Annotated in this window: 60 protein-coding genes and 1 riboswitch (1 of these 61 running past the window's edge); of the genes, 35 read left to right on the top strand and 25 right to left on the bottom strand. The window is 40.6% G+C overall.

Annotated elements, in window-relative coordinates; genetic code table 11:
• Positions 1 to 291 (bottom strand): TolC family protein (locus tag I6F41_RS17990; RefSeq protein WP_231613352.1); only part of this gene is annotated, 291 nt, incomplete at its 3' end.
• A gap of 153 nt (positions 292 to 444) precedes the next feature.
• Here I6F41_RS17990 and I6F41_RS02515 point away from each other — a divergent pair.
• The 9 genes from I6F41_RS02515 to rraB all read left to right on the top strand — a co-directional run bounded on the left by I6F41_RS02515 (position 445) and on the right by rraB (position 9492).
• Positions 445 to 1071: an NUDIX domain-containing protein gene (locus I6F41_RS02515; protein WP_011329239.1), complete on the top strand. Its 627-nt coding sequence runs from the start codon at positions 445 to 447 to the stop codon at positions 1069 to 1071.
• Positions 1072 to 1115: 44 nt separating this feature from the next.
• Positions 1116 to 1574, top strand: a complete 459-nt coding sequence (locus I6F41_RS02510; RefSeq protein ID WP_058374175.1) for a DUF1249 domain-containing protein — start codon at positions 1116 to 1118, stop codon at positions 1572 to 1574.
• A complete protein-coding gene (locus I6F41_RS02505; protein WP_182683914.1) occupies positions 1561 to 2370 on the top strand; it encodes a metallophosphoesterase in 810 nt (269 codons plus the stop codon). The genes I6F41_RS02510 and I6F41_RS02505 overlap by 14 nt, the downstream gene beginning before the upstream one ends.
• Complete coding sequence (locus I6F41_RS02500; protein ID WP_011329236.1) at positions 2355 to 2924, top strand: YqiA/YcfP family alpha/beta fold hydrolase; 570 nt, start codon at positions 2355 to 2357, stop codon at positions 2922 to 2924. Before I6F41_RS02505 ends, I6F41_RS02500 begins: the two co-directional genes overlap by 16 nt.
• A gap of 20 nt (positions 2925 to 2944) precedes the next feature.
• On the top strand, positions 2945 to 4834 hold the full coding sequence (gene parE, locus I6F41_RS02495) for a DNA topoisomerase IV subunit B (protein ID WP_011329235.1): 1890 nt from the start codon (positions 2945 to 2947) through the stop codon (positions 4832 to 4834).
• Between the two features lie 34 nt (positions 4835 to 4868).
• Entirely contained in the window at positions 4869 to 5963 is a 1095-nt protein-coding gene (locus I6F41_RS02490; protein WP_011329234.1) for a PQQ-dependent sugar dehydrogenase, read from the top strand.
• 10 nt (positions 5964 to 5973) lie between these two features.
• Positions 5974 to 8268, top strand: coding sequence for a DNA topoisomerase IV subunit A (parC, locus tag I6F41_RS02485; RefSeq protein WP_011329233.1), 2295 nt, complete (start codon positions 5974 to 5976; stop codon positions 8266 to 8268).
• A gap of 175 nt (positions 8269 to 8443) precedes the next feature.
• The gene (locus I6F41_RS02480; protein ID WP_011329232.1) at positions 8444 to 9157 is read left to right on the top strand and encodes a 1-acylglycerol-3-phosphate O-acyltransferase; all 714 of its coding nucleotides are present in this window, start codon (positions 8444 to 8446) and stop codon (positions 9155 to 9157) included.
• On the top strand, positions 9157 to 9492 hold the full coding sequence (rraB, locus tag I6F41_RS02475) for a ribonuclease E inhibitor RraB (protein ID WP_011329231.1): 336 nt from the start codon (positions 9157 to 9159) through the stop codon (positions 9490 to 9492). The genes I6F41_RS02480 and rraB overlap by 1 nt, the downstream gene beginning before the upstream one ends.
• Positions 9493 to 9584: 92 nt before the next feature.
• Here rraB and I6F41_RS02470 read toward each other — a convergent pair whose 3' ends face one another.
• On the bottom strand, positions 9585 to 10055 hold the full coding sequence (locus tag I6F41_RS02470) for a hypothetical protein (protein WP_182683915.1): 471 nt from the start codon (positions 10053 to 10055) through the stop codon (positions 9585 to 9587).
• Positions 10056 to 10199: 144 nt separating this feature from the next.
• On the opposite strand from I6F41_RS02470, the gene I6F41_RS02465 reads away from it, so the two are divergent.
• Positions 10200 to 10529, top strand: a complete 330-nt coding sequence (locus tag I6F41_RS02465) for a hypothetical protein (RefSeq protein ID WP_182683916.1) — start codon at positions 10200 to 10202, stop codon at positions 10527 to 10529.
• 317 nt (positions 10530 to 10846) lie between these two features.
• On the opposite strand, the gene I6F41_RS02460 is transcribed toward I6F41_RS02465, so the two are convergent.
• Positions 10847 to 11818 carry a zinc transporter ZntB gene (locus I6F41_RS02460; protein ID WP_089368750.1) on the bottom strand — a complete coding sequence of 324 codons (972 nt, stop codon included), beginning with the start codon at positions 11816 to 11818 and terminating at the stop codon, positions 10847 to 10849.
• A gap of 278 nt (positions 11819 to 12096) precedes the next feature.
• On the opposite strand from I6F41_RS02460, the gene I6F41_RS02455 reads away from it, so the two are divergent.
• The 3 genes from I6F41_RS02455 to I6F41_RS02445 all read left to right on the top strand — a co-directional run bounded on the left by I6F41_RS02455 (position 12097) and on the right by I6F41_RS02445 (position 14535).
• Entirely contained in the window at positions 12097 to 12519 is a 423-nt protein-coding gene (locus I6F41_RS02455; RefSeq protein WP_086995212.1) for an ATP-dependent zinc protease family protein, read from the top strand.
• Between the two features lie 65 nt (positions 12520 to 12584).
• Positions 12585 to 13490: a 30S ribosomal protein S6--L-glutamate ligase gene (rimK, locus tag I6F41_RS02450; protein ID WP_011329225.1), complete on the top strand. Its 906-nt coding sequence runs from the start codon at positions 12585 to 12587 to the stop codon at positions 13488 to 13490.
• On the top strand, positions 13477 to 14535 hold the full coding sequence (locus tag I6F41_RS02445; RefSeq protein ID WP_011329224.1) for a succinylglutamate desuccinylase/aspartoacylase family protein: 1059 nt from the start codon (positions 13477 to 13479) through the stop codon (positions 14533 to 14535). The genes rimK and I6F41_RS02445 overlap by 14 nt, the downstream gene beginning before the upstream one ends.
• A 90-nt stretch (positions 14536 to 14625) precedes the next feature.
• Here the strand turns inward: I6F41_RS02445 and I6F41_RS02440 are convergent, their stop codons facing one another.
• The 4 genes from I6F41_RS02440 to recQ form a co-directional block, all read right to left on the bottom strand.
• Complete coding sequence (locus tag I6F41_RS02440) at positions 14626 to 15195, bottom strand: mechanosensitive ion channel domain-containing protein (protein WP_011329223.1); 570 nt, start codon at positions 15193 to 15195, stop codon at positions 14626 to 14628.
• A 65-nt stretch (positions 15196 to 15260) separates the two neighbouring features.
• Positions 15261 to 16970, bottom strand: a complete 1710-nt coding sequence (locus I6F41_RS02435) for a ShlB/FhaC/HecB family hemolysin secretion/activation protein (protein ID WP_197107647.1) — start codon at positions 16968 to 16970, stop codon at positions 15261 to 15263.
• 107 nt (positions 16971 to 17077) lie between these two features.
• Positions 17078 to 17362: a DUF3630 family protein gene (locus tag I6F41_RS02430; protein WP_011329221.1), complete on the bottom strand. Its 285-nt coding sequence runs from the start codon at positions 17360 to 17362 to the stop codon at positions 17078 to 17080.
• A 7-nt stretch (positions 17363 to 17369) separates the two neighbouring features.
• A complete protein-coding gene (gene recQ, locus I6F41_RS02425) occupies positions 17370 to 19193 on the bottom strand; it encodes a DNA helicase RecQ (RefSeq protein ID WP_182683919.1) in 1824 nt (607 codons plus the stop codon).
• A gap of 202 nt (positions 19194 to 19395) precedes the next feature.
• Here recQ and I6F41_RS02420 point away from each other — a divergent pair, with 202 nt between their 5' ends.
• Positions 19396 to 19851, top strand: coding sequence for a thioesterase family protein (locus tag I6F41_RS02420; RefSeq protein ID WP_172459223.1), 456 nt, complete (start codon positions 19396 to 19398; stop codon positions 19849 to 19851).
• A 52-nt stretch (positions 19852 to 19903) separates the two neighbouring features.
• The gene (gene rarD / locus I6F41_RS02415; protein ID WP_011329218.1) at positions 19904 to 20824 is read left to right on the top strand and encodes an EamA family transporter RarD; all 921 of its coding nucleotides are present in this window, start codon (positions 19904 to 19906) and stop codon (positions 20822 to 20824) included.
• Between the two features lie 106 nt (positions 20825 to 20930).
• Here rarD and I6F41_RS02410 read toward each other — a convergent pair whose 3' ends face one another.
• Positions 20931 to 21305 (bottom strand): DUF413 domain-containing protein, encoded by a 375-nt coding sequence (locus I6F41_RS02410; RefSeq protein ID WP_011329217.1) that lies wholly within the window; start codon positions 21303 to 21305, stop codon positions 20931 to 20933.
• 90 nt (positions 21306 to 21395) lie between these two features.
• Between I6F41_RS02410 and I6F41_RS02405 the strand changes: the two genes are divergently transcribed.
• The 8 genes from I6F41_RS02405 (at position 21396) to ung (ending at position 29058) form a co-directional block, all read left to right on the top strand.
• Complete coding sequence (locus tag I6F41_RS02405; protein WP_011329216.1) at positions 21396 to 22259, top strand: LysR family transcriptional regulator; 864 nt, start codon at positions 21396 to 21398, stop codon at positions 22257 to 22259.
• A 162-nt stretch (positions 22260 to 22421) separates the two neighbouring features.
• Complete coding sequence (locus tag I6F41_RS02400; RefSeq protein ID WP_182683921.1) at positions 22422 to 23360, top strand: porin; 939 nt, start codon at positions 22422 to 22424, stop codon at positions 23358 to 23360.
• Positions 23361 to 23405: 45 nt separating this feature from the next.
• Positions 23406 to 23546, top strand: a riboswitch (cobalamin riboswitch).
• A gap of 79 nt (positions 23547 to 23625) precedes the next feature.
• Positions 23626 to 24438, top strand: coding sequence for an ABC transporter ATP-binding protein (locus I6F41_RS02395; RefSeq protein WP_011329214.1), 813 nt, complete (start codon positions 23626 to 23628; stop codon positions 24436 to 24438).
• A gap of 1 nt (position 24439) precedes the next feature.
• The gene (locus I6F41_RS02390; RefSeq protein WP_011329213.1) at positions 24440 to 25441 is read left to right on the top strand and encodes a FecCD family ABC transporter permease; all 1002 of its coding nucleotides are present in this window, start codon (positions 24440 to 24442) and stop codon (positions 25439 to 25441) included.
• Positions 25442 to 25450: 9 nt separating this feature from the next.
• Positions 25451 to 26941, top strand: a complete 1491-nt coding sequence (locus tag I6F41_RS02385; protein ID WP_182683922.1) for a cobyric acid synthase — start codon at positions 25451 to 25453, stop codon at positions 26939 to 26941.
• Entirely contained in the window at positions 26925 to 27524 is a 600-nt protein-coding gene (gene cobO, locus I6F41_RS02380; protein WP_182683923.1) for a cob(I)yrinic acid a,c-diamide adenosyltransferase, read from the top strand. Before I6F41_RS02385 ends, cobO begins: the two co-directional genes overlap by 17 nt.
• Complete coding sequence (locus I6F41_RS02375; RefSeq protein ID WP_182683924.1) at positions 27524 to 28399, top strand: cobalamin-binding protein; 876 nt, start codon at positions 27524 to 27526, stop codon at positions 28397 to 28399. The genes cobO and I6F41_RS02375 overlap by 1 nt, the downstream gene beginning before the upstream one ends.
• Positions 28396 to 29058 (top strand): uracil-DNA glycosylase, encoded by a 663-nt coding sequence (gene ung, locus I6F41_RS02370; protein WP_182683925.1) that lies wholly within the window; start codon positions 28396 to 28398, stop codon positions 29056 to 29058. Before I6F41_RS02375 ends, ung begins: the two co-directional genes overlap by 4 nt.
• Positions 29059 to 29114: 56 nt before the next feature.
• Here the strand turns inward: ung and I6F41_RS02365 are convergent, their stop codons facing one another.
• Positions 29115 to 29294 carry a DUF3545 family protein gene (locus I6F41_RS02365; protein ID WP_011329208.1) on the bottom strand — a complete coding sequence of 60 codons (180 nt, stop codon included), beginning with the start codon at positions 29292 to 29294 and terminating at the stop codon, positions 29115 to 29117.
• Positions 29295 to 29564: 270 nt separating this feature from the next.
• Positions 29565 to 30515 (bottom strand): transaldolase, encoded by a 951-nt coding sequence (tal, locus tag I6F41_RS02360; protein WP_089368743.1) that lies wholly within the window; start codon positions 30513 to 30515, stop codon positions 29565 to 29567.
• 231 nt (positions 30516 to 30746) lie between these two features.
• Here tal and yaaA point away from each other — a divergent pair, with 231 nt between their 5' ends.
• Positions 30747 to 31526 carry a peroxide stress protein YaaA gene (gene yaaA / locus I6F41_RS02355; RefSeq protein WP_011329206.1) on the top strand — a complete coding sequence of 260 codons (780 nt, stop codon included), beginning with the start codon at positions 30747 to 30749 and terminating at the stop codon, positions 31524 to 31526.
• 132 nt (positions 31527 to 31658) lie between these two features.
• Positions 31659 to 32615 (top strand): mechanosensitive ion channel family protein, encoded by a 957-nt coding sequence (locus I6F41_RS02350; RefSeq protein WP_179806969.1) that lies wholly within the window; start codon positions 31659 to 31661, stop codon positions 32613 to 32615.
• Positions 32616 to 32710: 95 nt separating this feature from the next.
• Here I6F41_RS02350 and mgtE read toward each other — a convergent pair whose 3' ends face one another.
• The 12 genes from mgtE to I6F41_RS02290 form a co-directional block, all read right to left on the bottom strand.
• Positions 32711 to 34069, bottom strand: a complete 1359-nt coding sequence (gene mgtE / locus I6F41_RS02345) for a magnesium transporter (RefSeq protein WP_011329204.1) — start codon at positions 34067 to 34069, stop codon at positions 32711 to 32713.
• Between the two features lie 147 nt (positions 34070 to 34216).
• Complete coding sequence (locus I6F41_RS02340; protein WP_011329203.1) at positions 34217 to 34489, bottom strand: HPr family phosphocarrier protein; 273 nt, start codon at positions 34487 to 34489, stop codon at positions 34217 to 34219.
• Positions 34490 to 34532: 43 nt separating this feature from the next.
• Positions 34533 to 35378 carry an RNase adapter RapZ gene (rapZ, locus tag I6F41_RS02335; protein WP_011329202.1) on the bottom strand — a complete coding sequence of 282 codons (846 nt, stop codon included), beginning with the start codon at positions 35376 to 35378 and terminating at the stop codon, positions 34533 to 34535.
• Between the two features lie 21 nt (positions 35379 to 35399).
• Positions 35400 to 35852 carry a PTS IIA-like nitrogen regulatory protein PtsN gene (gene ptsN / locus I6F41_RS02330; RefSeq protein WP_041454569.1) on the bottom strand — a complete coding sequence of 151 codons (453 nt, stop codon included), beginning with the start codon at positions 35850 to 35852 and terminating at the stop codon, positions 35400 to 35402.
• Positions 35853 to 35856: 4 nt separating this feature from the next.
• Positions 35857 to 36144, bottom strand: a complete 288-nt coding sequence (gene hpf / locus I6F41_RS02325; RefSeq protein ID WP_011329200.1) for a ribosome hibernation promoting factor — start codon at positions 36142 to 36144, stop codon at positions 35857 to 35859.
• A gap of 26 nt (positions 36145 to 36170) precedes the next feature.
• Positions 36171 to 37664, bottom strand: a complete 1494-nt coding sequence (locus I6F41_RS02320) for an RNA polymerase factor sigma-54 (RefSeq protein ID WP_041454568.1) — start codon at positions 37662 to 37664, stop codon at positions 36171 to 36173.
• A 69-nt stretch (positions 37665 to 37733) separates the two neighbouring features.
• Complete coding sequence (lptB, locus tag I6F41_RS02315; protein ID WP_011329198.1) at positions 37734 to 38459, bottom strand: LPS export ABC transporter ATP-binding protein; 726 nt, start codon at positions 38457 to 38459, stop codon at positions 37734 to 37736.
• Entirely contained in the window at positions 38456 to 39001 is a 546-nt protein-coding gene (lptA, locus tag I6F41_RS02310; protein ID WP_011329197.1) for a lipopolysaccharide transport periplasmic protein LptA, read from the bottom strand. The genes lptB and lptA overlap by 4 nt, the downstream gene beginning before the upstream one ends.
• Complete coding sequence (lptC, locus tag I6F41_RS02305) at positions 38991 to 39548, bottom strand: LPS export ABC transporter periplasmic protein LptC (protein ID WP_089368740.1); 558 nt, start codon at positions 39546 to 39548, stop codon at positions 38991 to 38993. Before lptC ends, lptA begins: the two co-directional genes overlap by 11 nt.
• Entirely contained in the window at positions 39545 to 40096 is a 552-nt protein-coding gene (gene kdsC / locus I6F41_RS02300) for a 3-deoxy-manno-octulosonate-8-phosphatase KdsC (protein ID WP_011329195.1), read from the bottom strand. Before kdsC ends, lptC begins: the two co-directional genes overlap by 4 nt.
• Positions 40097 to 41068, bottom strand: a complete 972-nt coding sequence (locus tag I6F41_RS02295) for a KpsF/GutQ family sugar-phosphate isomerase (RefSeq protein WP_011329194.1) — start codon at positions 41066 to 41068, stop codon at positions 40097 to 40099.
• A 9-nt stretch (positions 41069 to 41077) separates the two neighbouring features.
• A complete protein-coding gene (locus I6F41_RS02290) occupies positions 41078 to 42046 on the bottom strand; it encodes a calcium/sodium antiporter (protein WP_041454567.1) in 969 nt (322 codons plus the stop codon).
• 266 nt (positions 42047 to 42312) lie between these two features.
• Between I6F41_RS02290 and I6F41_RS02285 the strand changes: the two genes are divergently transcribed.
• From I6F41_RS02285 to murA, 7 genes are read left to right on the top strand one after another with little or no spacing between them, the layout of a single operon-like run.
• Positions 42313 to 43128, top strand: coding sequence for an ATP-binding cassette domain-containing protein (locus I6F41_RS02285; RefSeq protein WP_182683953.1), 816 nt, complete (start codon positions 42313 to 42315; stop codon positions 43126 to 43128).
• Entirely contained in the window at positions 43128 to 43907 is a 780-nt protein-coding gene (gene mlaE, locus I6F41_RS02280) for a lipid asymmetry maintenance ABC transporter permease subunit MlaE (RefSeq protein ID WP_041454775.1), read from the top strand. Before I6F41_RS02285 ends, mlaE begins: the two co-directional genes overlap by 1 nt.
• Before the next feature lie 13 nt (positions 43908 to 43920).
• Positions 43921 to 44469, top strand: coding sequence for an outer membrane lipid asymmetry maintenance protein MlaD (gene mlaD / locus I6F41_RS02275; RefSeq protein ID WP_011329190.1), 549 nt, complete (start codon positions 43921 to 43923; stop codon positions 44467 to 44469).
• A 5-nt stretch (positions 44470 to 44474) separates the two neighbouring features.
• Positions 44475 to 45155 carry an MlaC/ttg2D family ABC transporter substrate-binding protein gene (locus tag I6F41_RS02270; protein ID WP_011329189.1) on the top strand — a complete coding sequence of 227 codons (681 nt, stop codon included), beginning with the start codon at positions 44475 to 44477 and terminating at the stop codon, positions 45153 to 45155.
• Complete coding sequence (locus I6F41_RS02265; RefSeq protein ID WP_011329188.1) at positions 45148 to 45441, top strand: STAS domain-containing protein; 294 nt, start codon at positions 45148 to 45150, stop codon at positions 45439 to 45441. The genes I6F41_RS02270 and I6F41_RS02265 overlap by 8 nt, the downstream gene beginning before the upstream one ends.
• Before the next feature lie 5 nt (positions 45442 to 45446).
• Positions 45447 to 45704 carry a BolA family protein gene (locus I6F41_RS02260; protein ID WP_011329187.1) on the top strand — a complete coding sequence of 86 codons (258 nt, stop codon included), beginning with the start codon at positions 45447 to 45449 and terminating at the stop codon, positions 45702 to 45704.
• Between the two features lie 13 nt (positions 45705 to 45717).
• Positions 45718 to 46977 (top strand): UDP-N-acetylglucosamine 1-carboxyvinyltransferase, encoded by a 1260-nt coding sequence (gene murA / locus I6F41_RS02255; protein ID WP_011329186.1) that lies wholly within the window; start codon positions 45718 to 45720, stop codon positions 46975 to 46977.
• A gap of 67 nt (positions 46978 to 47044) precedes the next feature.
• On the opposite strand, the gene I6F41_RS02250 is transcribed toward murA, so the two are convergent.
• From I6F41_RS02250 to I6F41_RS02240, 3 genes are all read right to left on the bottom strand, one after another.
• A complete protein-coding gene (locus I6F41_RS02250) occupies positions 47045 to 48127 on the bottom strand; it encodes a trypsin-like peptidase domain-containing protein (protein ID WP_182683926.1) in 1083 nt (360 codons plus the stop codon).
• Between the two features lie 99 nt (positions 48128 to 48226).
• Positions 48227 to 49579, bottom strand: a complete 1353-nt coding sequence (locus tag I6F41_RS02245; protein ID WP_086995406.1) for a Do family serine endopeptidase — start codon at positions 49577 to 49579, stop codon at positions 48227 to 48229.
• A gap of 393 nt (positions 49580 to 49972) precedes the next feature.
• Positions 49973 to 50407: a YhcB family protein gene (locus tag I6F41_RS02240; protein WP_011329183.1), complete on the bottom strand. Its 435-nt coding sequence runs from the start codon at positions 50405 to 50407 to the stop codon at positions 49973 to 49975.
• Between the two features lie 125 nt (positions 50408 to 50532).
• Between I6F41_RS02240 and zapE the strand changes: the two genes are divergently transcribed.
• From zapE to rpsI, 3 genes are all read left to right on the top strand, one after another.
• Entirely contained in the window at positions 50533 to 51621 is a 1089-nt protein-coding gene (gene zapE / locus I6F41_RS02235; RefSeq protein WP_011329182.1) for a cell division protein ZapE, read from the top strand.
• Positions 51622 to 51936: 315 nt separating this feature from the next.
• Positions 51937 to 52365, top strand: a complete 429-nt coding sequence (gene rplM, locus I6F41_RS02230; RefSeq protein WP_011329180.1) for a 50S ribosomal protein L13 — start codon at positions 51937 to 51939, stop codon at positions 52363 to 52365.
• 8 nt (positions 52366 to 52373) lie between these two features.
• Positions 52374 to 52596 carry the 5' portion of a 30S ribosomal protein S9 gene (gene rpsI / locus I6F41_RS02225; protein WP_086995409.1) on the top strand. The gene runs 170 nt beyond the window's last position, so only the first 223 of its 393 coding nucleotides appear in the window; it begins with the start codon at positions 52374 to 52376; its stop codon lies off the right edge, out of view.

Genomic DNA, 52596 nt, shown 5'->3' with positions numbered 1-52596 from the left:
TTGGTCAGTATCGCTTTCTAGTTTAACTTGGTTGAAGGTACTTTCATCAACTTGAAAAGAGGTAGAGTCACTTTTTTCGTAGCCTAAGCTTAAACCTATTTGAGGTAATAATGCGCTCATCGCACGATCACTTTGATAAGATTGTGCATCCGCTTGGGCTTTTGCCTTTAACACGGTAGGATCGTTTGCTGTCGCAATTTCAAAAACTTGTAGTAAATCTTCAGCGTGAGCAGCTGTAGCGCCAATTGCGCATGATAAACTAACCAGCGCCGCAAGGATGTTCTTTTTCATGTGTGGTTCGGTCCTTAGACAAATTTTATACTATTGGGCATGTTAACCTGTTTTGGCTCATAACTAAAAAAAAAATGAGTAAAACAATGTTTGTAAGTGTAACAGAATATATTAATCCACTTTAGTTTATTAAAATAAGTAAGAGGTAGTTATATGACCAATAAAAAGTTGATCGAATTTACTCACCAAGATGTGAGGTTAAAACCTATTACTAACCTTTACGATGGTTTTTTTAAAATTAACTTATATCAATTTGAACATGCATTATTTGCCGGTGGCGAGTCGCAACTCATTAGCCGTGAAATTTTAGAACGCGGCGATGCTATTGCCGTGCTGCCTTACGACCCTGTAACCGATACAGTGTTATTAATAGAGCAAATACGCATTGGTGCAATAAAAAGCAAACATTCGCCATGGCTGTTAGAATGTATTGCAGGTATGACCGATGGCAGTGAGGATTATGCAGCGGTAGTAAAAAAAGAAGCCTATGAAGAAGCCGGACTTAATTTAACCGAGCTCGAGTTTATGCTTTCGTATCTTTCAAGCCCAGGAGGCACTACTGAGCGGTTACATTTATATTTAGCCCGCGCCGATTTAAGCCAAGTAAACAGCGGAGTTTACGGTTTAGAAACGGAAGGGGAGGATATTAAAACCCATATATTAACGCTAGATGATGCACTGGCACGGCTTAATAGTGGGGAAATAGACAATGCTGCAACGGTTATTTGTTTGCAATGGTTAGCGCTCAATCGTGATGGTATGATCAACAAGTGGGCATAAATTTTATACATAAATAGTAATTTATAAATTGTAATGGCGGTACTTTGACAGCACTTTTAGCAACCCAAAGATATATTCAAAACCTTCCAAAGTATTTAACACTTTGCGAGCATAATTACGTGCGGCTTTTAAAGTTATTACCAAGCGAGCAAACTAAACAAAGTATTCGCGAGGTAAAGTTGGGTAACAGTGAGTTTGCTGTAAAAATAGATGACATGGCTAAATACACTATGGATGTCTCCATTAAACAGCTATCAGGAATGGTAAAAGGCATTACCCCATTATACTTAACCGTTAGGCTTTATAATGATGCGAAAGTGGCCGAAATTATTCATCACGACTATCATCAGCGCATAAAACCTTCTTACGGTTATCCTAATCCTAAAATGCATCAAAAAGATGAAAAATATCAGCTTAACGCCTTTTTATATGATTGGCTGGTGGCGTGTGTTGAGCATGGCCAAGCCACGCTAAATTGGGATGTAAATAATGGCTTGGTTTGATGATACTTATACTTTTAATAAGCCATCTTTACGTATTGCTCATGTTACAGATTGCCATTTATTTGCCGATAGAAATGCTGAGTACTTTGGGGTAAATACAGCCACATATTTTCAACAAGCGCTTGAACATATGTTGTTACAACAACTAGATGCAGTGGTATTTGGCGGTGATTTAACACAAGATCATAGTGTGGAATCTTACTTATTATTTAGTGAGCTTATAAGCAACAGTACACTTACTTGCCCAGTATTTTGGCTACCAGGTAATCATGACGAAATTGCCTTGCTTGAGCAAATCAGTGGTGGACAAATAAAAGCGGCAAAACGCTTAGTGGCTAATAACCTAACTAATAACGCAAGCACTGATATTGAGCTATTACTTATTAACTCCAAAGGGCTCACTCCAGCCGGTTGGGTGACAAGTGAGCATTTAAATGAAATATCCGATTGTTTAGCGCAGCCAGTTAGCAAGCAACTGGTATTTTGCCATCATAATCCGTTGCCAATAAACGGTTATTTAGATAAACATATGCTCGAAAATGGCCCACAACTATTAAATACGTTGGTTAATAATGGCAATGTTGCTGCGCTTATTCATGGTCATGTGCATAATGATTATACGCAATGTTTTAGAGAGCTTGATATTTACGCTACGCCGGCAAGCTCAGTGCAATTTACTAAGCACAGTAAAGCGTGGCAACAGCAAAATAATGGCCCAGCTTATAGAATGCTTTATATAAACTCATCGCAAGGGCAAGTGCATATAAATACGGACGTGATATGGTTAAGCGCGTAATTTATATTCACGGTTTTAATAGTTCTGAAAAATCATATAAAGCTGTGCGCTTTGGTGAGCTTATGGCACACTATGATGTTGACTATTATGTACCACGTTTAAACCACGAACCTCTGCAAGCTATTATCGAGTTAGAGCAGTTAATCACACCTAATACCGCGTTATTGGGTAGTTCATTAGGCGGTTTTTTTGCCACCTATTTATCGCAGCGTTATCATATTCCTGCGGTGGTTATTAACCCAGCGGTAGCACCGGGCAATTTATTACAGCCTTTACTTGGGGCAAATTATAATCCGTATCAAGATTATAATTATGAACTAAATAACCGTCATATAGATGCTTTAAAAGTATTAACATTGAGCGAGTTAAAGCACCCTGAGTTGTTGTACTTGTTGCAACAAACGGGTGATGAAGTGTTAAATTTTCAACACGCAGTAAATTATTATTCACACTGTAAGCAATTAATAGAATTTGGTGGTGATCACAGCTTTATTGGCTTTGAGCGCACTATTGCAAGCATTGTCGATTTTCTTAAATTAAATAAAACTAGTTAGCGCATATAAAGATAAAAATTATGAGTCAGCAAAATTATAACGCCGAAGCTATTGAAGTACTCAATGGGTTAGATCCGGTAAAACGCCGCCCCGGTATGTATACAGATACCTCGCGGCCAAATCATTTAGGCCAAGAAGTTATCGATAATAGTGTCGATGAAGCAATGGCCGGCCATGCCACTCGAATAGATGTGATCTTACACGAAGATAACTCGCTCGAAGTGAGTGACGATGGCCGTGGTATGCCTATTGATATTCACCCAGAGGAAGGTATTCCCGGGGTTGAGCTAATATTTACCAAACTGCATGCTGGTGGTAAGTTTTCTAACAAAAACTATCAGTTTTCGGGTGGTTTACACGGCGTTGGTATTTCGGTTGTAAATGCGCTATCAACCCGCGTAGAAGTGACCGTTAGACGAGATGCCCAGCAATACAGAATGGCATTTGAAAATGGCGAAAAAGTTGAAGACTTAAGCGTAATTGGCGTGGTGGGTAAGCGCAATACCGGTACCACAGTACGTTTTTGGCCAGACGTTAGTTACTTTGATTCGCCTAACTATTCAATCACTAAACTAAATCACTTATTAAAAGCTAAAGCCGTGTTATGCCCAGGCTTACGCATTAAGTTTGTTAATAAGCAAACTAAAGAAACCCAAGAATGGTTTTACGAAACGGGTTTAAAAGATTACTTAATTGAAGCCATTAAAGGCTACGAAACATTACCAGATGTGCCCTTTGTAGGTGAGTTTTCAAGCTCAATTGAAGGTGCAGACTGGGCATTGATTTGGCTACCTGAAGGGGGCGAGTCAATAGCTGAAAGTTACGTAAACTTAATACCTACCGCACAAGGCGGTACTCATGTAAACGGTTTACGCCAAGGTTTACTTGAGGCAATGCGTGAGTTTTGTGAGTTTAGAAATTTATTACCACGAGGTGTAAAACTCACCCCAGATGATATTTGGGAGCGTTGTAGCTATGTGCTTTCAGTTAAAATGCAAGATCCGCAGTTTGCCGGTCAAACTAAAGAAAAGTTATCGTCACGCTCATGTGCGGCATTTGTATCGGGCGTAGTAAAAGACTCCTTTAGTTTATGGCTAAACGAGCATACCGATATTGCAGAGCAACTCTCTGAATTGTGTATTTCTAATGCGCAGCGACGTTTACGTGCTGCTAAAAAAGTGATCCGTAAACGCGTAACCGCAGGGCCTGCACTTCCGGGAAAATTAACCGATTGTAGTGCCGCAGATAACGATCGCACCGAGCTATTTTTAGTAGAAGGTGACTCGGCAGGTGGCTCGGCTAAGCAAGCGCGAGATCGTGAGTTTCAAGCAATAATGCCGCTGCGTGGTAAAATATTAAATACCTGGGAAGTTGATTCGGGGCAAATATTAGCATCGCAAGAGGTGCACGATATTTCCGTGGCATTAGGTATAGACCCAGATTCAGACGATTTAACAGCGCTGCGCTATAATAAAATATGTATATTAGCCGATGCTGACTCGGATGGGTTACACATAGCTACCCTATTGTGCGCCTTATTTGTGCGCCACTTTAAGCCACTAGTAAAAGCAGGGCATGTGTATGTTGCTATGCCACCACTTTTTAGAATCGATATTGGTAAAGATGTTTATTACGCACTAGATGAAGACGAAAAAACCGGTATTTTAGCGCGCATTGAAGCTGAGAAAAAACGCGGTAAAGTAAACGTACAGCGATTTAAAGGCTTGGGTGAAATGAACCCGTTGCAACTGCGTGAAACTACTATGGATCCAAATACCCGGCGTTTAGTGCAACTCACCTTGGATGAAGAAGAATTAACCATGGAAATGATGGATATGTTACTGGCTAAAAAGCGCTCTGCAGATAGGCGTCAATGGCTAGAGGATCACGGTAACAAGGCACAAGTTTAATTAGCGTCTGCGTTTAAATAAACAAGGAGAATATATGAATACGGTACTAAAAATAGTGCTATTACTAGGTTTAACTAGCAATACCGTAATGGCTAAAAATATATTAGATAAACTCACGGTAGCCCCGGGGTTTGAGCTTAGCTTATTTGCCAGTGATGTTGAAAATGCACGGCAAGTTGTAGTATCAAAAAAAGGCATAGTATATGTTGGCTCGCGCAAAGCAGGCAATGTATATGCACTTATTGATCATAACAGCGATGGCGTAGCAGATAAAAAAATGCTGGTTGCAGAGGGCTTAAATATGCCTTCAGGTTTAGCAATGAAAGATGGCGATTTATATGTTGGTGAAGTACACCGCATCATTCGTTTTAAAAATATTGATACGCAATTAAAAAACCCACAGTTTGAGGTGCTTTACGATGCGCTGCCATCAGAGCGCCATCATGGTTGGAAATTTTTACGCTTTGCCCCAACTGGCGAGCTAATAATTCCGGTTGGTGTACCTTGTAATATTTGCGCTGAAGACGAGCGTTTTGGCCGTATTTTTGCGTTAAACGTAGAAACCAAGCAAATTACTACACTGGCGCAAGGCGTACGTAACTCAGTAGGGTTTGACTTTCACCCTAGCACACAAGCGTTATGGTTTAGCGACAATGGTCGCGACATGATGGGGGATGACATTCCGCCAGATGAGTTAAATAGAGTCACTAAAGAGGGCGAGCATTTTGGTTTTCCGTATGTTCACGCAGGCGCGATTATTGACCCTGAATTTGGAAAAGGTAAAAAAATTGCCGACTATACTTCACCTGCACTAGCCTTACCGGCGCATGTAGCGCCTTTGGGTATTCATTTTTATAACGGTAAGCAATTTCCAGCAAGCTATAAGCAGCAGTTATTTGTTGCTGAACATGGCTCGTGGAACCGTTCTAAAAAGTCAGGTTATAAAGTGGCATTAGCGAGCATTGAGCAAGGCCGTGTAACTAAATATACGCCATTTATTACAGGCTTTATGCAAGACGAAACAACATATGGACGCCCTGTTGCATTTGCAGAATTAGGTGACGGCAGTCTATTGGTAAGCGATGATTACGCCAATGTGATCTACCGTGTAAGCTATAAGAAAAACTAGGTAAGCTTTAATGAGTGATACAGATACCTTGCTAATGCAAGGAATTGAGCAACAAACAATGGGGCGTTTTACCGAAGACGCCTACTTAAACTATTCTATGTACGTAATTATGGATAGGGCATTACCCCATGTGGGCGATGGCTTAAAACCAGTACAGCGACGTATTATTTATGCTATGAGCGAGCTGGGGTTATCGGCTAATGCCAAGTATAAAAAATCAGCCCGTACCGTAGGTGACGTACTAGGTAAATACCATCCCCATGGTGATAGTGCCTGTTATGAAGCCATGGTATTAATGGCGCAGCCGTTTTCTTATCGTTATCCATTGGTTGACGGGCAAGGAAACTGGGGCGCGGCCGACGATCCTAAATCGTTTGCGGCAATGCGTTATACCGAAGCACGTTTATCTAAGTTCTCTGAAATACTCCTCAAAGAGCTAGGCCAAGGGACGGTAGATTGGACGCCAAACTTTGACGGCACCATGGATGAGCCTGTGGTACTGCCATCGCGTTTACCGCATATATTACTCAATGGTATAACGGGTATTGCAGTTGGTATGGCAACCGATATTCCGCCTCATAATGTGCGTGAAGTAGCCAGTGCCTGTTGCTTATTACTTGATAAACCAAAAACTGAGCTTGAAGAATTACTCACCTTGGTACATGCGCCAGATTACCCTACAGACGCAGAAATAATTACCCCAAAAGCCGATATTCACAAAATATATAAAACTGGGCGTGGTTCAATCAAAATGCGTGCTGTTTATACGCAAGAACAGGGTGATATAGTTATTACCGCACTGCCACATCAGTGCTCTGGTGGTAAAGTACTGGAGCAAATTGCAGCGCAAATGAACGCTAAAAAGCTGCCAATGGTAGCCGATTTACGCGATGAGTCAGATCACGAAAATCCGACTCGTATCGTCATTATTCCGCGTTCAAATCGCATTAAAGCTGAGCCATTAATGGCGCACTTATTTGCCACCACAGATCTAGAAAAAAGCTATCGTGTAAACTTAAATATGCTTGGCCTAGATGGGCGTCCGCAAGTTAAAAATTTACTGACTATTTTAACCGAGTGGTTAGTGTTTAGACGCGAAACAGTACGTCGACGTCTACAATATCGTTTAGATAAAGTGTTAGCGCGTTTACATATTTTAGAAGGCTTATTAGCAGCCTTTTTAAATATTGACGAAGTGATTGAAATTATTCGCAGCGAAGATAAACCAAAGCCAGTATTAATGGAGCGCTTTGATTTAACAGACATACAAGCAGAAGCTATTTTAGAGCTAAAACTTCGTCATTTAGCTAAGTTAGAAGAATTTAAAATACGTGGTGAGCAAGATGAACTCGCTAAAGAGCGTGATAAATTGCAGCAAACGTTAGGCTCAGATCGTCGTATGTCAACGTTGCTTAAAAAAGAAATTCAAGAAGCGGCTGAAATATATGGCGACGACCGTCGCTCGCCAGTTGTTGAACGCCTAGAAGCAAAAGCGTTAAATGAAAAAGATTTAATCCCATCAGAGTCGGTCACAGTGGTGCTTTCAGACAAGGGCTGGGCACGCGTTGGCAAAGGACATGATTTAGATGTGCAAGGGTTAAGTTATCGAGCCGGTGATGCATATAGAGCCTCAGCTCGGGGTAAGAGTAATCAGCCCGCCGTGTTTTTAGATTCAGCAGGACGAGCGTTTGCAACCGATGCGCATAGCCTGCCCTCAGCACGTAGCCAAGGTGAGCCCATGACAGGGCGTTTTAACCTTAGTGCAGGCGCTAACTTTGAGCACGTAGTAATGGGTGAAGATAACCAAGTATTACTTATGGCATCAGACGCAGGTTATGGCTTTATTACTGACTTTAAAGACTTAGTGAGTAAAAACAAAAACGGCAAAGCATTGGTGAGCGTACCTAAAGGCGGTTTATTACTGTCGCCAATTAGGGTTAACGAGGTCGCTAGTGATTATTGTATGGCCATTTCCAACGAAGGGCGGATGTTGTTATTTCCGCTGCGCGACTTACCAAAATTAGGTAAAGGTAAAGGTAATAAAATAATTTCTATTCCGGGGGCTAAAGTACAAGCCCGCGAAGAGTTTGTAAAAGTATTAGCAGTAGTGCCTGAGGGCAGTAGTGTAACGCTGCATGCAGGTAAGCGAAAACTAACGCTTAAACCAAGTGATTTAGAGCATTATTATGGCGAGCGAGGGCGTAGGGGTAATAAACTACCACGAGGCCTACAAAGAGTAGATGAAGCTGTTGTAGAGTTTAGCCCGCAAAACGACGAGCCAATTGAAAATGCTATTGATGAGTAGCGATTAATTCACATTCGCTCATATTAAACGGCTTGCTTATGCAGGCCATTTTTTTGTTATAAATTTAGTTTGTTATAAAATTGAGCGTACACTTGTGCGCTATTTTCTCGTGTAGATCATAAAATAACGTTATAATAGCCGCTGGCTTAACGCGATTATATTTGGAGACGCTCTGTTGCTTGCTGTTATACGTATTTTTATTATGCTGTTGTTTATATTATTAAGTTGTATTTTTGGGTTACTGTTATCAATAGTGAGGCCATTTCATCCTAATAATGTGCATATTATAGCGAGCTGGTTTGGCTCAGTAGCAAAAATGCTGGGCGTTAAAGTTGTACGAAAGTACCATCCGGATAGCGTAAATCTTGGTCCTGCGGTTTATGTGGCAAATCATCAAAATAGTTATGACTTATTTACTATTCCTGCAATGGTGCCTAAAAACTGCGTGAGCGTAGGTAAAAAAAGCTTAAAGTGGGTGCCATTTTTTGGTCAGTTGTATTGGCTTTCGGGGAATATTTTAATTGATCGTACAAACCGCTCAAAAGCTGCGGGAACTATTTCTAAAGCCGCTGAAAAAATAAAGAAAAATGGCTTATCAGTATGGATGTTTGCAGAAGGTACACGCAGTTACGGACGCGGTTTATTACCTTTAAAAACAGGCGCATTTCATACCGCTTTAAGTGCGCAAGTACCCATAGTGCCCGTATGTATGAGCACAACGCATAAAACCATTAAACTAAATCGTTGGGATAATGGTACAATTTATATTGAAATGTTAGCCCCCATATCGCTTGATAAAAACATCAGCGCGCGCGAGCACGCTAAAAGTGTGCACAGTATTATGGCTGCTAAAATAACTGAATTAGATGCTCAAGTGAGAGAAAATTAATGGAAAACTGGCGTGAAATAAGTGAAGACATCGTATCTTCATTACTCGAAGATGGTTCAGACCCTGAAATACTTTACGAAGTAGAACATCACTTTGTATGTGAAGACTTCCCTAAGTTAGAGCAGGCCGCATTAGCCGCTTTTAAATTAGGCTACGATGTGGAAGAACCAGCAGAGCTTGAGCTTGAAGACGGTGCAAAAATTTGGAGTTTTGACATAGTTGTAGAGTCAGAGCTTGATGTTGACGTAATAATGGAAGACGTTGATAAGCTGGCAGCACTTGCTGTTGAATGCGAAGTAGAATACGACGGTTGGGGTACTTACTTTCAAGAGTAAGCGTAGCAGCTATAAAAAAGACGAACATTGTAAAATGTTCGCCTTTTTTATATTGGTATAATCTCTACAAACTGTATTAGATCGTTAGTGAGCTATATTTTTACCGCGCTAACTTGGATGGCGGACTTTCCGATTATTCTATTCGTGTTTTTACCTGTTCGTTGATGAATAGCTACAAAGTATTCTATAGGGTACTTTATTTTAGAAAGCTGCTCTTCAGAAGGAGAGTGCGCCTTATCTAATATGGTTGGCCATACTATAGACTTTTTGCCTTTGGCTTTATTCAACTCACAAGGTGATTTTTTACCATTCGACATTGAGATTGTTGTGCCATCTAAAGCTAAAAACTGTACAGAACAATTATATAAATTGTTCGTATCTACGTATTCAGATATTTCATAATCAAAAGATATTTCTAGCTTATGCTGCCTTTCATTTAAATTATGAGTTTCGTTAATTTTAAGCTTTGATATTACAGCTTCACTAACGTCAAAATCTGAATAATTTGTTGATGCACATCCTGCTAAAGCTAATAAAGCAATTGAAATTCCGAGTTTTCTCATTATTTTTCCTTAAAATATAAAGCAACCAGATGTTGCAGTTTGGTGTTTTAAATATTCACGTTTAATCAGTATTAAGTTATATCAACAAGTGCCTTTAATTCTGAGTTTATTTTAACCTTAACCGGAATTTTAGTCGGGTTAGTTATGGAAGGCTTATATTGTTGTATTGGCATTTTATCTAATATTTTTTGTGTCATCCAATCATTAGGTATGGAGTCAATTAACTCTCTACTAACCAAAGTTACGTTAGAATCAATAGTAATAAAAAAAGATGCTTTACCCATTCCTTTAGGTATCTACTTTGGACGCCCAGGTAAGAAAACTACCTTAGATGTCTTAGCGACCCAATATTGGTTTAAATCAGCTACATCAATCACTACAATATCGCTATTAAAAGTTGGCTTTTTAACCGAGCTACAACTTAATAAGGTCAAAGACGCAAAAATAAACCACAGTACTAATTCACTTGCTTAAAGGCATAATAGGGAAAAGGCAGGAGGTGATATTATCAGAGCTTCCTAGTTATTATTTCCTATATTAGTAACAAATAGTTAAGAGTTTTGCTAGTTTATTGTAATTAAATTGTTGCTTTATTTTGGTGTAGTTTGTTTTTAGGAGAATATAGAGGGTTTTATATTTGAATTTTTTTGCGTGTTTAGAGCCGCATCAGATTTTTATTGCATAAAAACCTGATGCGGCTCACCTTAAATTACCTAGCGTATTTATAAGCTATCTTTGCTTATTGCTTTACCCGTAGCGCGTTACTTCCACTAAATAATTAATTTATATTGTTACAGCCATTTTTTATTTTTAAAGTACACGCCAATACTGCCGGTAAGTACAACTAAAAAAACGACGAATAAAGTGAACGCATAAGGGCTTTCTGTGCCAGGTATGCCGCCTACGTTTACGCCTAATAAGCCGGTTAAAAAGCCCAGAGGCAAAAATAATGCAGCCACCACCGACATAACATACATACGCTGATTTAGCTGCTCAGATACTTGGTTAGTGACTGTTTGTTGAATAATTTGCGCCCGATCTATTGAGCTGTCTAATTCTTCAAGGTAACGAGTTAGTAAATTAGTGGTTTCATTAAGCTTAGCTTTATCCTCATCGAAGAGCCATGAATAGTGATGATTAACCATGCTAATAAGCGCTTCTTTTTGTGGCTTTAAATAGCGTTTTAAAGCAATAGTTTGCCGACGTAATTGCGACAAACCTTGATTATCAAACTTTTTGCTTGGCTCATCTATTTCTTCTTCAAATTCATCTAGGGTTTCATCTAAAGCATCAATAACACTTTCCATACGGGAAGTGAGTTTTTGGGTGATAGTGCAGACGAGTTCAGAAATACTGCGCGGACCGGTATTGTTACTAAATGAAGCTAAAATATCTTGAATAGATAGTAAGCGACGCTTTCGGGTAGTAATAACAATATCATCGTTAATAAAAAGGCGAATTGAAACCATGTCTTCAGGGCTTTGTGCCGGATTTAAATTAATACCGCGTAAAAATAACATATGGCCGTTTGTAGCAGAGGTGATACGTGGACGAGTTTCGTCTGCAGTTAGCGACTCTAATTCGTAGTCGGTTAAAAATTCACAGCCTTTTAGCCAAGTGACAACGTCAGCTTGGCTATAATCCATGTGCACCCAAAGCTTGCCTTGCTCTGGTTGCCAATTATGTAGTTCGGCGCTGTTTTCTATAGTACGCGCACCGCCTTGCTCATCAAGTACAAGGGCGTGAAGTAAGCCATTAATCATAATAATTTCTCATAGATGGTGTGTTTTTAATACCGTTTACTATAGTGTATTTACTTTAGTAAATTAAACTTATCTTTCTTTTTTAAGAAGTTAAATTTATTTAGCGCTTCGAACAAGGGGGTTTTTGGCCCTTAAAGTTGACTAGTTTGTTACGCTTATATTGTTAAACTAGTCGGCTATAAAGATCAATCAAATCAATTTGTCGACTTGATAAATTTATTTTGTTGGTGTTTTTTTTCCGGTAGCGTATAAGACACTTTTTTATTAAGGGCACATTTATGACAGCAAAGATTACCGTTGGTTGGCGTGAGTGGTTGAGTTTACCAGAGCTAGGCATCGAGAAAGTAAAAGCAAAAATTGATACCGGTGCCCGCACCTCATGTATTCATGCACTTAATATAGAAGAGTATGAAGTTGATGGCGAAAAGTGGGTTAAATTTATTACCCAGCCATTGCAAGAAGATGAAGAAACACAAGTTGTTTGCAATGCAAAAGTTAAAAAGAAGAAGCACGTAACCAGCTCTGGCGGGCAAAAAGAGTTACGTTACTTTATAGAAACAACATTGCATGCGGGTAAATATAGCTGGCCTATAGAAATTACCTTAACTAGCCGCGCAACAATGAAGTTTAGAATGTTACTCGGGCGTACAGCCATGGAAAATCGTATAGTCGTTGACCCGGCTTTATCTCATTTATTATAAGGATGTATTAACTTTTAGAGGGACTAAGCTTCTAAAATAATACGTACTTATTTAAGGTTTAAATTATGAAAATTGGTATTTTATCTCGCAACAAAAAATTGTATTCAACGCGTCGTTTAATTGAGGCGGCTGAAGCTCGTGGTCACGAAGTTAAAGTAGTAGATGCACTGCGTTGTTATATGAATATAAACTCTGAGCTACCAGAAATTCACTATCGTGGTGAAAACTTAAAAGGCTTTGATGCAGTTATTCCGCGTATTGGCGCATCAGTTACCTTTTACGGCTGTTCGGTGCTGCGTCAATTTGAAATGATGGGCGTGTATCCAGTAAACGAGTCGGTTGCTATTTCTCGCTCTCGCGATAAGTTGCGCTCATTACAGCTTTTATCTCGTAAAGGTGTAGGTATGCCAGTGACTGGTTTTGCTAGTAAACCAGATGATGTAAAAGACTTGCTCGAAATGGTAGGCGGTGCGCCGGTAGTAATTAAACTACTAGAAGGCACGCAAGGTATTGGTGTGGTATTGGCTGAAACGCGTAAAGCGGCTGAGAGTGTTATTGAAGCATTTATGGGCTTAAAAGCTAACATTATGGTGCAAGAATACATTAAAGAAGCCGGTGGTGCTGACATCCGTTGTTTTGTTTTAGGTGACAAAGTGATTGCAGCAATGAAACGCCAAGCACAAGAAGGTGAGTTCCGCTCAAACCTTCACCGTGGTGGTAGCGCTACATTAGTGCGTATTACGCCAGAAGAACGTAAAACAGCCGTTGCAGCTGCTAAAGCGATGGGCTTAAATGTAGCCGGTGTTGATTTACTTCGCTCATCACGTGGTCCTTTAGTGATGGAAGTTAACTCATCACCAGGCCTTGAGGGCATTGAAATAGCAACAGGTAAAGATATTGCAGGCATGGTGATTGATTTCATTGAAAAAACAGCATCAAGTAAAGGAACAGCAACTCGTGGCAAAGGTTAAAATTAACCGTTCTTTTACCTTATTAGGTGAAAGTGTTGGCGTAGGCGAGCGTAAAACGCTGGCCTTAGAAGCGGCAAAACTTTATACCCACTCTCCACTTAATATTCCAATTGAAGTGGTTAATGGTGTTATGGAAGGGCCGGTACTTATGGTGTGTGCGGCTATTCATGGCGATGAGCTCAATGGCGTAGAAGTGGTGCGGCAATTACTTGCTAAAATAGATCCTAACCAGTTGCGCGGCACGCTGATTGCGGTGCCGATTGTAAATGTGTTTGGCTTTATACATAAGTCGCGCTACTTACCTGATAGACGCGATATGAACCGCAGTTTTCCGGGTTCAGAGCGTGGCTCGCTGGCTGGTCGTATGGCGTATATGTTTTTTAATCAAGTGGCAGTACATTGTACCCATATTATTGATTTACATACGGGAGCTATTCACCGCACTAACTTACCGCAAATACGCGCTAATTTAGCCGATGAAGCCACCGCACAAATGGCTAAAGCATTTGGTACACCCGCAGTGATAGATGCCTCGTTACGTAATGGCTCACTGCGCAGCGAAGCCGCTAACTTAGGGATCCCGGTTATTACTTATGAAGCCGGTGAAGCACTGCGTTTTGACCCATTTGCGATTGCTGCAGGTGTACAAGGCGTTGACTATGTTATGCGCCATTTAAAAATGATCCGTGGTAAGCGTCCTAGAAAGCTTCCTGAGCCTATTATAGCCAGCTCTACAAGTTGGGTGCGTGCTAATGTAGATGGCATTGTGCGTGCGCAGGTATCGCTTGGAGAGCGTGTTACTAAGGGGCAAGTACTTGCTTATATTAGCAGCCCACTTGGCGACTCTGAACTTGAGTTACCAGCACCACGCAGTGGAATTATTATTGGCCAGCAAACTATGCCATTAGTAAATGAGGGTGATGCGGTGTTTCATATTGCGTATTTTGCTCATGCAAATAGCTTGGTTGAACAACAGCTTGGCACTTTTATTGATGAAATAAATGATTTAGATGATGAGCTTAAAACAGCTGAGTTAAATAACTAGTTATAATAGTAAGCTACTAAATATAGATAGAATAAATTGTAAAGCCGTTTTAGTTAACCCAGTTGGGATAACAAAACGGCTTTTTTATTACTATTTATTTGGCTTTTTGGGGCCAATAATACGCCTAATTACCGGTGCTTTTGTTGGCTTAGGTTCTTTGTTTAAAACCAGTACCGGACGAGTTACAAATAAGTTATTAGGGTATATAACTCTATGCCCGTCAATGTGCTCAAGCACTACATTCATTAAGCCCATTTCTATAATGCGCCCTTCAATACTATTTGCGCCATCAACAATACGTACCCAATAGCCAACGCGGCAGTCATTTTGAATAAACATCAGTAAAAAAGCGGTGAGATTACTAAGTAATGACCAAGCGGCAAACAGTGCAACACCTAGCATAGCAAATAGCGACGAACCTAGTACTAGGAGTCCACGTAGCTCGATACCCCAAAATACCAGCACTAAACATAACATCACAAATGCGAGGATAATTTTAAGTAATAGCTCAGCACGATATTTTCGGTGTAGGTCTATTTTTCCTTTAATAGCTTTTTCGAGAAGCTTTTTAGTACCTTTTAACAGTATCGGAAAAAGTAATAACGCAATAAGGGTAACGACCAGTTTATATTGGGTGCCAAGCAGAGCTAACAATTCCAAAGTTATAGTCTCACAATAATTATATATGCCCAGTTTAACGCTTTAGGGTGCGACGAAATAGCCATTTAAAAAGAATTTTTAACATTTACCAGCCACTGTACCGAATCTACGCCATCGGCACTATCTAGCGGTGCAGCTATATCTATATGGATCATGGTGCCGGCATTTGCACGGCTTGGTGCTAAGCGCAGGCCTATACCTACATTTTTAAGAACGCGGCTATCTTCAACATTGTTTGGGGTGTTAGACCATGCTCGGCCAACATCAAGAAAAGCCGCGCCGCCTACTTTAAATAATTGCAGTAAATCATATTCCCAATAGTAGCGCTTTTCTAAACTCACTAAAAAGCTGCGATCTCCATGCTGATAATCCATAGGGTAGCCACGTAGGCCGGTTTCGCCGCCGAGTGTAAGTTGTTTATCGTTAGTGAGGTTTTTAGCGTACTGCACCCGAGCTTTTACATACCAAGACTGATCAATGCTGGTATTTAAATAATATTGTATTTGGCTGGTGGAGATCAGGTTTTCAAATTTGTCCTGCTCTTTATTCCAGTAACCATCAATGTCTGCACTAAAGCGCCATAAGGTATTATCGCCACTAAAGTGAGCTTTATTAAAGTTAAAAGAGTAAATCGCGCGGCTATCATCGTTACTAACAGATTCATCGGAGTAGCCTAGTAAGGCTTTTATGTTCCAACCTAAGTTTAAGTCCTCAGTACGATAAATACTGTCGAAATTGCGTACTTTTATAAAGTTATCTTCAAACCAGTGTCCGCTTACATAAGGGTAGCTTAAGCTGCGATCGACGGCTAAGGGGGCAAAGGTAGAGTCTATTGCAGCAAAAGTATGTTGCTCATCAACGTAGCCCAGGCTGAGGCGCTGGGTCCAGTTATGGCTTAATGCTTTGGAGTGACCAACAAAAAAACTGTTGTAGTCGGTCGTTTGATCAAACTCGCTAAACTTTTCACCGCGCTGATATAGCGCTTCTTCGCGTTGCTCTGAATAGCTTAAAATACCGTAGCTAAAAGGGGTGTCTATAGCAAAAAACGGATAGGTAAGTTCTAGCAGATGGCGTTTACCATCGTTATTATCGGCGTACTCTAAACGCCCACGATAGCGGGTTGATAAAATATTAGGATCGTCGTATACAAATAAATAACCATTACGATCGCTATCTGTAGTGCGCGACAACGACAAACGCTTACCCCAGCCAAATAAGTTAGATTCGCGAAAACCAATACTCGACTTGTTTTCTCCGCCACTGCGGCTAAAGCTTATTTCTGGTAGCAGTGTCCATAAGTCACGCGTAACGACGGTAACATTAACGTTCCCTTCGCAGTTTTCGGTGGCAATGACTTGAGCATCGTATAAATAGTTTTGTTTACGCAGTAAGCGTTCTGATTCGGCGAGCTTTTTAGGATCAAAATTATCACCGCTCTCAAACAATAAAATACTTTTAATAACCTCTGGCTCAGTTTGAATATGCGCGCGGTTAGCAAAGCGAAATAGGGCGTTATTTTCGGCTTCGAGTTCAGTATTAAATACGTTAAGTTGCTGCAAAGTAATATTGGCAATTTTTGCATTACTACTTTGCTTTAACAGTGGCGTTGGTTGATCTAGTTGACGGCGTAAATTATTACTACTTGATGGCGTTGGTTGCTCGCTTGCGCAATCATTTTGCGCATGAGGGGTTTCTTGCGCAGCTAAACTGAACATAAAAAAGCTTGGAATACAGAGGCTAAAACAACAAGATGAAATCCATTTTTTAGTAATCATTCAAACCCTTTACTGCTACGTAGCAAATTACTACCGTAATATCAGCTTACATCATTGTTACTAAAATGTAAGTTAAAAGTAGAGAGCTTGAAGTTATTTAATTGCTATTAACTTAGGTAAAAAGTAAGTGCGGCTAATAAATGTTCAGCGTCATGGCCTTCACCGTTAATCCAAATACTTTGGCTGTAGTGTTCAAAGTTTAAATTAAATGTTTGCTGCTGATAAGTGAAGCGCAGTTGATGACGATCGGCACCAGCAGAGTACTCATTAATGGTTATTTCATCGTGGTGTAAAAACAAGCGACTCCACAGTTCAAAGTCTTCGTCGTGGGGCGGCTCTACCGGCGTAATAATAATGCATTGATGCGTGTGGTGATATTCTATTATGGTCATAATGCTCTTAGTTAGTAGCAAGGTAGTTGCGAATTGCAGTTAAAAACTCACCGCCATACTTATTTAATTTAGTAAAGCCAACACCCGACACCTTTAAAAATTCGCTGTCGTTGGTCGGCATTAGCTGCGCCATTTCTGCAAGCGTTTTGTCGTTAAATACCACGTACGGCGGTACATCGTCGGCATCGGCTAACTCTTTTCGCAGCGCCCTTAAGCGAGCAAATAGCTTTTTGTCGTAATTAAACTGAGCTAATTTATCTTGATAAACATGCTTAGCTTGCAGGCGAGGCTCTGCGAGTTGCAACGCATATTCGCTTTTTAAAATAGCGCGCGCGGCTTCGGTTAAACGCAGTGATGCACCTTGGGTTATATCTTGGCTTAATAAGCCTTGATGAATAAGTTGGCGTAAAATACTTAGCCAAAATTCACTGCTTTTGTCTTTGCCAATGCCGTAGGTGCTGAGTTGATGATGGTTATTATCGCGAATACGACTGGTGTTTGCACCGCGTAGTAACTCAACAATATATCCAAGGCCAAAGCGTTGCTCTGCTCTGTACACACACGATAGTGCCTGCTGCGCTACTAAAGTGCCATCAAAGCTTTTGGGCGGATTTAAGCAAATATCGCAGTTACCGCATGGCTCACGTTGATACTCACTAAAATAGTTAAGCAGGATTTGTCGACGGCAGGTTTGTGCTTCGGCAAAACTGGCCATGGCATTAAAGCGCTGCTCTTCGACGCGGCGACGTTGCTCGTCGTCAATATCTTCAAAAAAGCGTCTTACGCGGCCTATATCAGCCGGATCAAAATACATTATAGCCTCAGCGGCAAGGCCATCTCGCCCAGCGCGGCCAGTTTCTTGATAGTACGACTCTATGCTTTTGGGAATATCGTAATGCAATACAAAGCGCACATTGGGTTTATTTATACCCATACCAAAGGCCACTGTAGCAACCACTATTTGTATATCGTCGCGGGCAAAGCCGGTTTGCACAAATTGGCGCTGCTCGTTACTCATACCTGCATGATAGGCGGCGGCGTTAAGTCCCGCGTCGGCTAACTTTTCGGCTATGTCGTCTACGCGCTTACGGCTGGTGCAATAAATTATGCCGCTTTGGCTTTTTTGTTCTTTTAAATAGCGCAGCAGTTGCACCATAGGTTTAAATTTTTCTTCTATGGTGTAGCGAATATTAGGGCGATCAAAGCTGCCGGTATGAATATAGGGTTGTTGTAACTTTAATTGCTCAACAATATCAAAACGAGTGGCTTTATCGGCAGTTGCAGTAAGGGCCATCATAGGTACATGAGCAAAGCGCTGTTTTAATTCGTTTAAACGAAAGTAATGGGGTCTAAAATCGTGCCCCCAATGCGATACACAATGCGCTTCGTCAATAGCAAATAAGCTGATTTTTAAATGCGATAAGCGCTCTAAAAACTCGCGCTGCAGCACTTTTTCAGGGGCAACATACAGTAGTTTAATTAATCCCTGATGGAGTTGTTGGTATACCTGCTGCTGCTCTTCGCGGGCTAAGCTATTATTTATATATGCGGCTTTAACGCCCAGCGCTTGTAGTTGAGTTACCTGATCTTGCATTAGCGATATTAGCGGAGAAATAACAATAGTTACCCCTTCAAGCACTAAAGCGGGTATTTGATAGCACACAGATTTACCGCCACCGGTTGGCAGCAATACCAACGAATCTTGGCCGTTAATGGCTGCATCAATAACCATTTTTTGGCCGTCGCGAAATTCACTATAACCAAACACTTGTTTGAGTACAGCTTCAGGGGTGCGCACAAGTGAGCTAGAGGGTGGTGTTAATGTATTCATTGCGGGGTATTTTAGTGTTTTTTGTACAGGATGTCTTTAGCGAGTGTTGAATGTTTTTTGAATAAATTTATAACGTGTGAATTTACTCGCTCAGGGGGGGGGATATTAGCTGACTTTAAGCGGCTAATAAATTTAACTGTGTTGCTAGTTTTATCCTAGTTATGCTTTACTCCTCTTACCAGATATAACATAGAGAATAATAATGAATAAAGAAATGTTAATAGAGCATGTAGGCTCGCTGTTTGTAAATAATATGCCGTTTAATCAGTTTTTAAAAATATCGGTAGAATCACTTAGCCCAGAACAAGCAAAAATATCGTTTCCTTGGCAGGATATACTCATAGGTAATCCGGCACAAAAAATACTCCATGGCGGCGTTATTTCGGCAGTGCTCGATAACGTAGGTGGTATGTTAGCTGCAGCAAGTGTAATAGATAAGCTAAACGATGTTGATATTTTATCTGTGCAGCAAAAACTAGCCACCTTGGGCACTATAGATATGCGCACCGATTACCTACGCCCAGGCAAAGGCGAGAAATTTATAGCCAGTGCCACTTTAATTCGCTCGGGCAATAAAGTATGTGTTTGTAGGATGGAATTGCATAATGAGCAAGCAGTACAAATAGCATTTGGTACGGGTACGTATTTAGTTGGCTAATAAAAGTTTGCGGAGTAAACTGGCGACCTTTTGAATAACTAAGTGTTTATTTATGCCGATTGATACCGAGAAGCGCAAGGGCGCCATTTTGGCTTGCATCGCTTTTACTATATGGGGTTTAGCACCTATATACTTTAAGCAACTCCAGCATGTTACTGCATTTGAAATTTTAACGCATCGTGTTGTGTGGTCGGTGATGTTTTTAATTATTATTGTGAGTATTTTAGGCCAGTGGGATAGAATTAAACGCATTATAGTACAGCCTAAATTATTGTTAATGCTGGTTTTAACCTCGTCGATACTGGGGTTTAACTGGGGCCTATTTATATGGGCAGTTAATAATAATCATATGCTCGATGCCAGTTTAGGTTATTACATTAATCCGTTACTAAATGTATTACTGGGAGTGTTATTTTTAGGCGAACGTTTACGTAAGTTTCAAATGGTTGCTGTTGCTTTAGCATTTACCGGTGTACTGCTGCAATTAATAAGTTTTGGTTCATTTCCTGTGGTTGCTTTTTCGTTAGCTATATCATTTGCAATATATGGTTTACTGCGTAAGAAACTGCCAGTGGAAGCATTGTCCGGTATTTCAATAGAAGCATTTATACTCTTGCCCGTAGCGCTTATTTATTGGTATTTAATGGTGCCTACAGCAACGTCAAGCTTGCCTGCTAATGACTGGCATACCAATGTGTTACTCATTAGTGCCGGGATCATTACCACCTTACCACTACTGTGCTTTACCGGCGCTGCTAAGCGTTTGCAATACACCACTTTAGGCTTTTTTCAGTACATAGGGCCAAGTTTGATGTTTATATTAGCTGTGATGCTTTACGGTGAAGTGTTTGATGCCGAGCGAGTAGTTACATTTGTTTGTATTTGGAGTGCATTGGCTATTTTTAGTTGGGACTCTTTTAGGCAATCTCGTAAACGTAAAAAAGCCGCTATTGTGGCCTCAGGCGTGGTTTAAAAGTTAGTTAACTTAAGTAAGCACGTAGCGCGATGTATTTTGTACTCGCGCTAGGCTTGGTGTATGTTTAACTATTTAAAATGTAAAAATTAAATAGTTAAAGCAATTACATACTGTCTGACTCGGCGTAATAGTCTTGGCTTATTGGTGCTGGGGTCGCTATTTTTGAGCGGCCAAATAATGTATGGAACTTTGCTTTGCTGGTTGTTAACTTTAAGTATTTAACCCAAGCGCGCTCAATTGCATTGGTTGGCTCTAAAGCACCACTAATAACAGCGACAAATTGTTGCTGATGTTCATTTTGTGGCTCTAGGGCTTTATTATGTAAGCCTTTTAAAACAACACCGTGTTGCTCTAATATACTGGCTTCTAATAAGGTAAAGTTTCCGCTGCGACCAAATCCGCGTGGGAAATTTTGATCATCAAAAAACTGACGTTGACTAACAAATGCTTGGCGAAGTAGTGAAATATCATTGCTCATTGTTGTACCCTCATACCTTGGTAATTGCTGGAGTATGCGGCAAGTTTGCAAATATTTTAAACAAGTTATTTTTATCGTGAGGATAAAAAATTGGATATCGATTTATTAAAAACATTTGTTGAGGTAGTACGCACTCGTCACTTTGGCAAAGCGGCTGAAAACCTTTATATCACACAGTCTGCAGTAAGCTTTAGAATTCGTCAATTAGAGCAAGGGCTTGGTGTTAATTTGTTTATTCGCCAGCGCAATAATATTCAACTAACAGCGCCAGGTGAGCGTTTATTACCCCATGCACAAATGATCATTACTGGCATGCAAAGAGCAAAAGTAGATGTGGCACTTGCCGATAATATGCATAAACAAATTTGCCTAGCGGGTACACCAAACATTTGGGATGCATTTTTACAGTTTGGTATTACTAATATTGTATCGGCAATGCCCGGTGTGTCTTTGGTGGCTGAGGTAAAAGCACAACAAGAAAGTACCCGCCTGTTATTAGAGCGCACCTTAGATTTAGCTATTTTATTTGATCCACCAAAAGTTGATGAGCTGGTGGTTGAGCGAATTTGTGAACTACCCATTATACCGGTAAGCGCGTTTGATACTGCCAGTTACGATAACTTTTTTGATAACCAGTACGTATATGTTGACTGGGGCACGACATTCTCACTGTGGCATGCTCGCCAGTTTACTGGCAAAACCCCACCTTACTTTAGAACAAGTACTGGGCGTATAGCACTTGATTTAATATTGCAATGCGGAGGGAGTGCATTCATTCCTCAAGTACTTGTTGCAGCGCATTTAGAAAAAGGCGAGTTATTTCATGTGAAAGACGTAGAAACCACCTCGCGCGATATATTTGTTGCCTATCACAGAGACAATGAGCAAAAAGAGTTAATAGAAACATTAGTAAATTTATTAACCCAAATGACTCCTAAGTTACCCGTTGAGTAAGGCCAATGGTTTTGCTGTATATGTACGTTTGATTGCAACTATTATGTGTTTTTATGAATTTAAAAGTGTAAAAATATGACGGCTGTAATATTTTTGTCATTTAACAGTGCCAAACTCCTGTTGCATTAAAAACGAGTCTGTTGTGATTATCGAGGAAATAACATGAAATTTGTAAAGTCGAGCTTATGTGTAGCTTTATTAGGTGGTTTGTCTTTTAATGCGCTTGCTGAAGTGGATTTTTACGGTAAAGCGAACGTAACACTACAGTCGTCGGATGATGGTGAGGGGTCTTTTACCGAGATTAAAAGTAACTCATCACGTTTGGGCTTAAAAGGGTCTGAAAAAATATCTGATGGCTTAGAAGCTGTTTATAAGTTTGAATTTCAAGTTGATGTTTCTGACGCCGACTCAAAAGGTGATAATGACGACAATATCTCTGCTCGTAATCAGTATATAGGTTTAAAAGGTGCGTTTGGCCAAGTTGTTATTGGCCGTAACGATACCGCGCTTAAGCAGTCACAAGGTAAAGTTGATTTATTTAGCGACCTTGAAGGCGACATTAAAAATGCCTTTAAAGGTGAAAATAGAATGGGCAGTAGTGTTTCTTATGCCTCTAATTCTTACCAAGGTTTTAAGCTTTTGGCTACGTTTGTTGCAGAGGATAGCGATGCAGCAGGTGCTAAAAATGGCTATTCAATGGCAGTAACTTATGGTGACGCAGCCCTTAAAAAGAGCGCAATATATGCCGCTATTGCTGCCGATAGTGAAGTGAACGGCTACGATGTAGTGCGCGCATCAGTACAAGGTAAAGTAGCCGATTTTAAATTAGGCGCTATGTATCAAACGCAAGAAAAAGTTGATGGCAGTAGTGAGGCCGACGGTTATTTATTAAGTGCGGCTTACACTATGGCTAGCAATACCTTTAAATTGCAGTACCAGGCAATGGATTTTAAAGGCAGTGATGACAAAACGGCTATTTCGGCAGGTGTTGATCATCAGTTAAATAAAAACACTAAATTATTTGGTTTTTATTCTAATTTCGATATGGACAACAACGTTGACCAAGACTACTTAGGTGTAGGTATAGAATATAAATTTTAAGCAGCGCTTAGCACTGCCTTTTTAAGCCGTACTTTGTTAAGTGCGGTTTTTTTTGCTTTAAATTATTTACTTAGCCGCCCATAATAGAGTATTCATTTGGAATGAGGTGCAACTCCTCAACTGTTCCCGCAACTGTAATTAGCATAACGCTTTAAGTCAGATACAAATAAACTATTTTAACGAGCGGGTTTACTCATCTTCAAGTTATGTACTAGCCATAGTTAGTTGCATTGTTAGTGAGCGCATTCCTGCCTAGGGCTAACTATTGCAAACTCAAACGCCATTAAATACACCATTGTTAAATGTTAATCACGTGTCGTGGAATATTGGCAGTAAAACTATCCTCAACAATGTTAATTTGCAAATAAAGCAAGGTAAGTTCGTTGGCTTAATTGGCCCCAATGGCGCAGGTAAATCTAGTTTACTGCGGTGTTTGTATCGCTTTAATCAGCCCACTGCAGGGCAAATTAAATTTAATAATACTGATATTTGGCAGTTAAAAAGCCATGAATACGCAAAGCAGGTTGCGGTTGTTTTACAAGAAACCCCATCACAATTTAATTTAACTTTATTAGATGTGGTTGCACTTGGGTTAACCCCGCATAAAGCATTATTTAGCACCACCACAACAGCCGACACACAAAAAATAAACCAAGCTATAGCGCGAGTTGGCTTGCAGGATCATGCAAGCCAACGTTTTGAGTCGCTTTCGGGAGGAGAAAAACAACGTGCATTAATTGCTCGGGCTATGGTGCAGCAACCGCAACTATTAATTATGGATGAGCCAACCAGCCACTTAGATGTGAAGTATCAAATTCAGGTAATGGAGTTGGCTAAATCGCTTGGCGTTACTGTGTTTGCATCGTTTCATGATTTAAATTTAGCCGCTGCTATGTGCGATGAGCTGGTGGTTATAAATCACGGCGAAATTGTTAATACAGGCTCTCCCATCGATGTGCTCAGCGAGGACATGCTCAATGATGTATTTGGTGTATGTGCACAAGTAAGCCACCACCCGCAAATGTCTAAACTAGGTGGTGTTATTCCACATATTACTTACTTTTATGGGTATGAATAATATGCGCATGCTTAACAATCATTCAATAGCACTTTTAGTCACAGTACTAGCTGCATTATTTACGTTATTTACGGCGCTGAGTTATGGCGCTGCCGACACATCATTAACTGATGTATTTAAAAGTATTTTCACCTCAACAGAGGGCTCCTTTAACACTCGAATTATTGTTGAATTAAGAATGCCACGCACATTACTGGCATTTTTAGCTGGCAGTGGTTTAGCCATTGCCGGGCTTATTTTGCAAACCGTGACGCGTAATCCGTTAGCAGATCCTTATTTATTTGGGATATCGTCTGGGGCGTCTTTGGGGGTAGTTATACTCATGGCGTTTGTGGGCATTAGTGCGGGCTTTGCATTATCGGCAGCGGCATTGGCTGGCAGTTTAGTGGCTATGAGTTTACTTATATTGATTGCAGGGCGGCAGCAAAGTGGGCAAGTAGAATCTATGCTGCTGGCAGGTGTGGCCTTGTCATTTTTATTTAGCGCATTTACCAGTTTATTACTTTACTGGAGCGATCCTCAGGCAGTTGCGGCTATTTTATTTTGGACGCTCGGCAGTTTTGCACGAGCGCAGTGGGCAACGCTGTGGTTACCTTTTGTGGTTATTGTATTGTGTACATTTACAATGCTTAGTTTTAGGCGCCAACTAAATGCCATGCTGCTCGGCGATGAAAGTGCTATAACACTGGGTGTGCGGGTACATCGCTTTAGAATATTGATGCTAGTTTTAAGTTCGCTGATAACGGCAGTGTTAGTGGCTATGTGTGGCGGAATTGGCTTTGTAGGATTAATGGTGCCGCATATAGTGCGCTTTTTTATCTCCCAAGGTAGCTTATCTGGCTTACTGGTAACGAGTTTGGTGGGCGGTACTTTTATGGTTTGGGTTGATGTGCTAGCGCGCACGTTGTTAACTAATCAAGAGTTACCCGTTGGGGTTATTACTGCAGCTATTGGTAGCGTGTTCTTTTTAAGCTTATTGTATTTTCGTAAGCGCCAGGTGTAGGGCTATAAAATGAAAACGTTAATGGTGCAAGGCACCACATCCGATGCGGGTAAAAGTACACTGGTTGCGGCGCTGTGTAGAGTATTTGCTAATAGAGGGCTAAATGTAGCGCCATTTAAGCCACAAAATATGGCATTAAATAGTGCAGTTACAGATGATGGTGGTGAAATAGGTCGTGCTCAAGCACTGCAAGCTATAGCGGCAAAGGTAGCCCCTGAAACTGACTTTAATCCCATATTACTTAAGCCAAATAGCGATACTGGCGCGCAGGTTATTATTCATGGTAAAGCCATAAGTAATATTGAAGCTGGGGCGTATCACGATTATAAAAAAGTAGCTATGGATGCAGTACTCACGTCGCATAACCGTTTAGCACAACGTTTTGATTTATTGCTGGTGGAAGGGGCGGGCAGCCCAGCCGAAATAAACCTCAGAGCCAACGACATTGCTAATATGGGCTACGCCGAAGCCGTTGACTGCCCCGTAATTATAATTGCCGATATAGATAAAGGCGGTGTGTTTGCTCATTTAGTGGGTACTTTGGCATTGTTGAGTGAGTCGGAGCAAGCGCGGGTAAAAGGCTTTGTAATAAATCGTTTTAGAGGCGATATAAGCTTATTACAAAGTGGACTTGATTGGCTGGAACAGTACACAGGTAAACCGGTGTTAGGCGTATTGCCGTATTTACACGACCTTGCATTAGATGCTGAGGATGCAATTGCTATTGATAATACGCTAACTAATGCCAGCGTTAATATTGCCGTGCTGCTTGTGCCGCACATTAGCAACCATACTGACTTTGATGCACTGCGCTTACATCCCAATATAAATATTAATTATGTAGCGCATACACAAGCGATCCCCGATGTTGATTTGATCATTTTACCGGGGAGTAAAAACGTATTAAGTGATTTAGCCTTTTTAAAAAATGAAGGCTGGGATACACAAATAAAACGCCATTTACGTTATGGTGGTAAAGTGCTCGGTATTTGTGGTGGTATGCAAATGCTTGGCAATAGTATTAATGATCCCCTAGGTGTTGAGTCATCATTACAGCAGATGCCGGGGCTAGCGTTAAGTGATTTTACCAGCACACTTACAGCACAAAAAATATTGAGTAATGTAACCGCGACTATGCAATTAAATAACCAGCAAATACTTTGTAGTGGCTACGAAATTCATGCAGGCATTAGCCAAGGTGAAGCACTTAATAAACCATTTTTAAGCTTTAATGAACACCCAAATGGCTTTACAGCCGATGGGTTTATTAGTGATGATAACGCCATAGCGGGTACTTATTTACATGGCTTATTTGATCAAGCGAGTGCCACATTGCAAATATTAAAGTGGCTCAAAGCCGATACAGTTATTAATCCGGTTAATATTAACCAGCACCGTGAGCAGCAACTAGAGCGTTTAGCTGCCATGTGTGAAACGCATTTAAATATTGCACACATTATTAAAATTTATGAAGGGCATAATCATGAGCGAACAAAGTAAAGATAAACATCAGCAACGCCAACAAAAATTAAAAGATCAAGTTGATGCACGAATAGCTGCAGCGCAACAAGAAAAAGGTATTTTTCAAGTTATAACTGGTAATGGCAAAGGTAAGTCGACCTCAGGATTTGGTGTGGTAGCACGTTGTGTTGGCCATGGAAAAAAAGCCGCTGTGTGTCAGTACATAAAAGGCACTTGGGAATGCGGAGAGCGTAACTTGTTACAGGGTGCGGGTGTGGAGTTTGTGGTAATGGGCACAGGCTTTACATGGAATACCCAAGACAAAGAGAGCGATACCGCAGCCGCGCAAGCTGCTTGGCAAGAATCAAAGCGACTGCTTAGCGATGCAAGCCTAGATGTAGTGCTGCTCGATGAGCTTACCTACATGGTAACCTATGGGTATATTGATGTAGATGAAGTGCTAGAGGCGATTGGCAACAGACCGCCAATGCAGTCGGTTATTATTACCGGCCGTGCAGCACATCGTAAATTAATAGAACTGGCTGACACAGTAAGCGAAGTGCGTAATGTAAAACATGCATTTGATGCAGGTGTTAAAGCTCTGCAAGGTTTTGATTACTAATGTTTAAACAGCTTGTTGTTGGCCTATTGTTACTCTGTTTATCCCAGCATGCGCAGGCCAACAAGGTACAAATTGATAAAGTACAGCCAGCTAAAACACTGCGTATTGTGGCACTGGCCCCGCACATAGTAGAAAACCTGTATGCAATAGGCGCGGGAGATAATATTGTTGGCACAGTTGATTACGCCGACTACCCTGCAGCGGCAAAAGGTATTACCCGTATTGGCGGTTACTATGGTATTTCAATCGAAAAGCTTTTAGTCCTTAAGCCAGATATAGTAATTGCTTGGAAAAGTGGTAATCAAAGCGATGATTTAGCACAAATAGAGCGCTTAGGTATTAAGCTTTATTTAACTGATCCAACGACAATTACAGGTATTGCCGATGAGTTGCTTATGCTAGGAAAACTTACCGGTAACATTAAACAAAGCGAGCAAGTGGTAAAAGCATTTAATGCTAAACTTGCAGCCATTAAAGCCAAGCAACAGGGTAAAAGTAAACTCACTGGCTTTTATCAACTCTGGTCTGAGCCGATGATGACTGTGTCGAAAAATACCGGAATAAGTGAGTTAATAGCCACTTGCCAAGTAACCAATGTATTTGCAAATAGCCGCACCGACTATCCACAAATAAGCATAGAAAATGTGATTGTGGCTAAACCGCAAATTATAATTATTCCGGATGAAAAATCAGCAACACCGCAACCCACTATTAATTGGCAGCAATGGCCAGAAATACCCGCAGTAAAAAACAAGCAGTTTTTATCTGTAAATGCCGACTTACTACATCGTTTTTCAGCGCGTATGCTAGATGGGCTGGCCGATATGTGTGATAAAATAGACGTATCACGTCAACAAATAAAGAGCATACAATGAGCGATTGGACTGCATTTTTAAAGCAAGAATTACAGCAAGCATATATGCAGCAAACACTCGACTACGTTGCCAAGCGCCGCAGTGAAGGTGTTGCTGTTTATCCTCCAAAAGAGCAAGTGTTTAGCGCATTTGCTGCAACACCGCTTAGTGATATACGCGTTGTTATTTTAGGGCAAGATCCTTACCATGGTGAAGGCCAAGCACATGGTTTGTGTTTTTCAGTATTACCTGAGGTTAAAAAGCTGCCACCTTCGCTTAAAAATATTTATAAAGAGCTGGCTAGCGATATAAACGATTTTGTTATTCCTACCCATGGTTACTTGCAAAGCTGGGCAGAGCAGGGAGTGTTTTTACTCAATACAGTACTTACGGTAGAGCAAGGCCAAGCCCATTCGCATAAACACTTAGGATGGGAGCAATTTACCGATAAGGTTATTGCGCATATAAACACCCATTGTGAAGGCGTAATATTTATTTTGTGGGGTGCTCATGCACAAAAAAAAGGTAAGGGAATTGATAGCGCACGCCAGCATATTTTAGCAGGGCCGCACCCATCGCCACTGTCTGCTCATCGAGGTTTTTTTGGTTGTAGGCATTTTTCAGCCACGAATGCGTTATTGCAATCTCAAGGTAAAACGCCGATTAATTGGCAAGTATAATTTTAACTTTTAAAACCAAAGGCCCGCACAGTAATGCGGGCCTTTGAGTTAGTCGTTTAAAAGTCGAGCTCATTAACGGCTATACTGTCTGTAAAGTAGTCCAACTCCTGTAGTTCTTTGCGTAAACGATACTTTTCTTGTATTGCTTCGATTTCGCGCCATCTTCTTTTTTTATTTTTTTGAGAAGCTTCCTTTTTTGTTTCAGGACCTTCTATTATATTGCTTAGGCTATCCATGAATATCTCCTTTAGACTGCATTTGATACCAGTCTTATTAAAAACATAAGCTATAACGGCTCACTAATTTAACGCAATAGGTATTAACTTCGCGAATACCTATACCATAGGCCTAGCTAAAATAGAATATAAAAGTGACATTTATGTTACTAAAGTGTGATTTGTTGATGAAGCTTTACTTTATGATGGGTTTATAAGTTTCTTGCATATAAATTACAGGCATAAAAAAACGTCGCAACTGCGACGTTTTTATACAAGCGTTTGAGCCAATTACATGGCTTTAAAGCGTGCTTCTAATTGTTCTTGAGCATCAGCAAAAGAGCGAATACCTTCAGCTAACTTTTCAGTCGCCATAGCATCTTGGTTATGCAACCAACGAAATTGAGCTTCGCTAAGCGGTGCCGGTTTTGGCTGCTGCGCAACATCTTTTGCTAGTAAGTATTCTGGTGCATCTTCAAGGTTACCCAACTCTTCTAAAAGATTGGGGCTAATAGTTAGCTTATCGCAACCAGTAAGGGCAATAATTTCGCCGGTATTACGAAAACTTGCACCCATAACTACCGTTTTGTAGTCGTGGCGTTTATAAAATTCAAAAATGCTGCGTACCGATTGTACCCCAGGATCTTGCAGTGGGTCGGTCGGTTTTTCCATACCGTTAGCAACGTGCCAATCTAAAATACGACCAACAAATGGCGAGATTAAAAATACGTTAGCATCGGCGCAAGCACGTGCTTGGGCATCACTAAACAATAAAGTAAGGTTACATTTAGTACCTTCTTTTTCTAGTTGTTCAGCGGCTTTAATGCCTTCCCAAGTAGAGGCTACTTTAATTAAGATTTTATCTTTGCTTACGCCTTCTTTTTCGTAAAGACTAAGTAGCGTGTGCGCTTTATCAATAGTTGCTTGGGTATCAAACGAAAGACGTGCATCTACCTCAGTAGAAATATAACCAGGTACAATAGCGCTAATTTCTTTACCTAATAATACCGCAAAGTAGTCGCATGCTAGCGCTAGTTGCTTCGCTGGATCTTGCTCGGTTTCTTTGGCGTAGCTCCATGCTTTATTTAAATAAGGCTTATAGGCTTCAATCTCGCTCGCTTTTAATAACAATGACGGATTGGTCGTTGCGTCTTCTGGTTGATGCTTTTTAATTGCTTCAATATCACCCGTGTCGGCCACGATTGATGAATGTTGTTTTAGCCTTTGTAGCGCGTTAGTCATTTGCTTTCCTCATTCCAAGCAAGTTAAAAGAAAATCTAAACTACTTTAATATTACACCATACTGCAACAGCGAAGTAATGCTTGATAGGTCTTATGTCCTTATCAATATAAAAACGGTTATGTATGAATTATTAAGGTAGGATCAGTCTGTTTAATATTAAACAAAACGTGCTTTTCGTTTCATTTAATGTTGAAATTGACATTAAATAAATTACAAGTCAATAGCTAACTATGATCACTGTTATTTCACCTGCAAAAAATCTTGATTACACCACGCCACCTGCAACCGATAAGTTCACTCAACCGGAATTACTTGAGCACAGCGAAGCACTGATGCAAGTATGCCGTGAACTAACACCTGCGCAAATTGGCAGCCTGATGAAAATTAGCGATAAGCTCTCAGGGCTTAACGCTGCTCGCTTTAGTGAGTGGGCACAGCCATTTACCACAGAAAACGCTAAACAAGCGGTACTGGCCTTTAATGGCGATGTATATGGTGGTTTAGATGCTAGCACGCTAACGGCTAATCAGCTTGATTACGCACAAAGCCACCTACGCATATTATCGGGCTTATATGGGCTTTTAAAGCCGCTAGATTTAATGCAAGCGTATCGCCTTGAAATGGGCACCAAGCTTGAAAACAGCCGTGGTAAAAACCTGTATGAGTTTTGGGGCAGTGTAATTGCCAATAAACTTAACGAGGTATTAAAAGCCGAGGACGCCCAATACTTAGTTAACCTTGCTTCAAACGAGTACTTTAAAGCGGTTGATAAAAAAGCCCTTAATGCACAAATAATTACTCCACACTTTAAAGACTGTAAAAATGGTCAATATAAAGTAATTAGTTTTTACGCTAAAAAAGCACGAGGCATGATGGCGCGTTACCTCATCGAAAATAAAGTAACTCAGCTAAGCCAGCTTAAAGAGTTTACAGTAGCGGGTTATTACTTTAGCGCCGAAGCAAGTGTGAAAGAGCTTGAGCCAGTATTTTTACGCGATGAACAAAGCTAAAACTTAAACCTTTACCTAATCTATAAAAGCCATGCACAGCATGGCTTTTTTAATACTGGCGCTATACTTGCAATTGATATGCGAATTCAAGATTGATTCTAATCACATTATAAATCAATAGGTGCAAGTTACATGTTTAGTATTCCCTCAATTAGCGACGCCGAAAAACTTATCGAAGAAAAGCTCGGAGGGTGGTTTGATGTCGTTATAAGCCATATTCCTAATTTTATTGTGGCAGTTATTATTGTCATTCTATTTTCTATGCTGGCTCGCTTTGCCGGTAACTTAATGAAAAATTTATTACGCCGCTCCCTCGATTCAAAACAGATAGCTGATTTAATGGCTTCTATATTTAAAGTGCTGATATTAAGTGTAGGAGTGTTTATAGCACTGGATTTTATGGGCTTAAAAGGCACGGTAACGTCATTACTAGCTGGTGCCGGTATTGTTGGTTTAGCGATTGGTTTTGCATTTCAAGATATGACCGAAAACTTAATAGCAGGTATTGCTATGGGTATTCGTAAGCCATTTAAACCAGGTGATGTAATAAAAACTGATGATGTGTTTGGCTCTGTGCATTCAATAAACCTGCGTAATACACTAATAGAGAGCTTTTATGGGCAGCAAATACTAGTGCCTAATAAAATACTATTTAGAAATGTATTGCGAAACTACAGCACGCTAGGCGTTAGACGCATAGAAGTGCCGGTAAGAATTTCATTAACAGAAGACATAGAAAAAGCCGCAAACGTTATTGTGGATAAAATTAATCAATTTGAGTTTGTAATACGCCAAGATGAAACGGCCGTATACGCAGAGAGTTTTGGCGACAGTAGTATTAATTTATTATTGTGGTTTTGGATTAAATACCCTGGTGAGCCAGACTTTATGACAGTACGCCACAAAGGTGTTGTGGCAGTACAGCAAGCACTAAATGAGGCTGATATTCGTATTCCATTCCCAATACGCAGTTTAGATTTTGGGGTTAAAGGTGGCGAAAACCTCGATGCAATAATAAGTAATAAAGTAAATACACAATCGTCAAAGCAAGAAGGAGTCGATGGCTCTACAATCAATAAAGAAGACTAGATAACCTGATAACCTGAACGCTGGTTAAATTATATTGCGTAAAAGTTACTTTTAACCAGCGCGTATTTACACAGTAATGTGCGCTGGTTTATTTATTAAACCAGCAACCAAGTTGCGGTGCCTAAAAAGGCAAATATACCTACTATATCGGTTACTGTAGTGAGTATTACACTGCCAGCAAGTGCAGGGTCTATTTTCATACGTTTAAGTATTATAGGAATACACGCACCCGCCACACCCGCAACAACTAAGTTCATAAACATTGCAAACGCCAGTACCGCGCCAAGCATTAAGTCCCATTGCCATAGGGCTATAACACTGGCAATTAAAACAGCCCATAAAATACCGTTTAATGCACCAATGGCGAGCTCTTTTATCATTACAAAACGTTGGTTAGTTTGGTTAATATGGCCCACTGCTATACCACGAATAACCAAGGTTAATGACTGGCTACCGGCCACCCCACCCATTGAGGGGACAATGCCGTTAAGCACGGCTAAAATAGGCAGTATTGCTAAAGTGCCTTCAAAAAAGCTGGCAACAAAAGCAGCTGCCAGAGCCGTTAATAAGTTAACACCTAGCCAAACAGAGCGTTTTTTTGAGCTTTTTAAAACCGGTGCAAAGGTATCTTCTTCATCATCAAGACCCGCTAAACCTAATAAGTGATGCTCTGCGTCTTCACGAATTACATCAACAATGTCATCGATAGTAACACGGCCAAGTAGCTGGGCGTTGTCGTCAACTACTGGGGCTGATATCCAGTTATGACGTTCAAATAACTGCGCCACTTCGCTTTCATCCATCGAAATAGGAATAGACTCACAGTCTTCATCCATTAGGTCGTGAACAATTTTTTCGGGCGAATTGGTTAGTAAGGTACTTAACGATAAAGCGCCTAAAAAACAGTTATGCTTATCGACAACGTAAAGGTCGTCGGTACCCTCAGGGAGTTCGCCGCGCAGACGAATGTAACGCAGTACCACATCTAGGGTTACATCAGGGCGAATGGTTACTGTATCTGTGTTCATCAGCGCGCCAGCAGAGCGTTCCTGATAGGAGAGTGCTTGCGTAGCACGTTCTCTATCTTGAATGTCCATGGCGCTAACCACGTCTTTATAAACCGTGTCAGGCAGGCTTCGCAGTACTTCACCTAAGTCATCGTGGCCCATGTCTTCAGTGGCAGCAGCAATGTGCTTAGGTTCCATTTGGGCAATAATGCCTAAACGTACATCTTCAGAGAGTTCTTCAAGAACATCACCTTGTACATCTGGATCAACTAATTGCCAGAGCAGGCGACGAACTTTATGCGGTGATGATTCTAGTAAAAGTGCGGTATCACAAGGAGCTGTTTTTGCCAGCATGCGCCTAACTTGAACAAACTGACCACTATTGAGTGACTTGGTCACTTGTTGTAATTGTTGTAGTGGGTAGTCTTGTTCGAAAGTTTCGGGCATTGGCGTCCTTAATTTATTTTTATAACGTTAGGGAAGAAGTTAGTCATTAACTTCGTTCAGTTTATCTTACTTTTTTTAGCCAAACTAGCTTAAGGTTTCACTAACCCTATATTTTAGCTCGTTTACTTGGTTTAAATAAAGTGCCTACTATTCTTGTTCGTTAAAGCGCTGCGCTATTAATTGGCCAACGGCATGTAAAGCATGCTCTGCATCGGGTCCTTCGCACACTACTTTTACTTCTTTACCTTGGCTGCTTTCTAGTAACATTAAAGCCAGTACGCTATCGCCAGCGGCTTCTTTTTCATCTTGAAATAAGGTAATAGATGCGTCAAATTGTACCGCTAATTGTGCTAATACGGTAGCAGCTCTAGCATGCAGGCCTAGCTTGTTTTTTATTAAAAATGTATTTTCTAAGCGCATAAGATACTCTACTTAAGCTGAACAGATGATTATTTAAATTGAATTATTTTTCTTGCTCGCGATGGCGAATTTTTACATTAGGGTGAGACATAGCAAAGCTTTCACCAATTGTTTGCGCTAAATAAACTGAGCGGTGCTGACCACCAGTACAACCAATAGCAATGGTTAAATAACTGCGATTATTACGCTCTAGGTGTGGTAACCACGTTTGTACAAAGGTTTGAATTTGCCAAGTGAATTTTTGCACAATACTATGACTAGCTAAATAATCTTTTACTGGTTGATCTAATCCAGTTAAAGGCTTGAGCTCCGGTTCCCAGTGTGGGTTTGGTAAAAAACGCGCATCAAAAACATAATCAGCACCTTTGGGAATACCATGCTTAAAGCCAAACGACTCAAAGGTAATGATAAGCTGTTTGTCTTTTTTACCGAGTATGGTTTCACGCATAGATTCAGCAAGTTGATGCACACTTAAATCGGTTGTATCAATGACATGATCAGCCCGCGTTACGAGTACATCGAGTAATTCTTTTTCTTTTTTTATTGCTAAATCTAGCGGTAGCGAATCAATCGAAAGCGGGTGCAAACGACGTGTTTCTGAATAACGGCGGATTAACGTTTGATCGTCGCTATCTAAATAAAATAACGTTGGTTTAGCAAAGTCGGGCAAGTACTCAAGGATATCGTTAAACTGCTGCTGGTCTTTAGGCAGGTTACGCACGTCTATACTAACGGCTATTTTATCGTAGTTATCAGAGACACTGCGCACTAATGAAGGCAGCAAATTTACCGGAATATTATCTACACAATAGTAACCTAAATCTTCTACAACACGTAAAGCAACTGACTTACCAGAACCTGAACGGCCACTTATAATAATTAATTCCATTTACCACCCCTTTATTAGTAACTAGGATTGATCCAAAATAACTTGGTATAACGCTTCATCAGACTTTGCCGCACGCAATTGCTTACAAAACTCTTTATCGTTTAGTTTATCAGCTATTGTGGCTAGTGTTTTCAAGTGCTGCTGGTTATCGCCATCGGGCACTATAAGCGCAACAAAAATATCAACTGGACGATTATCAATTGCATCAAAATTAATAGCGGTTTCGCTTATTAAAATTAAGGCAAGAGGCTCTTGTGCCCCGCTCATACGGCCATGTGGAATTGCTATTCCTCGGCCAATACCGGTACTACCTAGCTTTTCTCTTGCCAATAAAGCAGTGAGAATATCTTGCTGAGGTAAATACGGCATTTTTTTATGCGCGAGTTCACTGATGAATTCTAAAATTCTTTTTTTACTATTAAAAAGGACCACAGCTTTGCTGCAGTCCTGGCATATAAGTGAGCTTAATTTCATAGTGTTAGTGTCGAGCAAACTTCTCTTTGTGTTTAATTACTTGACGATCGAGTTTGTCAATCAACGAGTCAATGGCAGCGTACATATCTTGGTGTTCGGTCGATGCAAATAGCTCAGCGCCACTTACAAAAATTGTTGCTTCAGCTTTTTGACTTAATTTTTCTACATCGAGAATAACATGCACATTAGTTATGTGATCTGAGTGTCTTTGCAGCTTTGCAAATTTATTATTTACATAGTCTCTTAATGAGTCTGTAATGTCTACATGACGACCAGTTAAGTTTAGTTGCATCAGCATTTTCCTCTTTGTTGTACGTCTTAAATCAAGCTTTTACGTTGATTCGACGGGGGAATAGCCAGAGATTCGCGATATTTTGCAATTGTCCGTCTAGCTACTTTAATTCCTTGCTCAGCCAATATATCTGCAATCTTGCTATCACTCAATGGTTTGGCTAAGTTTTCTGCAGCTATCAACTTTTTAATCAGGGCACGTATGGCAGTTGATGAACATTCGCCACCATTTTCGGTGCTTACATGGCTTGAAAAAAAGTACTTAAGCTCAAAAATGCCACGTGGAGTGTGCATATATTTTTGCGTAGTGACCCGTGAAATAGTCGACTCGTGCATTTCAACTATTTCGGCAACATCGTTTAATACCATAGGTTTCATGGCTTCTGGGCCATGTTCAAAAAACGCTTGTTGCTGCTTAACAATACAATTAGTTACTTTCAGGAGTGTTTCGTTTCTACTTTCTAGGCTTTTAATAAACCATTTAGCTTCTTGTAAGTGCGAGCGAATAAATTGGCTGTCACCGCTGGATTTTACTGTACGAGACATAGCCGCATATTGGCTGTTAACACGTATTTTTGGCATGCTATCAGGGTTTAGCTCTACCACCCAGCGGCCTTTTATTTTTTTAACAGACACGTCAGGTATAACGTATTCAGACTCTTCTCTGACAATAGTATCCGCAGGCTTAGGATTAAGCGTATGAATAAGTGTCATTATTTCTTTAAGCTCTTCTTCTTTGAGCTTAGTTTTTTTCATTAACGTACGATAGTCGCGAGCAGCGAGTAAATCGATATGATCAGTTAACACCATTTTTGTTTCGTTAATATAAGGGGTGTCTTTATCAAATTGATTTAATTGAATGCATAAGCATTCTTGCAAGCTGCGAGCTGCAATACCAACAGGATCAAATAATTGAATGCGCTTTAGCACTGCTTCTATTTCATCTAGTTCTACTTCGTGTTCGTCGTCAGTTTCTTGGTTAAAGCTTGCTAAAAGGTCTTCGCAACTGAGGGTTAAAATACCAGAGTCATCTACGGCTTCAACGATAGCTATGGCAATAGCTTCGTCGGTAGGGCTAAAAGGGGTGAGCTGTAATTGCCACATTAAGTATTCATGCAGGGTTTCGGTTGATGCACCTTGATAAATAGATTCATCTTCAGGCATTGGCCCTGATGAAGAGGCAGGCGCTGCGCTCATATATTCATCCCATGATACATCCATGGCCATGTCGTCGCTTATGGTGTCTTTATTTAGTGCTTCACCGCTATCTTGCTCATACTCGCTTGGGGTGTCGTCAGCAGAGGCGCTAACAGTAATGTCATCTGCTTTTTGCTCGTTTTTACCTGCTGATTCTTCCGTGTAATCTTGTTCATCAACTTCAAGTAATGGGTTGCTATCAAGTGCTTCTTGTATTTCTTGCTGGAGATCCAAGGTACTAAGCTGCAATAAGCGAATAGCCTGTTGCAGTTGCGGAGTCATTGTAAGTTGCTGGCCCATGCGCAGCTGTAATGATTGCCTCATTTATCTCTAACAATCCTTATAAATTGATATGATTAATCTTAGCAGATGCTTATAGTAATAACATAAATATTACAGTTTGAACTGCTCGCCTAAATAAACATCACGTACTGTTTTATCGTTTAATACAAATTCAGGAGTACCAGATGCAATTAGCTCCCCATGAGAAACAATGTAGGCTTTTTCACAAACATCAAGGGTTTCCCTTACATTGTGGTCGGTAATTAGTACGCCAATACCACGATTTTTAAGGTGTTCTATAATTTTTTTAATATCGAGTACTGAAATAGGATCCACGCCAGCAAAGGGCTCATCAAGCAATATAAATTTAGGATCTGCAGCTAAAGCACGTGCTATTTCTACGCGGCGACGTTCACCACCAGATAGCGCCATACCTAAGCTGTCGCGAATATGTTGCAGGCTAAATTCGTCCAATAAACTATTTAGGGTTTCTTCCCTGGCTTGTTTATTTAGTTGCTTACGCGTTTCTAAAATAGCCATTAAATTTTGATACACAGTGAGCTTTCTAAAAATAGAAGATTCTTGTGGTAAATAACCAATACCTAAACGAGCACGGCTGTGCATAGGAAGTAAGGTAATATCGTTATCATCAATTAATATTTTACCTTTGTCGCTAGGTACTAAGCCTACAATCATGTAAAAGGTAGTGGTTTTACCTGCGCCATTTGGGCCAAGTAAACCAACAATGCTGCCAGCTTTTACTTCAAGTCCTACATTTTTAACAACTTCACGGCCTTTATAGCTTTTTGCTAATAGCTCTGCTTTTAATGTACTCATGGCTGACCTTTATTGAGTTTTTGTTCTTTTTTTACGTCTACAGGCACTAAAATAGTGTGTACCCGATCAGTTGAGTTTTCATCTTTTTCAGCACTTATAAGCTGTTGCTCTATATCATAGGTGATGCTTTTAGCCGTAATTTTTTGCCCAGCTTGAGAAATGTTTGCATCTCCTACCAGGGTTAAAAAACGTTTCGCTACATCGTAACGTACTTCGTTAGCGCTGGCGCTCATGACAGTGCCATCTGCTTGCTTTTCTTCAAAATATGCAGGGCTGCCCGTGGCAATTAATAGTTGTTTATTATCGCCAAGTTCGTCGCGCTTATGTACTTCTAAACGATCGGCGGTGATACGACGATTACCGTGAATTATCTCGACGTTTTTCTCAAAAATACCAACGTTTTCTTTTAGTTGGCCTTCTTGGCGGTCAGCACTAATAGAAATTTGATTAGCTAATGGGGAAGTACTTTGCTCTGCCGCATTACTATTAAATACAAGTATAAGCGATGGAATAATAAGTATTTTTGCAAGGTTATTGGTCATAATATAGTGTTCGCGTATGGTTAATTAGTTTTATCACCTCGGTTGTTAAATTGGCTTCAAGGCCTTTACCGGTGATCTTTAAATTCGGTCCAGTTATAATAACGGGCTGTTCGCTGCGCATAGTGAGTAGCATTATATCTACTTGAATATTGTCGGCGGTAATTTTGTCTATCATTGCGCCATCAATTAAGTTTTGGGCAGTTACATTACCCTCTAAAATTAATTGTCTTTCATCGTAAAGTGTTGCTTCATCAGCATTGATACGCCACGTTTTTTGTCTGTCGTCGTACAATATGAAAGTAGGTTTTTCGAATAAGGTAAATCCTAGCTGCTCGTAAAGCTCCGTTTTAACCGCAGTTACTTTATGGCTAATTTCACCGTTTTCGTCAAAAGCTGTTTGTTTTAGCTCAATGGCGGTGTAATCGGGTTTAGCTATTACTTCTGAGTCGGCTTTAGCAACCGTATTTACCTGAGTAAAATAAGGGTACCAAAGCCAAACCATACAGGTGATGAATAAAACGCTTAAGACTATGCGCGCTATATTCATGAACTGGTGCCTTGGCTAGTTAATGGTTTATTGTTTTCAAGCATAAGTAAGTCGGTTAGCTCTCTTACTGCACCAAAACCACCCGGCATTTGCGTAGTGTAATGTGCTAAGCGTTTAATTAGTGGGTGCGCGTCGTTTACTGCGACTGCAAAGCCAACTAACTCCATAACAGGCATATCAGGGCCGTCATCACCAATATAAGCAATTTGCTCATCGCTCAAATTAAGCTTGTTTTTAAGTTCTTGGTAGGCAATAAGCTTGTTTTCTTGACCTTGATAAATATGCTGCACGGTTAAGCTGGTCATACGTTGTTGTACTATTTGCGAGTGCCTGCCGGTAATAACCGCTACTTCAAAGCCGCTGTTAATAAGTGCTTTAATACCAAAGCCATCTTTTGTATTAAATGCTTTTAGCTCTTCACCTTGGTTGCCAAGATAAATTCGGCCATCAGAAAATACGCCATCAATGTCGCATATAAGTAGTTTTACTTTTTTTGCGCGCGCTTTAGCGTCATCACTTAGCGCTTGATAGAGTTCTTCAAATTGCATTTATAATACTCCTGCTTTAAGTAGGTCTTGCATATTGAGTGCCCCAATAGGCTGATTATGCTCATTAATAATAATTAAGCCATTAATGCGTTTATGTTCCATAATATTAAGCGCTTGCGCAGCAAGCATATCTTGGGTTGCCGTGGTACACGATTTAGTCATTACTGCATCTATTGACGTGGTATGAATATCAACGCGTTGCTCTAAAATACGGCGTAAATCACCATCGGTAAATAACCCAGCGAGTTGCTGATTATCGTCAACTATGGCGGTCATACCTAAGCCTTTAGCTGTCATTTCAATCAGCGCATCTTTAATAGTTTGCGAAGTAGTTATAATAGGCGTATTTACACCGCTGTGCATAACATCTTTTAAGGTGAGCAGTAATCGCTTCCCTAAACTGCCACCGGGATGCGATAGTGCAAAGTCATCGGCAGTAAATCCGCGTGCTTCTAACAGTGCTACCGCCATTGCATCGCCCATAGCGAGTGTTGCCGTGGTACTGGCTGTTGGTGCTAAGCCTAATGAGCAGGCTTCTTTTTCTACTTTAATGCATACATGCACGTTAGCAAGTGTGGCCATGGTTGATTGTGTATTTCCTGTCATGGAAATAATTTTTGCACCAAGGCGTTTTAACACTGGAATAATATTAAGTACTTCACTGGTTTCGCCTGAGTTAGAAATAAGCATAACGACATCGTTTTTAGTGATCATGCCCAAATCGCCGTGGCTGGCTTCGCCTGGGTGCACAAAAAAAGCAGGGCTACCAGTGCTTGCTAAAGTTGCCGCAATTTTATGGCCAATATGCCCCGACTTACCCATACCAATAATTATAATACGGCCACTGCAGTCATACATAAGCTGACATGCCTGATGAAAATTATCATCTACATATTGTTTTATATCAAAAAGTGCTTGGCGCTCGATATCAAGAACACGTAGCCCTTGCTCGATAAAACTTAGCTTGGTCATAGACAACTCTTACCCTATTTGACTAAAGATGTAACCTTGGTAAATCAAAAATGCGCTTAGCAGTAAACCACCTTCTACTCTATTGATACGCTGTGCGCCTCTAAAGTTCAATGACATAACAATAAGTGCCAAGGTTGCTGCAATCATAATCAGTACATCACGATTAGCAATAGAAGGGTCGATTATCGATGGATTGATAATACCGGCAAGTGGTAACACGGCTAAAATATTAAAAATATTTGAGCCCACAATATTACCCAGTGCTAGGTCATCTTCATTTTTAAGCACACCTGCAACAGACGCTGCCAGTTCTGGTAAACTGGTGCCAATAGCAATAATAGTTAAGCCAATTACCAAGTCACTTAAGCCAAAGAATTTTGCAATGTCGACAGCTGAGCCAACTAAAAAGTGAGAACTAACAGGAAGTAATATCAAGCCTACAATGAGCCAAAAAACTGCCTTTTTAGTGGGAACGTTATCGGGTACTTCATCGCAGGCTTCGTTTACAAATGGATCGTTATTATTTTTAGCTCTTAGGGAGATAATAATAAGTCCAAAAATAAATACAACAAAACCAATAAGTAGGGCAATTGCTTCTGGGTATGAAAAATAGTTATCTGAAAAAATATACCAAGTAGCTAACGAAATAATTAATACCAAAGGTATTTCACGTTTTAAGGTGCTTGATGAAACAGACAACGGGCGCAATAAAGCGGTAATACCCAGTACTAATAAAATATTGGTTATGTTTGAGCCAACGGCATTGCCTATGGCAGTATCGGTTTTACCGGCTAAAGCGGCAGAAGCCGAAACCATCATTTCAGGCGCTGATGAACCCATTGCAACAACGGTTAACCCTACAATTAAAGTAGGCACACCAAAGTTTTTCGCCAGTGCTGCGGCGCCATAAACGAACTTGTCAGCGCTCCAAACTAGGCCAGCAAGACCAAAAATTAAAATAACAAATGAGGTAACCATTGTATTGAACCAGTTATTGAAAATACATATTGCGCGAATAGTAACAAAAGCCAATCTGAAAGTATAAATAAAACAGTGGCGAAGAGAGCGGTTAATCACTTATTTTATAAATATTTAGGGTATGCTATGCAAAGGTTTAAGCCAAGGTTAAGGTGGTTTGAGCGAGCCTTATAACTGTTTTGGCAATTACATTACAAAATCTTACGAATTGTTTTTTCCATCTTGGTCGAAAAAGCCTTAAAATAGGAATACGAGTGAATATTGTTATGGAGAGCGACTTGTCGCAATCAATAGTAGAAGTCAAGGATGTTTGCTTTTCAAGGGGCGATAGAATCATATATAAAAATATGAGTTTTAGTGTTCCTAAAGGTAAAATCACTGCCATTATGGGGCCAAGCGGCATTGGTAAAACTACCATGCTACGTTTAATTGGCGGTCAGCTAAAGCCTGACTCTGGTGATATTTTATTTGAAGGCAGTAGCATTCCAAAAATGTCACGTAAAGCTCTATATGAAGCGCGTACCAAAATGAGTATGCTTTTTCAAAGTGGTGCATTATTTACTGACATGTCGGTATTCGATAATATAGCTTTTCCGATTCGAGAGCACACTAAGCTAAGTGAAGACCTTATTCGCTTAGTGGTATTAATGAAGTTACAAGCTGTGGGTTTACGAGGCGCTAAAGATTTAATGCCGTCGGAGTTGTCAGGTGGTATGGCTCGCCGTGCAGCTTTAGCCCGCTCTATAGCACTTGACCCTGAATTAATTATGTATGATGAGCCATTTGCAGGCCAAGACCCTATTTCTATGGGAGTACTGGTAAAGCTTATAAAGTCACTCAATGAAGTGCTTGGTTTATCGTCTTTAATCGTGACCCATGATGTGAACGAAGTCATGAGCATTGCCGATCACGTTATAATAATTGCCGATCAAGGTGTTATTGGCAGTGGATCGCCAGAACAAATGCGTCAACATGAATCTCCTTTGGTACAGCAGTTTTTAAAAGGCTTATCGGATGGTCCTGTGCCATTTCATTTTCCGGCACAAACATATGCAGATGAGTTGCTTGGAGAGAATAAATGATGTTGAATTTTCTGCAAAAAATAGGGCATAAAACACTAGGTCGTTTTGCAGCGCTAGGGCGCTCAGCGAACATGTTATTTGGTGCACTTGTGCACATACCTAACTTTAAAAAAGGCACCCCCTTACTCATTCGCCAGCTCTATATGGTGGGCTCACAATCGTTGCTCATTATTGTGGTGTCGGGGTTGTTTATTGGCATGGTATTAGCGCTGCAAGGCTATACAGTGTTGGTTGGTTATGGTGCAGAGGATAGCTTAGGCCCTTTAGTTGCGCTGAGTTTGCTCAGAGAACTAGGCCCTGTGGTTACTGCATTGCTATTTGCTGGGCGGGCGGGCAGTGCGCTCACCGCTGAAATCGGCTTAATGAAAGCAACCGAGCAATTGTCATCACTCGAAATGATGGCAATTGATCCATTGAAACGTATAATTGCACCGCGTTTTTGGGCTGGTTTAATAAGTATGCCGTTGTTAGCATTAATATTTTCGGCAGTGGCTATTATTGGTGCCCATTTAGTCGGCGTTGATTGGCTAGGCGTTGATACCGGAAGCTTTTGGTCAATTATGCAATCACAAGTTTCGTTTCAGCAAGACATACTCAATGGCATAATTAAAAGCGTTGTATTTGCTATTGTAGTGACCTGGATCGCCCTTTATAAAGGATATGATTGTGTGCCAACTTCTGAGGGGATCAGTAAAGCAACCACAGAAACCGTGGTGCACTCATCTTTAGCAGTGTTAGGGTTTGACTTTCTTTTGACAGCGGTAATGTTTACCAACTAGTAGGGTATAGATAATGAATTCACGGAAATTAGAGATTTTAGTTGGTTTTTTTGTCGCATTAGGCATTTTAGCATTTGCTATGCTTGCGCTTAAAGTGGCCAACACTGGTATTAGTGGCTCAGGTGACACATACACACTTAATGCTAAATTTGAAAACATAGGCTCATTAAAGCCCCGTGCACCCATTAAAGTGGGCGGTGTGGTTATTGGTCGGGTAGAATCTATTTATGTTCATCCGCAAGAATTTTTACCAGTTGTTAATATGACCATTGATGCACAGTATTTATGTCGTTTTTCAGACACTAGCTCAATCTCTATTTTAACCTCAGGCATTTTAGGTGAGCAGTACTTAGGGATTAATCCTGTTATTGCACCAGAATCTGCAGAGCAGCGTTGTTTAGGTTTAACTGTGGTACATAACGAACAAGATCAAGCAATTGATGATTTATTTGGCGTAGAAAGTAAAGCGCTAGGTGACGGTGGATCTATTACCGATACTAAGTCTGCCTTAGTGCTAGAAGAGTTAATTGGGCAGTTTTTATTCAACCAAGGTAGTGAGTAATTATTATGTTGAAAAAGTTTTTAGTTATTGCAGCGCTTAGTACCCTAACGTTTGCACAGGTAGTTAAAGCTGCCGATGTTAAACTAACAGATCCTAACAAAATGGTACGTCAAGTGGCAGATAATACCTTTGAGCGGATCACAAAAGATCAGCCATTAATTATTAAAAATAATGAGCATTTACGTGTCATTGTTGAAGAAGAATTAATGCCCTACATTGACTACAAATATGCGGCACTGCGAGTGTTAGGCAGCGAAGTATCAAAAGTGCGTGCAATAACCGATGAAGCTGAAAAAGCGCGCGCAATTAAAGATATTCAGCGCTTTATTGTGGTATTTAGAGAGTACCTAGTAGCAACGTATGCAGGTGTTTTTACCCAATACACCAACCAACAAGTCGAGTTTGGCGCACCACAACCTTTTAAAGGTAAAGATGTGGTGGTAGTAAAAACCAAGATCATTGAAGCGGGTAAACCCGATATTAAAATTGACTTTAAAGTACGTGAAGACAGAAGTGGTGAATGGCGTGCTTACGATATGATTGCAGAAGGTATTAGCTTACTAGATGCAAAGCAAAGTGAGCTACAAGGCATGTTACGCCAACAAGGTATTGACCACGTAAGTAACCTTTTAGAGCAAAAGAGCCAACTGCCAGTACAGTTTAGAGGCAGCGACACCAATGACTAAGTTGGTGATAAGCCAAGTTGATGAGCAACATTTTCGAGTCAGTGGTGAGCTTACTCGAAGTTCAATTGGCGATGAAAAAGGCCTGGGCAGTCAGGCAATAACCAAGCATAAAATCTGCTACTTTGACCTTAGTGACGTATCTAGGGTTGACACAGCAGGCTTAGCTTGGTTAATTCACACTTTTGCGCAGTACAAGCAACAAGGCATTCGCCTTGAGTTGCAAAATCCACCTGAACAATTGCAAAATTTAATGCAATTGGGTCAAGTTACAACCCTATTTGAGTGAGAGTTATGGAAACTAGCCAAGTCGAAATATTATTACGCGATGAACTTCAATTAGCAGAAGTACATGTTAAAGCCAATGGTAGCCATTATGAAGTAATAGCTGTTGGCGAATGCTTTGACGGTTTAAGCCGAGTGAAAAAGCAACAGCTAGTTTATGGACCATTAATGAATACTATTTCAGATGGCACCATTCACGCAGTATCAATTCGCGCTTTTACTCCTGTAGAGTGGAAACGCGAACAAAAATTTATTTTACCGCAATAAAAAAGGCCCCTACATGGATCAATTTGTAATTCAAGGTGGCACTTCGCTTGCGGGTGAAGTTACTATCTCTGGCGCTAAAAATGCGGCACTTCCTATTTTATTTGCCGCATTATTAGCCGATGGTAAAAGTACGTTTACTAATGTACCGCGCTTGCGTGACATAGTTACCACCGAAGCGTTATTAAAAACCTTAGGTGCGAGTGTTAATTGGCAAGGCGACACGCTTGTGATTGACGGCGCAACAGTGGATAAAACACTTGCTCCGTATGACCTAGTTAAGCAAATGCGTGCATCGGTACTGACACTCGGCCCTTTAGTGGCGCGTTTTGGTGAAGCACAAGTGTCACTCCCTGGTGGCTGCGCTATTGGGGCTCGACCTGTGGATATTCATATTCAAGGTTTAGAGCGCATGGGCGCACAAATCAACGTAGAAAACGGCTATATTAATGCCAAAGTAAATGGTCGCTTAAAAGGCGCTGAAATCTTTATGGAGATGGTTAGCGTTGGCGCTACTGAAAACCTATTGATGGCCGCGACCTTAGCCGATGGCAAAACTGTGCTTGAAAATGCAGCTTGTGAGCCAGAAATAACAGACTTGGCTAATTGCTTAATTGCTATGGGCGCTAAAATTACGGGTGCGGGTACAAACCGTATTGAAATTGAAGGCGTTGAGCGTTTAGCGGGTTGTGAGCACCGTATTTTACCAGATCGTATTGAAACAGGTACTTTTTTAGTTGCTGCTGCTATGGCCGGTGGCGAAGTGCTGTGTAAGATGACCGATTTTCATTCACTTGAGCCGGTAATTGAAAAGCTACGTGCAACCAATGCATTGTTAGAAGTACATGACAACAGCATTTATTTAGATATGCGCGGCAGAGAATTAAAAGCCGTTAATATTAAAACAGCTCCGCATCCTGGTTTTCCTACCGATATGCAGGCGCAGTTTACCGCATTAAATGTAGTGGCTAATGGTAGTGCCACCATTACCGAAACTATTTTTGAAAACCGCTTTATGCATGTACCTGAGCTACAACGTATGGGCGCAAATATTCGCTTAGAAGGCAACACAGCTATTTGTGGTGATACAAAAACTCTTAGCGGTGCCCAAGTTATGGCAACCGACCTACGTGCATCAGCCAGTTTAATTTTAACCGGTATAGTGGCGCAAGGTGAAACGATAGTTGATCGTATTTATCATGTTGATAGAGGTTATGAGCGCATTGAAGATAAGCTCAGCGCGTTAGGTGCTAATATTAAACGTAGAAGTAGTTAAATAACTATTTAGTTAGTTAAGGTATTTTTAAAGGCCGGATAAGCTAATTTGCTATCCGGCCTTTTTATTAAAGCTTAGTTTCAAGCTCTGCAACCGTCACCATTATTTTTTCTATTTTACCATTGCGGTACAGCTTAAATTCTATTTCTTTACCGGGTTCGGTATTGCCTATTTTTTCTAACACTTTTTGTGGGTTTGCTACCGAAAGTCCTGCTATTTCAATTACAATATCTTGCTCTTCAATACCGGCCTGCCAAGCTGGGCCTAGTGGGTCTAAGTTAGTAATACGCATACCTGCCACGGGCGTTAGGCTGTCGTTTACTTCTTTGCCTGTGCTATCTACAGCTGTCCCCTCAAAGCCTAAGTAGCCACGAACCACTCGGCCATGGCGAATTAGTTTTGCCATAACCTCTTTTACTAAAGAGTAAGGAACCGCAAAAAATATTCCCTGTATGTTTAAGTTTTCGCGAGTTTTAAATTGCGCAGAAGTAATACCGACTAAATCACCATTGGAATTAACTAATGCACCGCCCGAATTGCCTACATTAATGGCTGCGTCCATTTGCAATAAATTATTATAAGGACTGTCGGTGATTTTTTGTTTGCCGGTGGCGCTAATAATACCTTGGGTAATGGTTTGCCCTAAATTTAAAGGGTTACCAATGGCCAGTACAATGTCGCCAACACTTGATGAGTAGTCATCGTTAACAGGAATAACAGGTAAGTGATCGGCATTAATTTTTAAGAGCGCAAGGTCAGTAATAGTATCAAAACCAATAAGCTGTACATCAAAAAAGCGTCGGCCATCGGTTAATATAACCAGTATTTGGTCGGCATTATTAATCACATGATAATTGGTAAGAATATAGCCATCTTGCGACATGATCACGCCCGAACCTAGTTCTTGTACGGTGTTTTGTCGTTTATAGCGTGGTTCTTTAGAAATACTTTCTGAAAAAACGGTGACTACCGAAGGAGCCGCACGCTTAACCGCATCTGAAAAGCTTAAATGGTTGCTACTCATAGCACTGGGCAGTGGCACATTAGGCAGCAATGCAGTGCGCATATTAGGACTAAAAAAAACCACTAAAAAAGCAATACCTAGGCCTGCAAATAGAGGAGGGAGTATAAATTTTAAGATTTTTAGCACAAGATTCTTATTGTTAGTGAGCAATCTCTTTATGATGGCCAAAAAAAATAACAGCGGCAAGTGCCGCTGTTACTTTTATTGCATTTTAACGGTTATAAATTATTGAATGAGTACAAATATAGACTCACGACCGCGTTTTACCCCTAATACAATGTTGCCTTTGATGTTTTCAATGATCTGGTTCATATCATTTATGCTTTCTACGCGCTGGCGATTTACTTGCACAATAATATCACCTTCTTCAAGACCAACACGCGCTGCAGGAGAGCGCGGATCTACCGTACTAACTTCAATACCCTTAGCGTTATTTTTCTTAACGTTTTCTAATGTGGCACCTTGAAATGCAGGGTGTAATTCTTCGCCTGTTGCGGTAATACCAGATGCGCCATCTAGGGTTACTTTAACGGTTTTTATCTTACCATCGCGGTAAATACCTAATTTAACGTCTCGGCCTTCGCCTAAGGTTGCTATTTTACTGCGTAATTCATGAAAGCCGCTAATATCACTACCATTAATGCTAATAATAACATCGCCTGCTTGTATGCCCGCTTTGCTGGCTGCAGTGTTATCCATTACTTGCATAACATACGCGCCCTGTTTTACGTCAAGCTGCTGTGCTTTGGCAAGCCCAGCATCGAGAGGGCGACCTGATATTCCTAGCGAGCCACGGCGAACTTCACCGTGTTCAATAATTTGATCAACTAAGTTTTTCATCATATTAGAAGGAATAGCAAAGCCAATACCTACGTTACCGCCAGATGCGCCTAAAATTGCGGTGTTAATTCCAATTAGCTCGCCATTTAAATTAACTAATGCACCACCAGAGTTACCTTGGTTAATAGCGGCATCGGTTTGAATGAAATCTTCGTAACCTTCAATATTTAAGCCACTGCGACCAAGTGCGCTTACTATGCCAGATGTAACCGTATGGCTTAAACCAAATGGGTTACCAATGGCAACAGCAAAGTCGCCCACCCGTAAATTATCAGAGTTAGCTAGCTTTACTGCGGTTAAATCATCTGCATCTATTTGTAATAAGGCGATATCAGACTCTTTATCAGTGCCAATTTTGGTTGCCTCAAACTCTCGGCCGTCTTCAAGGGTGACTATCATTTTTTCGGCGTCTTGGATCACATGGTTGTTAGTGACCACATAACCTTTCTTAGCATCAATAATAACCCCTGAGCCTAACCCGCTAAATTGACGTTTTTGACTGCGAGGTTGTGGGTTACCAAAAAAGAACTCCAGCGGATCGGCGCGGCGACGTATTTCTTTTGAGCCCGAAACCTGGATACTGACAACACCAGGGGTTATTTGCTCTAACATAGGCGCAAGTGTTGGTAATTGTTGGCCATTTACTGCAATCGGCATTTTTGCGTAAGACGTAACCGGGCTCAATAATAGGCTAGTAGACAAAATAGCTGCGCTGATAAGTGATAATTTCATTTTCATAGTCAGGGTTTACTCCACTTAGGATAAGCGAAAACAAAAAGGGCTACTTTAAAAGCAGCCCTTTTCGGTTTATTTAGGGCCTGTTGACCTTTCAGGATTGTAATTTGTTCTATCTAGAGGGGATTTAATCGCGGCGCGAGATTTGTAACCTAGTGGGCTAAGTAAAAACCGAGCAACAATGAGTAAATTCCCCCTAGGACGAACCCAAGGGCAGCGCATGTTTGTTATTTATGCTGCGTTATCGCCTGTTTATGTGAAATAACCACATGGCACAGGCTCTGCCTTGCCTAAAAATCAAACATACTGCTGCAAATTCAACCTCGAAAGAAAAACAGGCCCTTTAAAACAACAAAGCTGTTATATCTAAAGACTATGGGGTTGAAAAAAAGTTCATCAAGATGCTGTTGAAGATTTTGCTTCGCCAGCAAACAAACCAGACTCACCCGATACGTAATCAGCCGGCTGTGCATCGGCGTTAGAGCGATCTGAGCGGCGCTCTTTAAGTGAAGCTTGTAACTGCTCAGTCATCTCTTTAGAGAAAAAAGGTTCAGCAGGTGCTTTATTTCTGTCCTCTAGTAACAACTGATTAGTTTCTTCAACATGGCTAAGTAACTGATCGTAATTGTCTTTCATTTTAGTTACTAACTTACCAGTATTTGCTAAGTGATCAGCTACATCTTGTCGATATTGCTCTAGCGTATTTTTCGCTTGTTCAACCTGCTCTTCTAATTCATCATGCTTGAACTGTTTTTTAGTGACAAATGCACCGATGAAAAATGCGGCTATAGCAACAATAATAACTAAACCGACCCATGTAAATGTACCCATAAATATCACCTCTTTGGGAAAATAACTAACGAATATCTTAAATCAAACTAAGTCTAATATACCCTGACTAATGATGCGTGTTAATATGCTTTGTAAATTAAACTGCGTTTTAACTGTAAATAGATATGACTCCTTGGCAAACATACCAGCAAGACCTCAAGCGTGATGACTTTGTATACGACGCAGCACAAGAAAATGCTGTACGTCATTTACAGCGCTTATATGATGATTTAACTCAAGCAAAACCGCAACCTACCGGTTTTTTTGCAAAGCTATTTAATAAAACAGAGCCTGCACCTATAAAAGGTTTGTATTTTTGGGGCGGAGTAGGGCGTGGTAAAACGTATTTAGTTGATACCTTTTATGAAGCACTACCGGGGCAGCGTAAAATGCGCGTGCATTTTCACCGCTTTATGCACCGAGTACATGACGAGCTTAAAAAATTAAATAAAAAAGAAAACCCACTAGAAATAGTAGCTGATATTTTTAAAGCCGAAACCGATATAATTTGTTTTGATGAATTTTACGTTCAAGACATTACCGATGCTATGTTACTCGGTGGCTTAATGGAAGCACTGTTTGCTCGTGGCATAGTGTTAGTTGCTACGTCGAATATTATTCCCGATGAGTTGTATCGAAATGGCTTACAGCGCGCGCGCTTTTTGCCCGCGATTGCGCTTGTTAATGCAAATACAGAAATAGTAAATGTCGATTCGGGCATAGATTACAGATTAAGAACTTTAGAGCAGGCAGAGATATTTCACAGCCCACTCGATGAGCAAGCCGATAAAAATCTATTTGAATACTTTGATAAGTTATCACACGAACAGGGTAAATCTAATACCGCCATTGAAATTGAAGGGCGCATGATTAAAACCCGTAAAGTATCTGATTGTGTTGTAATGTTTGAGTTTAGCGAATTATGTGAAACCGCGCGTAGCCAAGTAGATTACATGGAAATTAGCCGTTTATATAACACAGTTATTTTGTCTAACGTAAAACAATTTGGGCAAGTGAATGACGACGCAGCAAGACGCTTTATTGCATTAGTAGATGAATTTTACGAACGCCACGTGACTTTAATAATTTCGGCAGAAAAACCCATTACAGAGCTCTATACTCAAGGTAATTTAAGCTTTGAGTTTAAACGCTGCATAAGTCGTTTACAAGAAATGCAGTCGCTAGAGTATTTAGCGAAAGAGCATTTAGCGTAAAAGTTAGCGCCTTAGGGCTAATTTACTCTTTTGAGAAAGGGGCTCAATGCTAGAGCCCAATACACAGCGAAGGTCTTTTTAATATAAAGTGCCTAGCAGTTAAAAAATTTGTGGAAAAAACAACCCGCCGGTAGTAATGCAATAAAAGTGCTGATATACTCCCGCTCCTGCCACGTTGCGTTCTATGCCTTCATATAGTCTAGCCACTTGTGAGCGGCGCAAAAGTCTAAAACTCGAAGGGGTTATAGCAAACTTAGAGCAGTAGTTAATATTAACTACTTGTGGTTTTAATTGAAAAACATTGGATTTTTATAAATGAAAACGTTTGTTGCTAAACCAGAAACAGTAAAACGTGACTGGTACGTAGTTGACGCTGAAGGTAAAACTTTAGGTCGCATCGCTACTGAAATCGCTCTCCGCCTACGCGGTAAGCATAAAGTTGAATATACACCGCACGTAGATACTGGTGATTATATCATCGTTATCAACGCTGAAAAAGTTACTGTAACTGGTAACAAATTCAAAAACAAAGTGTACTATTCACACTCTGGTTTTCCAGGTGGTCTTAAGTCTACTACTTTTGATAAACTTCAAGCTGCAAAGCCTGAAATGATCATCGAAAAAGCTGTTAAAGGCATGTTGCCACGTGGTCCTTTAGGCCGCGCTATGTACCGTAAACTTAAAGTTTACACAGGTACTGAGCATAACCATGCTGCACAACAGCCTCAGGTTCTAGACATTTAAGGAGCACCATCATGGCAAATCAATACTACGGTACAGGTCGTCGTAAAAGTTCTAGTGCTCGCGTGTTCTTACGCCCAGGTACTGGTAACATCGTAATCAACAAGCGCTCTTTAGAAGAGTACTTTGGTCGCGAAACAGCACGTATGGTTGTTCATCAAGCTCTAGAGCTTGTTGATATGACTGAAAAGTTTGATCTTCACATCACCGTTTCTGGTGGTGGTACAACTGGTC

Source organism: Pseudoalteromonas sp. SCQQ13, from assembly GCF_015864415.1.
Classification (GTDB): domain Bacteria; phylum Pseudomonadota; class Gammaproteobacteria; order Enterobacterales; family Alteromonadaceae; genus Pseudoalteromonas; species Pseudoalteromonas nigrifaciens.
Note: the sequence above shows the minus strand (reverse complement) of the source record. Positions and strands in the feature narration are given on the sequence as shown.

Coding starts and splice junctions, on each gene's coding strand:
- I6F41_RS02460 (WP_089368750.1), bottom strand. CDS start 11,818: ATGATTAATGGCTTACTTCACGCCCTTGTACTTGATGAGCAAGGCGGT.
- rapZ (WP_011329202.1), bottom strand. CDS start 35,378: ATGGAATTAATTATTATAAGTGGCCGTTCAGGTTCTGGTAAGTCAGTT.
- mgtE (WP_011329204.1), bottom strand. CDS start 34,069: ATGCCCGAAACTTTCGAACAAGACTACCCACTACAACAATTACAACAA.
- ung (WP_182683925.1), top strand. CDS start 28,396: ATGAGCGATTGGACTGCATTTTTAAAGCAAGAATTACAGCAAGCATAT.
- I6F41_RS02240 (WP_011329183.1), bottom strand. CDS start 50,407: ATGGGTACATTTACATGGGTCGGTTTAGTTATTATTGTTGCTATAGCC.
- lptC (WP_089368740.1), bottom strand. CDS start 39,548: ATGAATATAGCGCGCATAGTCTTAAGCGTTTTATTCATCACCTGTATG.
- tal (WP_089368743.1), bottom strand. CDS start 30,515: ATGACTAACGCGCTACAAAGGCTAAAACAACATTCATCAATCGTGGCC.
- mlaE (WP_041454775.1), top strand. CDS start 43,128: ATGTTGAATTTTCTGCAAAAAATAGGGCATAAAACACTAGGTCGTTTT.
- I6F41_RS02410 (WP_011329217.1), bottom strand. CDS start 21,305: ATGAGCAATGATATTTCACTACTTCGCCAAGCATTTGTTAGTCAACGT.
- I6F41_RS02435 (WP_197107647.1), bottom strand. CDS start 16,970: ATGATTACTAAAAAATGGATTTCATCTTGTTGTTTTAGCCTCTGTATT.
- I6F41_RS02365 (WP_011329208.1), bottom strand. CDS start 29,294: ATGGATAGCCTAAGCAATATAATAGAAGGTCCTGAAACAAAAAAGGAA.
- rraB (WP_011329231.1), top strand. CDS start 9,157: ATGGAAAACTGGCGTGAAATAAGTGAAGACATCGTATCTTCATTACTC.
- I6F41_RS02260 (WP_011329187.1), top strand. CDS start 45,447: ATGGAAACTAGCCAAGTCGAAATATTATTACGCGATGAACTTCAATTA.
- I6F41_RS02455 (WP_086995212.1), top strand. CDS start 12,097: ATGACAGCAAAGATTACCGTTGGTTGGCGTGAGTGGTTGAGTTTACCA.
- I6F41_RS02270 (WP_011329189.1), top strand. CDS start 44,475: ATGTTGAAAAAGTTTTTAGTTATTGCAGCGCTTAGTACCCTAACGTTT.
- hpf (WP_011329200.1), bottom strand. CDS start 36,144: ATGCAACTAAACTTAACTGGTCGTCATGTAGACATTACAGACTCATTA.
- I6F41_RS02430 (WP_011329221.1), bottom strand. CDS start 17,362: ATGACCATAATAGAATATCACCACACGCATCAATGCATTATTATTACG.
- I6F41_RS02340 (WP_011329203.1), bottom strand. CDS start 34,489: ATGCGCTTAGAAAATACATTTTTAATAAAAAACAAGCTAGGCCTGCAT.
- zapE (WP_011329182.1), top strand. CDS start 50,533: ATGACTCCTTGGCAAACATACCAGCAAGACCTCAAGCGTGATGACTTT.
- I6F41_RS02385 (WP_182683922.1), top strand. CDS start 25,451: ATGAAAACGTTAATGGTGCAAGGCACCACATCCGATGCGGGTAAAAGT.
- yaaA (WP_011329206.1), top strand. CDS start 30,747: ATGATCACTGTTATTTCACCTGCAAAAAATCTTGATTACACCACGCCA.
- lptB (WP_011329198.1), bottom strand. CDS start 38,459: ATGAGTACATTAAAAGCAGAGCTATTAGCAAAAAGCTATAAAGGCCGT.
- I6F41_RS02375 (WP_182683924.1), top strand. CDS start 27,524: ATGTTTAAACAGCTTGTTGTTGGCCTATTGTTACTCTGTTTATCCCAG.
- rimK (WP_011329225.1), top strand. CDS start 12,585: ATGAAAATTGGTATTTTATCTCGCAACAAAAAATTGTATTCAACGCGT.
- parE (WP_011329235.1), top strand. CDS start 2,945: ATGAGTCAGCAAAATTATAACGCCGAAGCTATTGAAGTACTCAATGGG.
- I6F41_RS02490 (WP_011329234.1), top strand. CDS start 4,869: ATGAATACGGTACTAAAAATAGTGCTATTACTAGGTTTAACTAGCAAT.
- recQ (WP_182683919.1), bottom strand. CDS start 19,193: ATGAATACATTAACACCACCCTCTAGCTCACTTGTGCGCACCCCTGAA.
- kdsC (WP_011329195.1), bottom strand. CDS start 40,096: ATGCAATTTGAAGAACTCTATCAAGCGCTAAGTGATGACGCTAAAGCG.
- I6F41_RS02390 (WP_011329213.1), top strand. CDS start 24,440: ATGCGCATGCTTAACAATCATTCAATAGCACTTTTAGTCACAGTACTA.
- I6F41_RS02465 (WP_182683916.1), top strand. CDS start 10,200: ATGGAAGGCTTATATTGTTGTATTGGCATTTTATCTAATATTTTTTGT.
- I6F41_RS02515 (WP_011329239.1), top strand. CDS start 445: ATGACCAATAAAAAGTTGATCGAATTTACTCACCAAGATGTGAGGTTA.
- I6F41_RS02320 (WP_041454568.1), bottom strand. CDS start 37,664: ATGAGGCAATCATTACAGCTGCGCATGGGCCAGCAACTTACAATGACT.
- I6F41_RS02350 (WP_179806969.1), top strand. CDS start 31,659: ATGTTTAGTATTCCCTCAATTAGCGACGCCGAAAAACTTATCGAAGAA.
- lptA (WP_011329197.1), bottom strand. CDS start 39,001: ATGACCAATAACCTTGCAAAAATACTTATTATTCCATCGCTTATACTT.
- I6F41_RS02245 (WP_086995406.1), bottom strand. CDS start 49,579: ATGAAAATGAAATTATCACTTATCAGCGCAGCTATTTTGTCTACTAGC.
- parC (WP_011329233.1), top strand. CDS start 5,974: ATGAGTGATACAGATACCTTGCTAATGCAAGGAATTGAGCAACAAACA.
- mlaD (WP_011329190.1), top strand. CDS start 43,921: ATGAATTCACGGAAATTAGAGATTTTAGTTGGTTTTTTTGTCGCATTA.
- I6F41_RS02285 (WP_182683953.1), top strand. CDS start 42,313: ATGGAGAGCGACTTGTCGCAATCAATAGTAGAAGTCAAGGATGTTTGC.
- I6F41_RS02290 (WP_041454567.1), bottom strand. CDS start 42,046: ATGGTTACCTCATTTGTTATTTTAATTTTTGGTCTTGCTGGCCTAGTT.
- cobO (WP_182683923.1), top strand. CDS start 26,925: ATGAGCGAACAAAGTAAAGATAAACATCAGCAACGCCAACAAAAATTA.
- I6F41_RS02400 (WP_182683921.1), top strand. CDS start 22,422: ATGAAATTTGTAAAGTCGAGCTTATGTGTAGCTTTATTAGGTGGTTTG.
- I6F41_RS02295 (WP_011329194.1), bottom strand. CDS start 41,068: ATGACCAAGCTAAGTTTTATCGAGCAAGGGCTACGTGTTCTTGATATC.
- I6F41_RS02505 (WP_182683914.1), top strand. CDS start 1,561: ATGGCTTGGTTTGATGATACTTATACTTTTAATAAGCCATCTTTACGT.
- murA (WP_011329186.1), top strand. CDS start 45,718: ATGGATCAATTTGTAATTCAAGGTGGCACTTCGCTTGCGGGTGAAGTT.
- I6F41_RS02470 (WP_182683915.1), bottom strand. CDS start 10,055: ATGAGAAAACTCGGAATTTCAATTGCTTTATTAGCTTTAGCAGGATGT.
- I6F41_RS02500 (WP_011329236.1), top strand. CDS start 2,355: ATGGTTAAGCGCGTAATTTATATTCACGGTTTTAATAGTTCTGAAAAA.
- ptsN (WP_041454569.1), bottom strand. CDS start 35,852: ATGAAATTAAGCTCACTTATATGCCAGGACTGCAGCAAAGCTGTGGTC.
- rarD (WP_011329218.1), top strand. CDS start 19,904: ATGCCGATTGATACCGAGAAGCGCAAGGGCGCCATTTTGGCTTGCATC.
- I6F41_RS02265 (WP_011329188.1), top strand. CDS start 45,148: ATGACTAAGTTGGTGATAAGCCAAGTTGATGAGCAACATTTTCGAGTC.
- rplM (WP_011329180.1), top strand. CDS start 51,937: ATGAAAACGTTTGTTGCTAAACCAGAAACAGTAAAACGTGACTGGTAC.
- I6F41_RS02420 (WP_172459223.1), top strand. CDS start 19,396: ATGAATAAAGAAATGTTAATAGAGCATGTAGGCTCGCTGTTTGTAAAT.